The sequence below is a fragment of the Bacillus sp. FSL E2-8887 genome (assembly GCF_038007205.1).
Lineage (GTDB): Bacteria > Bacillota > Bacilli > Bacillales > Bacillaceae_G > Bacillus_A > Bacillus_A mycoides.
The window spans coordinates 173,015-230,685 of sequence record NZ_JBBOWS010000001.1 but is presented as its reverse complement, the minus strand read 5'-3'; the positions used below and the strand labels follow the sequence as shown (position 1 = coordinate 230,685).

The window sequence follows — 57,671 nt, the reverse complement described above, 5'->3', positions numbered from 1 at the left end:
TTTTCCCTGCTCATATTCCGGAATGCCTGATGTATGTGTTAATAGATGTTTTAACTGAATGCTATTACCTTGAGGAAAGTCTGGAATATACTTTGCAACTGTATCCTCTACTTGTAACTTATTTTGATCTTTGAGTTGCATAATAGCAGTCGCCACAAATGCTTTTGAAATAGAACCAATATAAAAGGTCGTCTCTGAATTATTCGGCACTTGCTTCTCTTTATTAGCCATGCCGTATCCTTTATTCACAAGAACTTTCCCATTTTTCACAATAACAGCTGTCCCACTAAATCCCATGCTCTGTAAATATTGATCCAATTGAGCGTTTTCATTAATTTCTTGAGGCGGTCCCTCAGCAGGTTTCTCTATAACTTGCGCCTGTTTTATCTGTTCTTCCTGTTCTTTTTGTTTTCTTTGTTTTTCAGCTTCTTGCCTTTTCACTTCTTCTATCTTTTTTATCTCTTCTCGCTTCTTCATTTCTGCTGCTGCTTTTAAAGTTTCTTCTTTTTTATTATGCGCAACAATTTTTGTATACATGAAATATACAAGTGAAAATAGTAGGACGAGAATGATTATTCTTTTTATATATACAATCGGACGACGTACTTTCCCATTAACAGTATTTTTTTCCTGATCCATGATTACCTTTTTCCCCTTATTTACCGATAATTTAATTCATCTACACAAGACTTTCTCCAAATCATTTCAGTAGATTATAGACATTCCATTCTATGTCATCCCTACTTTATCATGCGCTGAACATATTACCAACCTATATGTATAAAAAAGAAAAAGAAAATTTACAAAAGTAAGATTCCCTTTAAAATTTCAACATAATAAAAGAGGATATCCTGTAAAAGACTGGTGTTATCAGTCTTTTTGGATATCCTCTTATCTAACTATTTATACGTGTTTTTTCATATCATCGGCAACAGATTCAACATTTGTACCTACGATAACTTGTACACTTGTGTTACTTAATTTCATAACGCCTTTTGCACCTGCGCGTTTTAATGCTGGTTCATTTACTAAACCTGCATCTTTCACTTGTAAGCGTAAACGCGTTGCACAGTTATCAATAACTGTTAAGTTTTCTTTTCCGCCTAAAGCTGCTACGTAAGTTTCACCAATTGAACCTGCAACTGGTGCATCACCCTCTTCAGCTAACTCATCGTCATCTTCACGACCAGGAGTTTTCAAGTCGAACTTCTTAATTAAGAAGTAGAATACTACGAAGTAAATTGCTGCGTAAATTAAACCGATTCCTGCTAGTAACACTGGTTTTGTTGCAATACCAAAGTTTAAGAAGTAATCAATTGCACCGGCACTAAATGTGAAACCATCGTGAATGCCAAGTGATGTTGTTACGAATAAAGATATACCTGTTAACACGGCATGAATACCATATAATAATGGTGATAAGAACATGAATGAGAATTCAATAGGTTCTGTAATACCAGTTAAGAATGAAGTTAATGCTAGGCCACCTAACATACCTGTAACCATTTTACGTTTTTCTGGTTTAGCAGCTGCAATCATTGCAAAACATGCTGCTGGTAAACCGAACATCATAACTGGGAAGAAACCAGTCATAAACATACCTGCTGTTTTATCCCCTGCAAGGAAGCGAGCGATATCACCATTTACAACATTACCTGCTGCATTTGTAAAGTCACCAAATACGAACCAGAAATATGTGTTCATTACATGGTGTAAACCAATTGGGATTAATAGACGGTTTAATAAACCAAATAGACCTGAACCAACTGCACCTAAATTAACAATTCCATGAGCTAATGCATCGATACCATTTTGAATTGCTGGCCAAATTTGTGCGAATAGAATTCCTAATATTAGCATTACAACCGATGTAACAATCGGAACGAAACGTTTTCCAGCAAAGAAACCTAACCATTCTGGAAGTTTAATTTTATGGAATTTATTATAAAGGAATCCTGCTAGAACACCGACAATAATACCACCTAAAACTTTCATATCCACTTTAGTCGATAATTCGGCTGCCTTAGATACTTGTGTCATTGTATCTGCAAGCTTAGATGGATCTACATTTGCGCTATTTCCTATTAAATCTTGGACTTTACCTAATTTATCTTGTAATTCTGCAGTAGAATATCCCTTACTAAGTGCATCAATACTGTTTTTCATAACTAGATAACCAATTGCACCTGCAAGACCTGCTGCACCACTACCATCAACTGAAAGACCTATTGCAATACCAATTGCAAAAATAAGTGCTAAATTATCAAAAACCGCTGCGCCGGCCTGTGCCATAACAGGAATATCAAATACATCTGGTTGCCCTAAACGAAGCAATAATCCTGCTGCTGGTAGTACTGCGATTGGAAGCATTAACGCTTTACCAATACGTTGTAAAAACTGCAACATCTTAATTCCCCCTATCAAATTTATGAAATCGTTATCATTATAAGTACGCTTTAGAAAACGCTTTCTATTTACATAACCATAATAACATATAGTTGTATAGATGTGTAGTTTTTATTTCCGAACTTTTTATGGATAAATCTCCTATTTCCAAACTGTTATATAAAAGGGGAATTTTCCTTTTATATCACGGAATAATCGAAACTGAAGACTCACTATAGAACATTCAACTTTCGTTTTATCATTCCACTTTTTCATGTTATTATTTATTTCCGAGCATATCGGGAAAAGTAAACTTAGTTAATTCGAAATAGGAGCGTTGGTACTATGCAGTGCATTGAAACAAACAACTTACAGCAGTTGTTAGAACAAGTAAAACCATATACGAAAAAAGGAAAACTTGCTACTTATATCCCCGAACTAGGAAATGCAAATCCAAATGATCTAGGGATTGCCATTTTCCATAAAGAAACAGAATATATCCATGCTGGTAACTCACAAACACTATTTACTCTTCAAAGTATTTCTAAAGTAATTACACTTGCTCTTGCCCTTTTAGACCGTGGTGAAGAATATGTATTTTCTAAAGTTGGAATGGAACCAACTGGTGACCCATTTAATTCTATTATTAAGCTTGAAACAACAAGTTCTTCCAAGCCTCTTAATCCAATGATTAATGCGGGTGCATTAGCTATTACAAGTATGCTAGCTGGTAATGATAACGAGGAGAAGATGGAACGCATTCTTCAATTTGTGCGTGATATAACAGACAATCCTACTATTAGTTATTCTTCTAAAGTTGCCACTTCTGAATTAGAAACAGCTTACTTAAACCGTTCTCTTTGTTACTATATGAAACAAAATGGCATCATCGATAACGATATTGAAGAACTTATGGATTTATATACGCGTCAATGTGCAATTGAGGTTAACTGTATCGACCTAGCACGTATTGGTTTAATCTTTGCAATGGATGGATATGATCCTTATAAAAAGAAACAGATCATCCCTAAACATATTACGAAAATTTGTAAAACATTTATGGTTACTTGCGGGATGTATAATGAATCTGGTGAATTTGCAATTCGTGTTGGAATCCCTGCAAAAAGTGGTGTAGCGGGCGGCATTTTCGGCTGCGTAAAAGGCGAAATGGGAATCGGTATTTTCGGACCAGCTTTAGATGCAAACGGAAATAGTATCGCTGGTTTTAAAATTCTTGAATTACTTTCTGCCCAAGAAGGTTGGAGTATGTTTTAATTTAGAAGTTATCCTGCTATATTGGCAGGATTTTTTTATTTCACAAAAAATCCGTTCTACTAGGCATCAACACAATTCAAAAAAACAGTAATAAAAGTTCTCTTTATTATGCATATTTGCTCCCCCCTCCTGAATAATATAGTACAACCTAGCGCTGTATGTGGAGGTGTAAAAGATGAAACTCATATTTCAAATGGAGAAACAACCTGTTCTCGAAAAAACAATTCTTCTTTTTATATTGAGTATTGTAGAAAGTTTGAAACTAAAAGTTGTTTCACTCGATGAATCTCACCGATACATATTCAATTTAGAAGTGCTTGAACTATTAATGGATCGGAACATCGATGATCAAGTATTAGAACTTATTCATTTCGGAATGGGACTTGAAGACATTTACCATGTACTTCCCGAAGAACTTGAGCATAGTATTGAAGAACTGAAATGGCTTTGTATTCAAGTTTTAAGTGAGTACAGTATGCATGATGAAGAATGTGCACAACTAATTGAAGATATACGCTAAAAAGCACCTATACAGGTGCTTTTACTTTTTTAAACCTTTTTACACCAAAAATTTGTATAATACTTACAATCTTTCATTACCGTGAAAAGATTTCACGTCGATATATGCAATTTTTTAGTGTATTTCCAAGGAAATACTCGAATACTGTTTTCCCTATCCTTCTTACAACAATTGATCAATTCCAATAAGAATTAATAACACACCTGCAATTATAGTTGCCCATTTCCCTAAGTATTCAGCTAAAAATCTTTTACCAACATACGTAAAACCACTAATACAAATAAAACTAAAAACTCCAGAAATACATGCCGTAAGCCAAAGATTTAAATTTGTTACTCCAGCATCAAATCCACCTGCAATATTGTTTATGGACAATGCAACTCCTAAAACAATTGCTTCAGAAAAACTAATTGTTTTAGAACCATCAAAATCTGCTTTTTCTGGATTACGTAAAACCCCCATAAGTACACTACTATCTTTAGATTCTACGGTATCTTTTTGACTCAAGAAAGGCTGACATAAAATAAACACCCCGATTATTCCTAAAACGACTGCTCCAATAATGTTTGCTGTGAACTCTGAAATAAATAATGCGATCCAATTCCCAAAAAATCCAGCTAGTAAAGTAAATAAAAATCCAAAAAATGCGATGATAAAATTGTTAAGCCACGAAATTCGAATTTTACGAATGCCATATGCAATCCCAACACCTGCATTATCTAAATTAGACGCAATCCCGATTAAAAAAATTGAAAATAAACCTGCCGTACTCATCGTACAGTCACCCCTTTTCTCACTTTTCGTTGCATATTATGAAAATGTTGAGCAACTGTGCCTGTCTGTTTCATATACTTGTAATAAATGCTCAACATTTTTTCAACGATAGACAATAGAAAAGGAGTGCCTACATTATGCCCAATGGAAATCCAAATGAGCGGCTCGGTAAATTAATAAAGAAACTGTTAAAGGAGCGCGCTCTATCTATGCGCCAACTAGGAACACTTACAAATATTGATCCTGCAACAATTTCAAGAATAATTAATGGCAAACAACAACCGAAGCAAAACCATTTACAAAAATTCGCAAACTGTCTACAAGTTCCACCGCAATTATTACTTGATGAAATGTACCCTAACTCTCCACACATAAATAAGGAAAAAGCAGATATGTACACATCTCTCGATACAATTCAACAAACATTACAATCCTCTAACCTATTCGACTTCGAATACACAACAACTCGTGTAAAACAAGAACTTGAAAATTACGAGCGCTATGCTCAAACTACTGAAGGCGAAAAACGTATTCACGAGAGTTTCAAAAGTAAAATAGAACAAATTGATAGTGCTGGTCCTTTCATTGAGCAATTAACAAATATGTACCAACAATTTTGTACAGAAACCATTTCAACCGAAGAGCGTGCAATTATTGGGGGTGCCTTACTATATTTCATTTTATCAACAGACATTATCCCCGATTATCTTTTTCCAATCGGCTATTTAGATGATGCGATTGCCGTTGAATTAGCTAAAGAGAAATTAATTGAAATAAAACGAAAAACATAGAAAAATAAAGAACTATTTCAGTTGTTTATGTTCAACTCTGAAATAGTTCACTAAAAAAGCGTACAAGTACATACCTGTACAATTTCAATATACTAATCTATTTTTTTGTATGACACCATTCATATATGAACGCTGTTATTACTTTTGTAAATTCAATTAACTGCTCAACTTCAACTTTCTCATTTATTGAATGAGCTTCTTCTAATGTACCTGGTCCGTAAATAACAGCTGGAATGTTAAACTCACTAAACCATCCGCCATCAGTTACCGTTGCTGACATATCTAAAATTGCATTTTTAGATAAAATAGATTCATGTACTGAACTTAGCGTTTTGACAGCAACATGTTCGCTATCTACTTCTAAAGAAGGAAAAATTTCGCCACGATCCACAATCATCGATTCTCCGCCCCACTTAAATTGTGGTGGGTTCTCTCTTAACCATGGATCTGCTGCTGCCACTTTTCCTAAATACTCTTCTATTTCTTCTATTATTTGTTCATGCGTTTCATTTGGATAAAAATGTACGGTTATCCACAATCGGCACTCATCCGCAATAAATGCCGCATGACGTCCTCCTTCAATAACAGCTGGATTAATTGTTGTTGTTCCAGATGGATAGCCTTCATATGTTTTCATGACTGCCCAATGACGCTCTAATTCTTGTAAGCTTTGGACAATCTTCATCATTTTCTCAATCGCACTCGCTCCAAATAGACGTCCTCCAGCATGGATCATTTGTCTACGTGTTGCATCATGAAACGTTTGCGGGCTTTTCACTGTAATCCATCCAGTAATTACGCCGCCCTGCCCTTGCATATGTAAATTACTTGTATCAACTACTACTGCAAAATCAGCATCATAACCACGCTTACAACATTGAAGTGTCCCTGCTTCTCCTACTTCTTCGCCAATTACCGATTGAAAAATTAAATCTCCAGGTAATTCAATCCCCACTTCTTCTAAAAGCTGAATAGCAAATAAGGCTCCAGCTAGTCCACCTTTCATATCTGCCGCGCCTCTCCCAACTAACCAACCATCTTTTATAAACGGCTCAAACGGCTTTGTTTCCCACGGTTCGTCCTTTGATACTTCTGCAACATCTATATGTCCATTAATAATGAGACTTTTATGTGACTCACTTGCTGTCCCCTTTTTCACTCCAACAACATTCGGATCATTTGGATATACATCCCACTTATCAATACTAAAATTTCGTTTTTTTAGAAACTCCGCAACAAATTCTTGCGCCTCATTTGTATTTCTTGCTGGTGGTGCTGGTGTTTCAAAACGAATTAAAGTTTTTGTAAGTTCTAGTAGCTCCTCTTTTCGTAAATCAATCTGTTCTAATAGCTGTGAAACTTCTTGATTCATTGCTAATTCCCCTTTGCATACGTAGTATGTTTCCAAATTTATTTTCACAAAAAAAGAGACTGTTTACAATCTTACAGTCTCCAAATTAATCACTATTATAAACTTTCTAATTCGGTTGTATTTGTCTTTTCAATATGTTCTACTTTACTTCTCTTATTTCTAGTAGCACGATAAAACAGTAAACAAACAATCATAAATGGAATACCACAATATAATGCCATTCTTTGTTCTGGAATAAAAGCCATAGCTACAATTACTGTTAAATTTAATACTAAAGCAAGAATTGGAACAAATGGATACAGTGGTGTTTTAAATTTTAAGTCCTTAATATCCCCGCCTTGCTTCAAATATGTCCTTCTAGCCAATAAATTTGAAAGAGCAATAGATGCCCAAACTAATATTGCTCCGAACCCTGCAATTGAAAGAAGCCATAAATAAACTGTATCTTCCGCATAAATACCTGATAGTAATGAGAGACACCCTACAAACGTACTTACAATCAATGCATAAATAGGAACACCGTTTTTAGATAACTTACCAAAAATCGGGCTAATCATTCCTTGATTAGACATAGACCATAGCATACGGGAAGTTGCATATAATCCTGAATTCGCAACTGATAGTACAGCTGTAATAATAACAAAATTTATAATATCAGCCGCATAAGGAATACCAATTTTATCAAATACAACTACGAATGGACTTTCTATCACTCCTGCTTGCTGCCAAGGAAATAGTCCCGCAAGAATAAAAATAGATAGTACAAAGAAAATAAGTATGCGCCAAACTGTATTATTAATTGCCTTCGGGATAGTTTTCTCTGGATTTTCACTCTCACCAGCTGCAATACCAACTAGTTCTGTTCCTTGGAAGGAAAAATTAACTGCAATCATCGTAATTAAAATGGCTGATAACCCATTTGGGAACAATCCACCATAATCAGTAAAGCTAGAAAACATCGGCGCTGGTTCATTTCCTTTCATATCTAGAAAACCAAACATTGCTGCCCCGCCCAAAATGATAAATGCAATAATTGTAATTACTTTAATACTTGCAAACCAGAATTCAACCTCCGCAAAACTTCTTGAAGATAACGCATTAATAACAAAGAGCAATACGGCAAACACTACGCACCAAATCCATGATGATACATCTGGAAACCAACGTTTCATTAATATACTAACTGCAATTAATTCAATGCCTATCGTAGCCGTCCAGTTTAGCCACGACATCCATCCCACTACATAACCCGCTGCAGGTGAAATATGTTTTGTAGCATATGTTTGATACGATCCTGCATCAGGCATCGCAACCGCTAACTCTCCAAGACAGAGCATCGTTAAATACATAACAAATCCACCGACAAGATACGCTACAATCGCTCCTCCAGGTCCAGCTTCATGAATTGTATAACTGGATCCTAAAAAAAGCCCAGTACCAATAACCCCTCCGAGTGCAATCATAAATATGTGCCGACTTTTCAATTCTCTTTTTAATCCCTGGTTTTGATCCATCATATAAATCCCCCCTTTTCACTTTGCAAACCCATTTAATGTAAGCGTTTTTAAAATTCTTCATAGTAAAAATAATTATTTAAAAGAGCAAAATACATATTACTACTATTAATCACTACCTGTTATTAAAAGGTCATCCCTCACTGTTATTAATAGTTTTTGATCAGCGATAGCTTGTCCTTCTACCACTTCTAATGATTCGATATAACCACTGATTCCCACTTTAATTTCCACCTGCTGCTTATCTATTGTTTCAATTAACGCTAATTTTTCCCACTCATATACGTAAGAACTTTCAGTAACAAATAATTTCTCTACTTTCCCGTAACAAGGACTATACACGCGTTCTATAACCGTCTTCACTTTATAAATTCCTCCCTCTTATTAATTGAAACTGAAACGTTGCATACACTATAAAGATTCATAATCCCCCTACTCTTTAAATTTAGAGATCTTAACTACTATTCATGCAAAATACGTACCAACCTCAATACCTATGTAAAATTAGGATTTCTTACGAAAAAAATCTGCATAACCGCAAAAATTTTCTATCATTTGAAAATTTTTAAGAGAAAATAGCAAAAAAATTTTGCGATTTTATAAGAATTTTAATAAAATTATAAAAAGTCAGTCTTCATAGGGTATAACGAGGAGAAGATAATACATGCATACAGAAGAAATCAATTTTAAAAAGATTATTGAAATGAATGTGCTATACGAAACTTTACTCAATGAACTAGATATTGGGATCCATATTATTAATGAGGAAAGTAAAACGATTATCTATAACCGTAAAATGATGGAAATTGAATCAATGGATCGCTTAGATGTGCTAGATAAAAATCCTTTAGAAGTATTTGCATTTGAGGAAAATAAAAATAGTACTCTTATAGAGGCTTTAAAACTTGGAAAAACAAACAAAAATATAAAACAAACGTATTTTAACAATAAAGGACAAGAGATTACGACGATTAACGATACTTTTCCTATAATAGAAAATGGAAAAATTAAAGGCGCTATTGAAATTTCAAAAGAGATTAGTCATTTAAAACAAACAATGAAAACGAACCTTTCTCGAAAACAAAATACTAAGTTTACCTTTGATCACATAATTGGTGATTCTAGAGCCATTCAATCGGTCATTACAGAAGCAAAGAGAGTAATACGTACGCCATCCTCCATACTTATAATCGGGGAAACAGGGACCGGTAAAGAGCTATTTGCGCAAAGCATCCATAATGAAAGCCAGCGTTCAACAAAACCATTTATTTCGCAAAACTGTGCCGCTATACCAGAAACCTTAATGGAAAGTTTACTATTTGGTACAAATCGAGGTGCTTTTACAGGAGCAATAGATAAACCTGGTTTATTTGAAGAGGCAAATGGGGGAACTTTGTTATTAGATGAAATCAACTCATTAAGCCCAGCACTTCAAGCTAAATTATTGCGTGCTATACAAGAGAAAACAATACGAAGAATTGGGGGGGCGCAAGAAAAAGAAATTGATGTTCGTATTATAGCAACTATTAATGAAGATCCTCTTGAAGCCATAGCACACAATCGATTAAGACAAGACTTATATTACCGATTAAGCGTTGTTACTTTATGTCTTCCACCTTTACGGGAACGAAAAGAAGATATTGCATATCTTGTTCAACACTTTATTGAAAAATACAATATCCAATTTGATCTTAGCGTAAAAGATGTAGATTTAAACGTAAATAACTTCTTCTATAAATACGATTGGCCTGGTAATGTGAGAGAACTAGAACATATAATTGAAGGCTCCATGAACTTAATAGAAGATGAAGATATCATTACAGCGTTCCATATGCCAACGCACTTTCGCGAACTAGCAAAAAAGGAACTGAATATGCAGACTCTGCTAACTAGTCACAATACTGATACGCCACAAACTTTAAAACGTATAATCGAAGAAATGGAAAAGAAATATATCCATCAAATTCTTAAAGAAAATAAAGGTAATATCTCACAAGCCGCAAAATTTTTAGGATTGAGTAGACAAAACTTACAATATCGAATTAAAAAATTGCACTTGCACATATGAAATGAATCTTTCTCCAAGTGTAAAGAAACTGGTAAAATATGTTATAATAAACGTATAATATGCTAGAAAGGGGCAATGTATATGAGTAATGATAAGAAGTTGAAGTTATTACACTACTTAGGTCTTTTCCCTACCATTCTATGTATAATGCTATTCATTGATATGAGCAGCTTTCCTCATGCAAAGCTCTTAGGCACAATTAGCGGCTCCTTTGCAGCTATTATGCTTGCTGCTTTTTGGAATTTGAAGCTACGTATGAAGAAAGAGAAATCTTCTTAATTTCAGAGTGCAAAAAAATCGAGCCTTATCAGCTCGATTTTTTTACTTATTATTAAAATTCAACATTCTCCAAATACAATCCACTCGCCTCAGCAAGACAATTAATTTGATTACGTTGTTTTTCCTCTAAAATGTTTGGAATTGCGTCCGCCTCTAATTGCCCTAATCCAACTTCAATTAATGCTCCAACAATTTTCCGCACCATGTTATGAAGGAATCCGTTACCACTTACTCTAATTTGTACAAATCCTGATTCTTCGGAAACATCAAGTGTATACACTTCTCGAACCATAGATTTTTTCTTAGACTTTGCATTTGAAAAGGCAGTGAAGTCATGTGAACCAACTAAATGTTTCGCAGCTTCTTTCATGCTTTTCACATTTAATTGTTTATTCACGTGCATGCTGTATTTACGCATAAATGGGTTCGTATGCTCTTCATTCCAAATTTTATAAAGATATGTTTTTGCTTTAGAATTGTAACGAGCATGGAAACGATCTGGTACTTCTTCTACACTCGTAATACTAATATCATTTGGTAAATATTGATTTAAATACTTTTTTACTTTATGTTCTACTAACTTCTCATCACTTTGAAAGTTAGCTACTTGATTCAAAGCGTGTACACCAGCATCCGTTCTACTACAGCCGATAATTTCAATTTCTTTTCCGACCATTTCAGATATTATACTTTCGATTTTCCCCTGAATCGTATTGTCATTATTACCAAGACGTTGCCACCCTTTATAACGCGCACCATCATATTGAATCGTCAATTTATAATTGTTCATTATATTCTCCTTACTTCCATTCGCTAAATAAAATATACCCTCACATAGCTCCTGCTTTGTGAGGGACATATCCTTATTGAATGTTACTTTCTAACAAGTTTCACTACATTTTCTACATGCGCAGTATGCGGGAACATATCAACTGGTTGTACATACTCCACTTCATAGCTCTCCATTAATGTTTCCACATCACGTGCTAATGAGGAAGGGTTACAAGACACGTAAACAACTTGTTTCGGTTTCACTTTTAAAATCGTTTCAAGTAATTTATCATCACAACCTGTACGCGGTGGGTCGACAACAATGACATCTGGACGCCAGCCTTCTTTTACCCACTTTGGTAACCATTGTTCCGCTTTACCAGCTTCATACTTTGCATTTGTGAATCCGTGGCGTTTTGCATTTTTCTTTGCATCTTCAATCGCTTCTGGAATTACATCCATACCACGTACTTCCGCTGCATCATTCGCAAGCCAAAGTCCAATCGTACCGACACCACAATACGCATCCACAATCTTCTCGTTTCCTGTTAAAGCAGCTGCTTTTTTCGCTTCATCGTATAAAACAACTGTTTGTTCTGGATTTAATTGGAAGAATGCGCGTGCTGATAATTCAAATGATAAATCACCTAGTGTTTCTTGAATTACTTCTTTTCCAGCTAATTTAAATGTTTTATCACCGAAAATAACAGATGTTTTACGCCAGTTTACGTTTTGCATAATTGATTTAACACTTGGCATTTGTTTTTGCACTTCTGCGATAAATTGATCTTTATTTGGTAATTCTTCTTTTGTTGTAATAAGTGTGACTTGCACTTCCCCTGTTTGAACTGCAGTACGTGTCACAATTGTACGTACTAAACCTTTTTGTTTTTTCTCATTGTAAATAGAAACATTTAATTTTTCTAATATACGTCTTACAACTTTTGTCGCTTCATTCGTTGCTTTATGCTGAATCATGCAATGAGAAATATCAATTAACTGATGTGAGTTTTGCTTATATAACCCTGTAATAACCTTTTCGTCTTTACGCCCCACTTGCAATTGACTTTTATTACGATAATGCCATGGATTTTCCATACCAAGCGTCGGACGAATTTTCTCTTCCAGACTGTTATTCATGTACTTCTCAAATGCTTGTACAACGATATCACGCTTTTGATTTAATTGTTCTTTATAATCTAAATGCTGCAATTGACAGCCACCACACTCCTCATATACTGAACATGGTGCTTTCACACGATGTGGTGAGGATTTACGAACTTTTTTCACTTTCGCTTCAGCGAAGCCACGCTGAATTTTCGTTGCTTCAGCAACAACTTCTTCTCCTGGTAATGCCCCTGGAATGAAAACAACTTGTCTCTTAAAATAACCAACGCCTTCTCCGTTAATCCCAAGACGTTTAATTGTCACAGGAAACGTTTGACCAACTTCCAACTTACTCTCTTGTTGCTTTTGTATCATTATTACACCTCTACTCTATACTTTTCCATAAATATAACGCTGCATAACTGCAATATGGTTCACACTCTTGTTTCACTTTTTCTAAAAATGCATCATCAGGCTTATTATCTAATTGAAATACACCTTGCACTGCGCGCTGAATTCCAATGTCTGCTTTTGGAAACATATTTTTCCGACCAAGCCCAAACATTAAAAAGTTTTGCACTGTCCATGCTCCAATACCCCTTATTGGTAACAATTGTGCCGATACTTCTTCTTCTGTTTCGTTTTGTATCCTTACTAAATCTAATTTACCGCCTACAATATGTTTTGCTAATCCTACTATATATTCGGCTTTTCGCTGACTAAACTTCTGCTCTCCCAATTCTTCTATTGAAATGTTTGCTACTCTTTCTGGTGTTGGGAAAAAGAAAACGCCGTTCTTCTCTGTCCCATATCGTTTTACAAATTGATCTGTTAGCACAGTAGCAAATTTCAAATTTATTTGTTGATGAATAATACAGCGAAGAAGACAAGCGAAATAATCAAATTCTAAAATAATTGGAGTATAAGCATATGTTTCAAATAGTGGACGTAATGATGTGTTTAAAAAATGATTTTGTATATTTTGAAACGGTTCATTCCAGTGAAAAATGGATCTCATTCGTTTCATTACTTTCTCTTGATCTCCTGCCTGACTAGAGATCCAAAACTGTGGATTTTGAACAGTACCAATCCCTTGCAAACGAACAACAATCTGTTCTTCGTCTATAAAAACCGGGACATAAATTACTTTCTCGTCTAATTGAATAACGTTTAACGGGTCGAAAGATAAACGCTTTAGTACTTCCTCAAAATGGTACGGATATTCTAACGTAACATGTTCGCTCCACATACGTTTCCCCATCCTTTTTACACATCATTATAGCATGAGAAAACCGCAAGCATACATGCTTACGGTTGATTGCTTTTTACTAAATCATCTAGGCTTTTAAAATGATACCCTTTCTCGCGCAAATCATCAATGATTTTCGCAAGTGCTTCTGCATTATCTTTTGATATTGCATGAAGTAACAAAACAGATCCTGGATGAATCATAGTCATTACATTATTATGAGCGTATTGCCATCCTCTTTGCTGATCTACTTTCCAATCAAGAAATGCAAGCGACCAAAACACGTTATAATATCCCATGTCTTTCGTAAGCGCTAGCGTTCTTTCACTAAACACGCCTCGTGGAGGGCGTACATATTTCACTTCTTTTTGCCCAGTAACTTTTTTAATCTCTTCCGTTACGCTCGTTAATTCTTCACGAAGTTTTGCATCATTTACTGTTGTAAAATCTGGATGACTCCAAGAATGATTACCAATAATATGTCCTTCATTTTTCATTCTTAATAATAAATCTTTTTGTGTTTTTATATAATGTCCCGTCACAAAGAAAGTTGCTGGTACTTTTTTCTCCTTCAGTACATCTAAAATCTTTCCTGTATATCCATTTTCGTATCCATTATCAAATGTTAAATAAATATCTTTTTTCTTCGTATCTCCTAAATAAAACCCACCATTTTTTTGTAGTAATTCTGTATATAGTTTCCCTGCATCTGGCACCGTTTCATTTTTAGGACGTGGGATTCCCCAGTTATGTGGTGTATTCGTATAAGCAAATGTTGAAACTGGAACAAGTGCCATCATAATTGAAAAAATGAGACCTATATATAACCATTTATATTTCATAAATAGTCTCCTTTCCATATATAATCGTACCTGTAGTTTCTGTTTCCCTGCTTTCTTTCATGCTGAACATGTTTTTCTATATATACCAAAAAAATGCACCTCGAATAATTCGAGATGCACTTCTCTTTACTTAAATACAGGTTCTTTAAAGCTCGCCAATTTTTCAAGTGATGTTTTATCAACATCAGCATGTAGACTTTTACCATGAGAATCCATCGTTACAACTGCTTTAAAACCATCGATACGTAAATGCCACATTGCCTCTGGGATACCGAATTGTAAGAAATCAACATCTTTCACTTCTTTAATACATTCAGCATAATATTGCGCTGCACCACCAATTGCATTTAAGTACACACCACCGTGTTCTTCTAAAGCTGCTAATGTTTTAGCACCCATACCACCTTTACCAATTACAGCACGAATACCGAACTTTTTCATAATATCGCCTTGATATGGCTCTTCACGAATACTTGTCGTTGGACCTGCCGCTTTAATTTGCCAATTATCATTTTCATCTTTCACTACAACTGGACCACAATGATAAATAATTTGTCCCTTTAAATCTACTGGACAATCGTTATCCATTAAATGTTTATGAATCGCATCACGTCCTGTATACATCATGCCGTTAATTGTAACAACATCACCAACACGAAGTTCACGAATTTGCTCTTCTGTAATTGGAGCTTGTAATACGATTTCACGCTGCTCTGCTTGTTCTTGCGCAGCATCTTGCTGAAGTGTATCTTCACCTTCCTGGTACAACCAATCCATAATTTCACCTGTTTCAGGATGAATTGTTACACCAAGACGACGATATGCCCAACAATTATACGCAACAGATACGTAGAAGCTCGCTGGCAAACGATTATATACTCCAACTTTGCAACCTAATAAAGTTGTTTCTCCGCCAAATCCCATCGTACCAATGCCAAGCTTATTCGCATTCTCTAACACGTACTCTTCAAGTTTGTGTAATTCTGGGACTGGATTTACATCATCTAATGTATGGAATAATTGATTTTTTGCTAATTCGTAACCTGATGTGCGGTCTCCCCCGATACCGACGCCGATTACTCCTGCGCTACACCCTTGACCTTGCGCTTGATATACTGCATGAAGAAGGCATTTACGAATTCCTTCTAAATCACGCCCAGCTCGTCCAAGTCCTTCTATTTCACAAGGCAGGCTATATTGAATATTTTTATTCTCACAACCGCCGCCCTTTAAAATTAAACGTGCATCAATGTAATCTTTTTCCCATTGTTCAAACTTAATAACAGGTGTACCTGGTCCTAAATTGTTTCCGCTATTGTCTCCAAAAAGAGAATCAACAGAGTTTGGACGAAGTTTACCATCTTTTGTCGCCCGCTCAAGCGCACTATAGATAGCTTCCTTCAGTTTTAATTGATTCACACCAACTGGTGTATAAATTTTAAACGTTGGCATCCCTGTATCTTGGCAAATTGGCGAGATATTATCATCTGCCATTTTAATGTTATTCGTAATTGTGCCAAGTGCCATCGCCGAACGAGTTCCTGCATTTTCTCGTTCTTTCGCTTGTTGAATTGCGCGACGAACATCTTTCGGTAAGTTCGTTGACGTTTCAACAATTAGTTGATACATGCTTTCTTGAAGCTTTTCCATTGTTACTTCCCCCTCAATTGTGAACGCTACCAAAACGTTATGAAATGAAAATTCCATTGTTATACTCTTCAGCTGTTTATTTATTTCACGCCATTAAAGGTTAAATGAAATTTTTCACAACTTGATTATACCTTTTTTTCTATATTCCTTCTATTATCCGTACAGAAAAAGGCTGCCAATTTTGTAGTGGCAGCCTTTTTAATATATTATTCGTCTTTTTTAAATTGCTCACATTTCAGTTCTAATTCATCTAACATTGCAAGAAGACGATCTACATCCTCTAATTCTACCTCTTCTGGTTCAATCGTATCAATTACTTCAATGAACATATTTAAACGTTCTTTCAAATATACTAGTTGTGAATCTTTACCTTGAATTGCTTTTCCCATGAAGGCACTCTCCTTTTAATTCGAGTTGCTTTTATTATACCGCAAAAATGATTGCTATGGGCATGTAATTTCATCAATTTCGTCACAGTAATTCATTATAATGTAAGCCCTCTCTCTTTTTTCACAAAAAAGTTTCACTTTATAAAAAGCACATATTCTTCTATTATAGAGAATGGACAAATTGTTATTTCAATAGTCAAAGGAGTATTTCATATGACGATATCACAAATAATGAAGCCGATTACTCCTTCTTACGATCCATGGGAAGCGTATATGGACCTTGAAGAGTACGGCAAACTACTATTAACAAACGTTGAGTTTACAACGACGACGTTATGCAATATGCGTTGCGAGCATTGCGCTGTTGGTTACACATTACAGCCGAAAGATCCAAACCCGCTTCCGATGGAGCTTTTATTAAAACGATTAGATGAGATTCCTCATTTACGTTCTTTAAGTATTACAGGCGGAGAACCTATGCTTTCAAAAAAATCCGTCGACAACTATGTAACACCACTCTTAAAATACGCCCATGAACGAGGCGTTCGCACTCAAATCAACTCAAACTTAACTATAGATTTAGCACGTTACGAACAAATTATTCCCTACTTAGATGTATTGCACATTTCACATAATTGGGGAACAATCGATGACTTCGTTGAAGGCGGATTTGCAATGATGGAGCGTAAGCCTACTTATGAACAGCGCGCTAAATTATTTGAAAGAATGATTACAAATAGTAAAGCCCTATCAGAGGCAGGTGTACTCGTATCAGCCGAAACTATGTTAAACAAACGAACTCTACCACATATTGAACATATTCACCGTCAAATCGTTGAAGAAATGGGCTGTAAACGTCATGAAGTTCACCCGATGTATCCGAGTGACTTCGCTAGCACACTTGAAATTTTAACAAAAGAAGAAATTCGAAATGCAGTTGAACATTTATTAGAGATCCGTGATGAAAATGTGTGGATGTTATTCGGAACATTACCTTTCTATGCATGTAGTGATAATGAACACGATTTAGCTACACTAAAGAAATTACATGAAAGTAAAAATGTAACTGTCCGCAATGATCCAGATGGTCGTTCTCGTTTGAACGTAAATATTTTTGATGGAAATATTATCGTGACCGACTTCGGTGATGTCCCGCTTCTAGGTAATGTACAAACAAATACACTACAAGAAGCTTACGACAAATGGTGTGACTCAAAAACAGCAAAATCATTAAGTTGCCATTGTCCTGCCGTGAAATGCCTTGGACCAAATGTTCTTGTAAAAAATAGCTACTATCCAAAAGAAGATTTCTTATCAAAAACATCAAACATTATGTTATAAAGTGAAACTTTAATCAGTGGGGGTTTTGTTCATCCCCCACTGATTATTAGCCCACACCAATCGGGAGTTTACGGGCAGCAGGGCCTCCCACCTAACTTCTTTGCTCCAGCCGAATTTTGAGGTGGGAGTTTTACTGCCCGCAAATAGCGGGATAAATAAAAAACGTCAGCTTATAGGCTGACGTTTTTTATTTCATTGTGCATGCGATGAAGAAACAAATTTAAAAAATAAATGATCATGAATTGGAATAGCGGCTCCGATTCCTTGTGATGTAATATTTTTCACGACAAGCTTTTTTTGATTCCCTTTTAACACAAGGTAGACTTCTCCAAATGTTACTTTTCCTTTTTCATTTACTGCTGGTGTATACGCATATAAATATCCAAGTTGACTTGGACTAATATTATAAACACGCTCATGTCCGGTACCATAACCAATGGTTGTTTTAAATGAAAGTGGCAATTGTACTTTTTCAAGCGCTTTTAGAAGCATCATTTTTTTCACATCTGTAGTATCTTTCATATCTGCTGTTAAATCACCTTCGATTGTCTTTTGGGTTTCTTGCTTATAGCGAAGTGGGTATAAGCGATCCCCTCCGCGATTATCATATACATTTCGATTTACTTGCTTATATTCCCAATTAATCGATGTGTCTATTGACTCATAATTTAATGCCCATTGCCCTAAATAAATTTTCGCTCGGTACCCTACTGCAAGCGGTGCATTCGAAATTGTCGTTTCATTAAACATTCGAATTAAATCTGGGTTTTCAATTTTGATATTTGCTGTTTTCAATAGTTCTTGCGCAAACTTACTTGGCTGTAAACGCGGTAAATCTTGTGCATCATTTGGAAATGTATTATCCTTTGAAATATTTAAAACAGATGAAGGCATTTTTACTTCTACCGTTGTCTTTGCAAAACTACTGTTAGGAAATAATAAAATAAACGAGACCATGGTTGAAAGACATATGCTGTATACTCGTTTCACCTGTCTGGCTCCTTCCTATGTAAAGGTATATAAATTACTGTATTTAGTGTTTTCCCTCTGACGCATTGTTATCCCTATTTTTCATAATAAATAAAAACCAATTCCCATAATGACATACGCAGCTAATAAAGTGCCTCCTTCAAACCAGTTTGTATCCCCATCATTTGAAATAGCAATAGTTAAGAAAACAGCTGTAATCATGGAAACAAGCTCTGGTATTGTAAATACTAACGGCATCTTTTGTGCAAAAAACATCGAAAGAAGTACTAAAACAGGAGCAACAAACATGGCGATTTGTAATGTAGAACCTACTGCAATTTCTACTGCGATATTTACTTTATTTTTATATGCCATAATAATCGCAGATGCATGTTCTGCTGCATTACCAACAATTGCAACGATAATAACCCCTATAAATAACTCTGACCAGCCAAACGACTTTGCGACCGTTTCAAAAGTATGTACGAGTGCCTCTGACACATAAGCAACTGCAAGTGTTGCTATCGCTAAAACGAGTAGCGCTTTACCTTTCGACCACTCAGGCTCCTCCTCATGTACTTCTTCATCGCTCTTATGTTGATATACACCGCGGTGCGTAACTAACTTAAATAGCAATGCAGCAAGGTACATAATGATCATGATAATAGAAACACCAATACTTAATTGATACGTCTTTCCAGCATCCATCTTCATTGAAAAAATCTCTGGAATAACAAAGGCTACGACAACAGCAAATATTAATAAAGCTGAATTATGTCTTGCATCATAAACATTGAAACTTTGTCTTTTATACTTAAGGCCACCTATAAAGAAGGATAACCCTCCTACCAGTAATAAGTTTCCAAGTACAGAACCAGTTAAGGAAGCTAAAACAACTTCTGTTAATCCTGCCTGGAGTGCAAAAATTGAAATGATAAGTTCCACGGCATTACCGAAAGTTGCATTTAATAAACCACCTATCCGAGGCCCAGAAACAATTGCTAAACTTTCTGTCGCCCTCCCCATAAAACCAGCTAATGCAATAATAGTAATGCAGTATACAGCAAACATAATAGTTTGTGGCCAATGAAGTGTTTTTCCGATTACAGAAAGTGGTACACCTATAAGCGCTACTATGAGAAATATTTTATTAAACATGCTTTTCATCCTTCCATCGTATGTATTTCTCCTCGATATTATTATTATTCATCTCCTAACTTGTCCGATTTCATCACAATTACGTTTAAAAAATCGGATTGAAGAAAACAGTATGAAAGATATTTAAATTATCTTGTCCAGACAGAAAAAATTATGAATTATGAAAAGAGGCTAAAAATATGCACTTAAAAGAAAAAATCGCAACTATTATTCAAGGTCAACGCACTGGTGTATTATCTACTGTACGTCACGATAAGCCACATAGCGCCTTTATGATGTTTTTCCACGAAGATTTTGTACTATATGTTGCAACAGATCGAAATTCAAAAAAGATAACAGATATTGAAAAAAACCCCAATGTACATCTACTACTTGGACGTGAAGGAAAGAAATTAGATGAGGATTACATTGAAGTTGAAGGCATAGCTTCCATCGAAGAAGATCAAACATTAAAAAACAAATTTTGGACTAATAGCTTAAAACGCTGGTTACTCGGTGCGGAAGACCCTAATTACGTACTAATAAAAATCAATCCCGATACAATTTATTACATCGATAGTGCTGGTACGACCGAGCCCGAGTTTTTACGACTATAAAATAAAAACAAGCCCCCCTTAGGTGGGCTTGTTTTGTCGAAAGGTTCTTCTGAAAAAAACAATAAAATAGGTGGAACTTTCTAAAGATTCTGTTATATAATAGCAGTAACTTAAATAAACTGTATTAAAACAGATTGAGGGGAGAAATTAAAATTGATGAAAAGAGAAGAACGAAAAAACATGATTGAGTTTATTGAAAAGAAAAAAGGGATTGAACGTGACGAATTATTATTTATGACGGATGATGAAGTAGAGCATATTTATAATGTAACGTACTTTTTATATGAAGAAATAGCAGAGTAGTATAATAAACCCCCACCTTATTAAAAATATAGGGCGGGGGTTTATTTCGTTTTTATACATGAGAATGATTTTCATGTATAATAATGTAAGATTGGAGGAGTTTCACTATGAGTTCATGGCTATTATTCGCACTATTATCAGCAATTGCTGCTGCCCTCGTATCTATTTTCGGAAAGATTGGCTTAGATGGAATCGATGCCAACGTCGCAACAACGGTTCGCTCTATTATTATGGCATTATTTATGGTAGGAGTTATTATTATACAAGGTAAATTTCAAAATATCGGTGATGTCCTCCTAAATAAAAAAGCACTGCTATTTATCACATTAAGTGGAATCGCTGGTGCTTCGTCATGGCTATTTTATTTTCTTGCGTTAAAAACAGGAAAAGTTTCACAAGTAGCACCTATCGATAAATTAAGTGTAGTATTTTCCATTATTCTCGCGATGATTATATTAGGTGAAAAGTTAAACTTTATGACCGGTATTGGTGTAGTCTTTATTACAGCTGGTGTATTATTTATCGCTTTCAGCTAAAAAAACCGCTATTATTAGCGGTTTTTTCTTTTCCTTATGTAAATCCACACAATCAATATTACAATTGCCGAAACTAATAAAATCCATATTCCATAATGATGTAAACTATATTCAACAAAGCGCCACTTCTCTCCCAGTTTCCAACCTAAGCCAATAAAAACACTTATCCAAATTAGTGCACCACCGTAAGCATACAAACAAAATCGCCACAATGTTAAATTTGAAACTCCAGCAAAATATGCTGTTAAATGACGTACTCCCGGTATAAAGTAGCCAATCATTAAAAGAAATGGACCGTATTTTTCAAATAAAATATGTGTTTTTTCAATATGATGTTCCTTAATTCTAACTTTCGGACCATATTTTTTTAAAACAGGGAGCCCAAGTTTTAAACCTAATATGTAACTTAATGTAATGCCCAGCATTGCACCTGCCATTCCACTTAAAAAAGCAGCTGTTCCTGACATAACTCCTTTTGAAATGTTATATCCAATAAAAGTCAATAAAAACTCATCCGGTATAGGTAATCCAACAATCCCGCCAGCTAAAGCTATAATAATTCCAAAATATCCATAATGTGCGATTAACTCGCCAATATGTTGTTCCATTCGGAAGACACATCCTATACACGATCGTTATCCCATATTGTGCCCATTCTATCTTTAAGACAAACATGGTATACATATTCACTATACATTGTTTTTATAATGAACTCTACTTCTATTCCATTCCTTAAATAGAGATTTAATCAGTGGTTTTTTATCCATTCCCACTGATTATTAGCCTGAACCAATCGGGATTTTACGGGCAGCAGGGCTCCCACTTAAATTCCTTGCATTCGCTCAATTTTGGAGTAGGAGTCTTACTGCCTATAAATAGCGAGATAAAAAAATAAAAATTCATAGGCTTATTTTTTTGTTACAATAAAGGGAAGTTACTTTTTGCAACGGTTTAACTCTCAAGAAAAATGATATATCTAGCAAAAACATAGTTTGGTCTATATAATGCAACTTCTACCTATTAGAGTAACATGCACCCTTTTACATACAACATCATTTTTCTAAATTATACAGGGGGAACGAACATGACCATTGAAAAACAATTTATCCAAAAGATTTACTATAAAACATTTTTAACAGAAGACTCTTCCATTCCGGTAGCGGAAGTACTCGGTGAAGCATATATAAATGAATCAAAAAATGAATTCTCCAATATATCTAATATTCGCTTTGCACAAGGTGAAGTTTATTTTCAAACTAACGACTTTGAAGCCGCTATATTCAAATGGGAGAAAGTAAATAATGAACTTGCTCTCTGGGCTATGAAGAATATTGCAGATGCTTATTTCGAATTAGATTTCTTGCCAAAAGCAGAAGAAATTTATACATCTATCCAAACAGAAGATACAACTCTTACAATGGAAGTTTCCCTACAACTTCTTTCCCTTTATATAGAGCAAAATCGTTTAGGACTAGCATTTAAGACGATTAGCGAGGCTGTTGCATTTCAACCAGACTATCCAAATATTACTGCAATCGCTCGATCGTTCTATGAAAAACAAGAAGATTGGAATAATGCTATTGAACTCGCTGTTCAAGAAGGAATTCGAACAAAATCATTACACTGGTTCGATACTTTAATCAATTATGTGAACAGAGGCTTTACTAAAAAAATTAAACCTGAGTATTTCTATGAATCTTTAAAAGCCTTATATACAATTGATCAAGTTCAATTTAAAGAGCTTGTTATCTCACTTTGGAACAGCTATGAAAATGAATTATTCCATCTCCCTTGGATTCAAACAATAAATCACCTATTCTTACATGTTGAAGTAGATGCTCATGACGATTGGAATGAAATTTCTACTCGCTATCAAGAGACGTACTTCGAATTGATTACTGGACAACATTTCATGCACGAATTACAAGGACTTGTACCAGATTTATTAACAAATTGGTTTAGTTTAATGAGAGCGGAAGATTCTTTACTTGTCTCCGCAGCAGTATTAGCATGGAATGAAGTTTCACCGACAACTCTAGAATCATTACTCGTAAAAAGCGCAGGTGCCTTACTTTCAAGTGCATCAGCTCATGCAAATGTTGATATGGCAGACGTATCAGCATTATTTGAAACGATTGCTGTATGGGCTGAGAAGAATGATGTAGATTTAGGTCATCAATTCACACTACTTGTTCGTGAGTTATACGATTTAACTGTTACACAACTTCTAGTAGCAGGCGCTAGCGATTATGATAAATCAGCCTTTATTAACTCTATACTAGGAGAAAATATATTAAATGAGGCTATAACAACTTCAATTACATTTAAAGATGATAGTCAAACTGAAATAACTGAGCTTACAGAACTAGATATACGAAATATACCAAACTTTGACGAACTTCATAACATACTAGCGGTACCTTCTCAGTCAAAACTAGAAAGAAAATGTATTGAAGTTAAATTACCAAGTAGATTTTTACGAAAAAATAAGTTTTCATTCCTTGTCACACCTACTGTGCATGGACAACTTGACAAAAACAGCTCTCACTTTGAATACTTACAGGCAGCAGATAGTCTCATCTATGTCCTAAATTCAGCTTCACCATTACATGATGAAGAACTCGATACATTATTATATATTCGTGAGCAAGTACCAAATTTACAAATTAAATTCGTCTTACAAACAATTGATACGAATACTAGTGAAAATATCACGAACAGCATTAAAAAGAAAATACTCGTACATTTCCCAGAAGCACACTTTTTCCCTTACTCTCCTTCACAAGAGAGTAGTGAACAGCTAGGTAACGTAACAGACTCTATTCTTTCTAACCTTACTAAGCGTAACGTGGAAAAAGAACGCATTGAAAAATTATTATGGTTTATCCAAAAAACAATTGCATACCTTGTAAATGAACGTGTGGAATTAGAAAATACGTTAGTGAAATCCGTTCGCTGGAATAAACATATTTTAGTAAAACTTGATGGTTTTATTAATAATCTTACTGCCATTCAAAAAGATAAAATTCGTTCTATTACAGAATCTTATCTCTTAACGAAAGAAGAGATTACGCAGGATATACATTCTCAAATTCCTGAATTGTTGCAGAGTTGCTCTGACCTCGTTCAAGAAGATAGTGATTTCAAACTGGTCCATGAAGAACTAAATGTAGCAATGAATGAAAGAATTCAAAAACATGTACAGCAAGTGCTTCTTCCTAAATTTACTGGGTCTATTCAAGAATGGATTGAAACTGCTCATAATGAATTCATTCAAGCTCAGGCTTATTTAGATGAAATGAGCGATACCTTTAATAAGCTCTATGAGGAAGAGCGTATTAAACTTCCTTGTGATTTCAAATTACTAGATGACTGGGATAGAGATGTTGCAAGAATGACGAATAGAATTACAGTAGCTAACATCAATATTTTATTACGCTTTACACCGACACAATTTTTCTTAAAGAGTGCAGGGAAATTATTCGGTAATATGCAAAAAAATCAATCTATGCTATCAAATAAATATAAACAATATATTGAAACAGAAGATTATACAGAAGTTGCTCAGATGATTTCAAAACAATTCTTCCTTCAATTTGAAGTATTTGAAGGTGCGCTAGAACGGGATATCATGATGTTCTTTAAAGACCCTCTTAGCATATTGAAACAAACCGTAGAAGCGGCCCAACTTGAAATACAAGAAGATGAGCAAACATTAACAAAGCTAAGAACAAACCCAGAAACTTATCATGATCCTTTAACACTCTTTAAATTGCAATTGTTACAACGAAAATTCATGTTAAATATCGACCAAAATAATGAACATATTGCTTCACAAGCAACAATAAATAAAACACCGACTGTTTAAATAAGAAAAACCAAGCAACTAATTCGCTTGGTTTTTCTTATTTTTAATCTACAATTTTCACATGTTCAAATGGATAATATATCGCCATGAACTTTCCTAATACTTCTGTTCTATCAATGAGCCCTAAGCCGTTCCTACTATCCCTACTAACTAAACGATTATCTCCCATCACAAAAATTTTATTTTTAGGAATTGTAATCGGTCCAAAATCTTCAGTTAAATTGATAAGTAATTTTTCTGCCTGTTTTTTATTATTCTTTAAATATTCTTCATTTTTCACTTGATGATTAACATATAATTGATCATTCTTCATCTCAATTACATCTCCTGGTAATCCAATAACTCTCTTCACATAGAAATTATCTGTCTTCACGACAATAATATCCTCTCTCTCATAACTTTCAAATCTCTTTGCAAGTTTATTAATTATTACTTTATCTCCATCTTGTAACGTCGGCCTCATCGATGCTCCTTTTACAGTCGTAGGGAAAAACAAAAAGATTTTTGCCAAAAACACTAATAAACATGCAATTGCAATTATTTCAAAGAATTCACGCAAACGTTTTTTCTTTTGCATCATTCCACCATCTCATCATCTTTTTATTTTTATTATAAGTACTCCGACTGGTTAATTTCCACAAAATTCTGAATTATAACATTAGAATATTACAAATATAAAAATAATAATCCCTATAAATTCACTATTTTTATATACTATGTTTTCCATCTATCAAACAGGACTTTTCCTATGAAATTTATGCTTAGAAAGTATAAGATACTGCACAAATTAAACAAACAAATATAATAGCATAGCAATAAAAAAGATACTCTCAAAATAGTCTATCAACTATTTTTGAGAGTATCTTTTTATAATCCTACATATACAATACACATCTGCGCTGCGACATATGTAAACCAAATCCAAAGCGGTTCATACTTCAGTTTGCGCCCTCCGATATCTGTCACGCCGATAATAAAATCAGAAATCACAAACAGTAAACCACCAAGTGCTGGTATCCACCATATTCCTATATTCTCGTAATATAAGGCGAATGCAAAACATGCCATTCCTCCAACCCACAAACCGTAAATTAGAGCGCCTATTGTAAAAAGTTTGTCTTGTTTTTCATTTCGAATAAAGAAAAACCACCCTATAATTAGAAAGAGTCCGTATACGAATAAACCGATCCAAAAACCATTCCATGAAATACCTGTTTGTAAAAATGCTTTCACATAGAAACAATGTGCAAGAGCGAAAGTAACCATTCCTCCAATTAATCGATGACCAATTGGAATTAATCCTGCCATAAATAAATCCCCTACAGTTGATAAAGTCATACCGAGTGCAACCCACGTACTGTACTCAGCCGATGGATCTTGTAACCATATCCAAATTGCACTTCCTGTTAAAGAAAAACTAAGAATAAGACGAACTGCTAAAGGTAACGGCATATTATTTCTCGTTCTCTTCGTCTGTCCTATTGCATAAATTGCTCCCATTAAAAAAAGAATAATTTGCCCGACTAACACAATGTAAAGTACATTCATAATATGTTCTCCTCAATAAATGCTTTATTCTATCTTTTTTCGTTACATATATCACGTTCTCCTTTTTCTATGTAAAAAAAGAAGAACAATACTGTTCTTCCATTTTAATCGTTTTTCTGTTCTCTATGCTACTTGTTTTTCTTGCTCAACTTTCTTTTTAACCGGGTTACGATTTACTACAATAATTCCCGCTGCGACACATGCTAAACCAAATAGTACAAAGGAATGGATTGCTTCCCCTAAAATTAGACTTGATAGTAGCACACCAAACACTGGTATAAAGAACATATACATCGAGACTTTCCCTACTTTGTTATACTTCATAATTGTATTCCATATACAGAATCCGGCCGCTGATAAGAACGATAAATATATGAGCATAAGTATTGCATGTAGATTAAATGTGAATGGCATCATTCCAACTTGAAATGCACCTATACATAGTAACCCAATTGATCCGAAAATCATCTGATATGCTGTCATATACCCAATATCTAATGTTTTACTACCTTCTTTCGCTAATATGTTTCCATACGAATACATCATGGCTGCCCCAAGAAGTAATAAGCTACCTATTCCAAAATGAAATGATAAACTTCCATCACTCGGTACATTCACTAAAATCACACCGCAAAAACCGATAGCTACTCCAATTATTTTTCGCCTATTTAGAGCATCATCTTTATATAAAAAGTGTGCGAGTAAAATTTGAAAGAATGATGATGTTCCTGAAATAATCGCTCCTTCAATTCCTGAGCTGTAACTCATTCCAATATAAAAACATATATATTGAAGAAAAGTTTGAAACAAGCCAATTTGAACTAACTGCTTTCCTGTTCCTTTTTTGAACTTCATATCTTTTCCTAACGCTTTAAAAAATAATAAGAGCATTACACCAGATAAGAAAAAGCGATAGCCAGCAAATAATATTTGTTCCCCGACTTCTTGCGGCTGAATTCCAAGTTCAGCATAGCTTAATTTAATAAAGGGAAATGCGCTTCCCCATAAAAATGTTGCTACTATTGCAGCAATAAACACGCCAATCGGATGGGTAAAAAATTTCTCTGTCTTCAACTTGATGTCTTCCTTTCCGACCTTTTTATGAACAATATTCATATATACCAAAGGAAATGCGAAAACACAAGTTTTCAGTTTATCCCGCTATTCGCCGGGCAGTAAAACTCCCACCTCCAAATTCGGCTGGGGCAAAGAAGTTAGGTGGGAGCCCTGTTGCCCGTAAAATCCCGATTGGCGAGGGCTAATAATCAGCGTGGGATGAACAAAACCACCACTAATTAAAGTTTCACTTTATACTAAAACAAAAACATATCATCTAAGAAAAACATATGCTATACTATAGAATAATTACAACATAATAACTATTAAAATCAGATTCAACAGAAATGCTGCTATCCATTATGGATGGCAGCTTTCGTCGTTTTATAGGGGTTTCGATTTTGATTCTTTTTCTCAATAAGAATTCGGAAGGAGCGAGTATTAATGAACGCAGAAGTAAAAACATTACAAGCACAAAAAGATATTTCTAATCCCTCTTTATGGGATACATTAAAGAAACATTATGAACTTATATTTGCAATCGCATCTGGTATTTTTATTTTAGCTGGTTGGTTATTCACAAAAAATGATGTAATAAGTGCAGGTATTACTTTATATATCCTTGCTTATGTAATTGGAGGATTTGCAAAAGCGAAAGAAGGTATTGAAGACACAATTGAAGAGAAAGAGCTAAATGTTGAAATGCTCATGATTTTTGCAGCTATCGGTGCCGCAGTTATTGGTTACTGGGCAGAGGGTGCTATTTTAATCTTCATCTTTGCATTAAGCGGAGCAATGGAATCTTATACATTAAGTAAAAGCCAAAAAGAAATTTCAGCACTTCTTGATCTACAACCTGAAGAAGCATTACGTATTTCAAACGGAATTGAGGAACGTGTTCCAGTTGAACAATTACAAATTAACGATATTATTTTAATTAAGCCAGGTGAGCGAGTTCCTGCTGATGGCACAATTCATACTGGTGAAACAAATATTGATGAAGCTGCTATTACAGGAGAACCCATTCCGAATGAGAAAAAATTCGGCGATGAAGTATTTGCCGGCACTGTAAATTTACGTGGTGCTATTGAAGTTAAAATTACGAAGCCGAGCGATCAAACATTATTCCAAAAGATTATTCGTCTCGTTCAAAGTGCACAAAGCGAAAAATCCCCATCACAACTATTCATCGAAAAATTTGAAGGAACATACGTAAAAGGTGTACTACTTGTTGTTGCTCTTATGATGTTTGTTCCTCATTTCTTACTTGATTGGAGTTGGAATGAAACGTTTTATCGCGCGATGATTTTACTTGTAGTCGCTTCTCCTTGTGCGCTAGTTGCAGCCATTACACCGGCAACTTTATCAGCAATTTCAAACGGAGCGAGAAACGGTATTCTCTTTAAAGGTGGTATTCATTTAGAACGTCTAGCTTCAGTAAAGGCGATTGCCTTTGATAAAACAGGAACATTAACACAAGGAAAACCTACTGTAACAGATGTATATGTTCGAGAAGGCATAGCAGAAAGTGAAGTACTTTCTATTACAGCAGCGATTGAAAGTCACTCTACACATCCTTTAGCAGAAGCGATTGTTAAATATGCAAAACATGCTTACGACATTACGATAAAAAAACCAGAAAACGTTGAAGATGTAACTGGTTTTGGATTAAAAGGAATATTAGAAAACAAATCTTATAAAATTGGTAAAGCTGATTTTATTGGAGAAGAAACAAAGACATTTCATAATGGCATTTCTGCTTCACTTGAAAAAGAGGGGAAAACTGTCGTTTATATTAGTGATGAGGATGGTATTCTTGGACTGATCGCTTTAAAAGATACCCTTCGCCAAGAAACGATAGCGGCTATTCGTGATTTGCAAAGCATTGGTGTCGAAGCAATCATGATTACTGGTGATAATGAAGAAACAGCAAAAGCAATTGCCAATGAAAGTAATATAAAAGAATATTACGCATCATGTTTACCGGAAACAAAAGTTGAAACGATAAAGCAGTTAAAAGAAAAGTACGGCATAGTCGCCATGGTTGGAGATGGTATAAACGATGCACCTGCACTCGCTACTTCTAGTATTGGTGTTGCAATGGGTGAAGGAACAGACGTAGCATTAGAGACTGCAGACGTTGTTCTTATGAAAAACGAATTATCTCGTCTCTCTCAAGCAATCCGTTTATCAAAACGAATGAACCGTATTGTGAAGCAAAACGTTATCTTCTCTTTAGCTGTTATTGCAATGCTGATTTGTTCTAATTTCTTGCAGTTTTTAGCTCTTCCATTCGGTGTTATTGGACATGAAGGAAGTACCATTCTTGTAATCTTGAATGGCTTACGATTATTAAAAGGAAATAAGTAACGGGTCCCTGATAAAGGACCCGTTTTTTTTAATGGTAGCTATTGTGACCGTTCGCACTACTGCTCGTTTTATGCTTTGGATGCGAACTGCTCTTTTGTTTATTATTACTTTTATTATTGTGGTTCTTTTTATTATTACTCATGAAATATCCCCCCTGTTCCCTTTTATTATGGAACAAGAGCTCATTTTTCATTACGGGAATTATTGTCACCCGTTCTATAATGATGGAGTAAACCATTAATTTCACCGCCAAGTAAAATTACCCACGCAGTTAAGTAAAACCATAACATTAAAATAATGATACCACCGAGACCACCATATGTATTAGCGTAATTTGCAAATTTATCTACATAATAGGCAAATGAGTACGATACCACAATCCATCCTACAGTAGCAAATATTGCTCCCGATATGACTTCTCTTCGCTTTAATTTCCGATCAGGCGCAAATGTATATAAAAAGCTAAACAAAGCGATTAAGACAAAGAAACTTGCTACTAAACGCGTAATACTCCAAACATAAGAAAAACTATCCGATAAACCAATTGCTTTAAACACGGCTGCCCCAATCACTTGTCCAAATACTGGGACGATTAGTGCAAACACAATCATAAAAATTATCGCTAACGTGAACACGATAGATAAAGCTCTTGTTTTAATAAAGGAACGGGTTTCTGTTACATCATAAGCGCGGTTAAAAGCGTTCATAACCGCATTCACCCCGTTTGAAGCAAACCATAACATCGATAGTAAACCGAATGATAATAAACCACCATTTTGTTCGTTTACAACTTTATCTACGTTTACTTCAATTAAGTTCATCGCATCTTCTGGTACGTACGGTTCTAATAAATTGAGCACACTTTCTGTTTGAAGGTCAATAAAGCCAAGAAGCGTAATTAAGAAAACAAGCCCAGGGAAAATCGCAAGCAAGAAGAAATAAGCGAGCTGTGCTGCTAAGCCCGCTACATCATCGCGCATCGTCCGGTCATATAAATCTTTCCCAAACGAAAAGGTGCGATTTCTTTTTGCTTTTTCTAGAAATTTCCTCATATTTTTTAGACGCTTTTCTTCTCTTCTTTATTTTGCTTTAGCTCAATGTATGCTTCAGTTTTTTTTTCCTCTGCATTTGAGTCCTTCATAAATAATTCACGCGCTTCTTTCATACCACCATCTTCAGCTACTACTGGCTCTTCTTCTGCTTTAAGCTCATCTACCTTTGGAGATACAGCTTCAATTTCAATCGTTTCCGGCTTTTCTACTGGCACAACTTTTCTCTTACTAAAAATTTCTTTCGTCTCTTTTAACGTTTCTACAACAGACGGCGTCAATTTTTTGATTTCTGCTACTTTCGCTTTTACTACATTGAAATCAGCAAGTTCGCGTCCTTTATCTGTAACAGTTTGCACTTTTTCTTTTATCTTCGAATTTTCACCAATTTCAATCATCTTTGTTTTTGCTTTTTCTGCCGTGTTTTTTACTTTTTCACGGTTTTCTTTCTTTAACATAGATACAGCTACACCTGCAGCTACACCAATCGCAATGTTTCGAGCAATATTATTTTTCTTTGCCATATTCCTTCACCCTTTCATTTCTTATATTAGAAAGTATTACTTTCTAAGCTTCCTCATATTCCTTGTTCATTTCGAATGAAAGCTACTAGCTTTGCACACCCTTCTGTTACAAGGTCATACACTTCTTGGAAGTTCCCTGTAAAGTAAGGGTCAGGAACGTCTGTCCAGCCACCGTCTGGAACAAAATCGGACAGTCTACCAATATAGCCTTCAGTTTTACCAAAACTTTTTAAATCCGCTATATTCTTGTTGTCCATGGCAATAATATAATCAAACTTTGTTAAGTCTTCTTTTTCTACTTGCCGTGCTTTAATTCCTTCAAAAGAGACTTCATTTTCTTTTAAAATTTTTTTTGTTCCTTTATGTGGCGGATGACCAATATGCCAATCTCCAGTTCCTGCAGAATCAATGACAATTTTCTCTTCGAGTCCCTCTTTTACGACAAGATCCCGAAAAATTGCTTCTGCCATTGGAGAACGACAAATGTTCCCAAGACAAACAAACAATACTCGGACCATATTTTTGTTTCTTCCCTTCTTGGTGCATTTCTTACTATATACTTATATAGTATAAACAACCAATTATTAATTATAAAGGAAATCCCTACTAATTTAATAGGATTGAAAAGTTTCATTAACGAAAATGATAAAAAAATGTTAAGATAACCTTATGTTATTTTAAAGGGGGACACTTCGGTGGATTTATCCGTAAAATCAGAAGCAAACGTTGAATATATGGTAGAAGCTATTAAAGAAAAATTACGCATGGTTAATGCTGGAGCAATGAGAGCTGCTAGTTTTAACGAAGAAATGTACGAGGACTTACGTGACATTTATGAGCACGTTATGAAACGTGAAACATTCAGTATTAGTGAAATGCAAGCTATTACTGAGGAATTAGGTACATTAATTAAAAAATAACAAAGAGCCTCACGTATTCGAGGCTCTTTTAATTTCAACAAATTCATGACAACTCTTCTCTTTTCCTCCTCTCATTCTAAATTACTGTACAATGAAAGTAGAACCTCACCTTAGATTTTTTCCCCATACATACTACTCTAAAAAAATTGAAACACTACCATTGCTAACTGTTTTTACTGGAGGTGCTTACTTATGAGCAATTGGTACAGTAAGACGAAAAATCAAACATTAATCGACCTAGAAACAAATGAACAACACGGTTTAACAGATAAAATCGTAAATGAACGTTTAAAGCAATATGGTTATAATGAATTAGCTACCAAACAAAAACGTACTTTATGGCAGCGCGTTTTCGCCCAAATTAATGACGTCCTCGTATATGTCCTTATTATCGCGTCCCTTATTTCCGCCTTTGTAGGTGAATGGGCTGATGCAAGTATTATCGCGCTCGTTGTAGTTTTAAATGCTGTTATCGGTGTAATCCAAGAATCGAAAGCGGAACAGGCTTTAGAAGCATTGAAAAAGATGGCAACACCTAAAGCTATCGTAAAGCGAGATGGTGAACTAAAAGAGATTCCATCTGAGCACGTCGTTCCAGGTGATATCGTTATGCTTGATGCTGGGCGGTATATCCCCTGCGATTTACGACTTATCGAAACTGCGAATTTAAAAATTGAAGAATCTGCTCTAACTGGTGAATCTGTCCCTGTCGATAAAGATGCAGTCTACCACCCTTCCATGCAAAATGATGAGCAAGTACCATTAGGTGATCAAAAAAACATGGCCTTTATGTCGACGTTAGTAACATACGGACGTGGCATCGGTGTTGCTGTTGAAACTGGGATGCATTCACAAATTGGCAAGATCGCTACCCTTTTACATGAAGCAGACGATGATATGACACCACTTCAAAAAAGCTTAGCACAAGTAGGAAAATATTTAGGATTTGTCGCTGTAGCTATTTGCACTACTATGTTTCTCATCGGTTTTTTACAGGGCCGGGATACGTTAGAAATGTTTATGACCGCAATTAGTTTAGCTGTTGCAGCCATTCCAGAAGGCTTACCAGCTATCGTTTCCATCGTTCTTGCAATTGGTGTTCAGCGTATGATTAAACAAAACGTTATCATTCGTAAACTACCCGCTGTTGAAGCTCTCGGTTCTGTCACAATTATTTGTTCAGATAAAACAGGTACATTAACTCAAAATAAAATGACCGTTACTCACTTTTATAGTGATCGCACATACGACCAGCTAGAAAATTTGAATGTAAATAATGATGCACACCGTCTATTATTAGAAAATATGGTTTTATGCAACGATGCCTCTTACGGTGCCGACTCACAAACAGGGGATCCTACAGAAATTGCCCTTCTTGTTGCCGGAAGCTCTTTTAACATTCAAAAAGATCATTTAGAAAATAAACATGAACGTGTTAACGAATTGCCTTTCGATTCTGATCGTAAAATGATGTCAACTGTACATACGTACGATGAAGGCTACTATAGCATGACGAAAGGTGCTATTGATAAACTTTTACCTCACTGTACCCATATCTTTATAAATAATAAACTTGAGGTCTTAACAGATTCTGATAAAAATCAAATATTAGAAGCTGCCGAGTCAATGTCGCAAGAAGCCTTAAGAGTACTTTCATTCGCATATAAACGATACGATTTAAACGATATGGATATAAATCATCTCGAAGAAAATCTCATCTTTATCGGTCTTGTCGGTATGATTGATCCACCACGTACAGAAGTAAAAGATTCAATTACAGAATGTAAAAAGGCTGGTATTCGCACAGTTATGATTACGGGTGATCATAAGGATACCGCCTTTGCAATTGCCAAAGAACTTGGCATTGCTGAAGAAATATCTGAAATCATGATTGGAACTGAATTAGATAACATTCCAGATACAGAACTAGCAAGTAAAATTAATCACTTAAATGTATTCGCTAGGGTCTCTCCAGAACATAAAGTGAAGATTATAAAAGCATTACGTGCTAAAGGAAATATCGTTTCCATGACTGGTGACGGTGTAAATGATGCTCCATCTTTAAAACAAGCAGATGTTGGAGTAGCAATGGGAATTACAGGAACAGATGTCGCAAAAGGCGCAGCAGATGTAGTTTTAACAGATGATAACTTCTCATCTATTGTGAAAGCTGTTGAAGAAGGAAGAAATATTTATCGTAATATTAAAAAGTCTATTCTCTTCCTACTTTCTTGTAACTTCGGCGAAATTATAGCTCTCTTTTTAGCTATTTTACTCGGCTGGGCAACACCACTACGCCCTATTCACATTTTGTGGGTAAATTTAATTACAGATACACTGCCTGCATTATCACTCGGTGTTGATCCTGAAGATTCAGATGTGATGAAGGAAAAACCACGACATGCGAAAGAAAGCTTATTTAGCGGCAGCGTTCCTTTTCTTATTTTCAATGGGGTTGTAATTGGACTTCTTACTTTAACAGCCTTTATCGTTGGGGCAAAGCTCTATACAGGAGATACAAATTTATTTCCTCTCTTCCCAGAGCAAATTGATGAAGACGCGCTATTACACGCTCAAACGATGGCATTTGTCGTTCTTAGTTTCTCTCAACTCGTTCATTCATTTAACTTACGTTCAAGAACAAAATCAATTTTTTCAATTGGGATATTTACAAATAAATATTTAGTCTTCTCACTTCTAATCGGTGTTCTTATGCAAGTGTGTATTATCTCCATCCCACCTCTTGCCAATATATTCGGTGTGCATGCATTAACAATGCGAGATTGGGGATTTGTTCTCTTGTTAAGTATCATTCCGCTTGTTGTGAATGAAATCATTAAATTATTTAAGAGAAAATAAAAGGCAATGAGGAATATTCCTCATTGCCTTTTTGTTTATCCCGCTATTTGCCGTGCAGTAAGACTCCCACCTCAAAATTCGGCTGGAGCAAAGAAGTTAGGCGGGAGATGAACATCTCCCACTGATTAAAGTTTCACTTTATCCTTGTAATTCTTTTTTGATATTCTCTGTTAATGTAGCCATACGCTTGCGACTTTCTTCACGCTCACGTTTATTTTGCTCTTCAATTTGTTGTGTTTCTTGCATACCTCTTGAAATAATGTTCCAAGTTTCCTCAAGTGTTTCCATCTTAATACTAGAAGAACCTGATAATCTCGCTACTTCCACACTTTGAGTTGCGATATTTTGTGCATTTTTCTTAAGTAATTCATTTGTACGGCGATCAAGTTCAGCCATAGAGTCCGCAACAAGCTTTTGACGTTTCGCATTTACCGCTTGAATGATACCATTTTTAAAGATAGGAATCGTTGTAATAAATGCCGTATTGATTTTACCGATTAATTTATTGTTACCGCGTTGAATCATACGAATTTGTGGTGCTGTTAATAGAGCAACCATACGAGCTTTTTCTAAATCATCAATACGTTGTTCTAAAATTTCAACAGAGTTTTTAAGCGATTCTAATTCAATACCCGCCAACTGATCATTATTACGTATGCGCTCTTCGTACATCGGAACTAACTCTGTATTTAAACGCTCTAATAACATTTCCCCTGCTACTACGTATTTTTCTAAGTCTAAATAATACTTTAAGTTTTGCTCATATAAACCATCTAACGTACCAATTGATTTTTTCATTTCATCTTGATACTTCGTAATTTCTACGTATACTTTATCCATTTCGCGACCCATCGTCTGATACTTACTAAAGATTTGTTCAATCATTTTATCTGCTTTTTTGAACATACGTGAGAAGAAACCACTTTTCTCTTCCGCAAAGTCTTTACTATCAAATCTGTCCATAATTTTACCGAGCTGTTTTAATAATTCACCAGAGTCTTCTATTTTTGATAAAGACATTGTATGTAAAATTTGATCAGCGAAACGTGAAATCTCCATAGAAGGCTCTTTTCCAAGCTCGATTAATTCTAATTGGTCTTTAATGTCTACTGTATTATAAATACGTTGCACTTCAGCATCTTGCCTAAGTTGTAAGCGAACATCTTGTGCGGTTTGCTCATTCAATTCTGTTTTCGAATCTAGTACGACTGGGTTATTCATATGGTATTCTCCCTTTCCTTATAAAAATGGACGAAATAGTCCTTTTATTGTTTGTGATAAATTTTTATAGGCTGATGAACCATGAAATTCAAGATCGAAATTAACTTCTTCAAGCCAATGTGAATCAAATGCTCCTGATTCAATATACGGTTCAATATCGTTTCTCCCCGTTGGATTAAAATGAAATACATCTACTCCAATTTGATTTAAAAATAGTAATAACACAGCATCAGAACGACTTAATTCTCCGCTCTTCTCATTATTAAATATAACAATTTTCGGTACTTCTTGCGAATAATCAAATTTCTCAAGCTGCTCTAAAATGTTCGGTGGTATTTGAGAGAGTTGTGCGAAAACATAAAGTGCTACATCTTGTTTCGTCTCTTTCGCAATTGGTTTACACATTTCACTTTCACACGTATGGATGATTGCTTCTGCAATACCATGTTGTAATCCTTCTGGTAAACGCTTATGTGGCCACCAATGGCTGTTCATAATTAAATCCGGATGTAACTTCCCTGCGCGGTCCAATGCATCTCGATAATGATATTGGAAATTCGCTTTTTGTTCTTTCGTAAACGGGAATGTATTAATCAAGAAACTGTTATCAAATGATGTAACAGCCTTTAATCGCTGAAAATATTCTTTATCATTCTTTGAAACACCTGATATTTTTGCAAATAAAGAAGGAATATAAATATGCTTATTTTCAACAAAGAATGTTGGACGTACAAATGCCTTTTCTTTCGTAATTAAAAAGAGTTCATCGTACGTTGTTTTGAGCGTACGGGCTACAGGTGTATACGAACGGAATTGCCACGGTTTGTATAATAATGAATTATCGTGGTGAAGTACTTGCTCGATTTCTTTTGAAGCTTGATAAGCTACTGTTGCGACGCGTTCACGACGCCGATCAGGAAATGGTTCCAATGAAATACGTCCTGAATGAGATACGACAAAGGTCTTTCCTTCCTCATCTACACTCTCAAATCCATCTTTTCCTTCTGGGTGATAATAAAGCACATCACAGCCGAGCATAATAAGAAAGTATAAGAAATATATACGACTCTCCGTCGCATCACCGTACCAAACGATACGTGGCATTTGTTTCTTATAATTAATCGTAGAGAACCACTTCGCTACGTAATTTTCACTTAATTTAATCATATCGATTAAGAAACGCCGGAATCCTTCTGTTTTTAAAGATTGATTATGTTGTTTCTCATACAATTTCAATACAGAAATAAACGTCGTATGTATATAATGCTGTAAATCAGGATTGTCTACTTGCGGTAATAGTTGTTTTCCAGACAAATGTGCTACAAGCCTATTTACTGTAAGTCCATTCGGCGCTTCTTGATGTAATGTAAAAACCTCTTGAATATGGCGCAGTTTTTCGGGATCAATCACCTTATTTAAATTTTGTTCATGCAAAACCTCGATCCCTTTTGCTTCACTATAATCAAATAGTTCATTGAAATATTCATCTACATCATTCGGAACACCAAGAATGCGACTTGCTATATAACTAAATTTCATCTCATTCACTGTCAGTTCATATTGTGGGCGTTTTTCTAAAAGCGCTTCAAATTGCTTTAAATCTGATTCATCTTTTAATGCACATGGTTGAAGTGTAAAACGTGAAAACACAACAGTTCACCTCCAAAAACATTTACGTTTTTTATAAAGTCTCTCTTCTATTATAAACTATTTTTAGTTATAAAAAATGGGCGCTCGCATAACGAGCAAACCCATTTCAATTATTTATGTTCATTTTTAGTAGCTGCAACTTCTTCTTTAGCTTGTCCAGAATTCTTCATGTAGTGAAGTATAAATGTTGCTCCAAACGCTATAACTAAAATAATAAAGAACAGCATATGACTTACTTCAATATGAACGACAGACAGTAGCATTTTTGCTGCAATAATTAAGATTAAAATATATGCTGTCGTTTCAAGTTCTGGAATACGCTCTAACAATTTTAAGAATACGCCAGCGATACCGCGCATCATTAAAATACCGAGCATTCCACCTAATAGTAAAATCCAAACTTCATTCGATACACCAAATGCAGCAAGTACACTATCTACAGAGAACGCAATATCCATTAACTCAACCATCGCAACCGTTCCCCAGAAGACACCAAACATTCTGAAGAGAATACTATTTTGGTTCATACCATGAGCTTCCTCTTCTTCTGCATTACCTTTTCGTTTATCAATGAAGTATTTAATTGATAGCCAAGCTAAGTAAAGTGCACCTAACACTTTTACCCATGCTAATTTAATTAAGAACATTCCGATTCCAATTGCAATAAAACGAAATACATAAGCTCCAATAAGTCCATAGAATAATGCTTTTTTTCGTTTTTCTTCTGGAAGATGTTTTACCATTACCGCTAACACAAGTGCATTGTCAGCAGATAATAACCCTTCAAGTACAACAAGTGTACCTATTAACCCCCAAGATACTGGATCTTGTAACACTTTAATCCACATGTCCAAGTCGAAAAACTGAGCATACGTATCAAGGATTCCTTGCAAAATACTCATCTTACCTTTATCCCCTATTCTTTGCTAGATTTATAGAAAGGTCAAAAAAAGGAAACGAATACCGTTTCCCTTCTTATGCATCCAAGCCATACGCTCTTACAAGCGCACCTAATCCACCTTGGAATCCACTTCCTACTGCACTAAACTTCCACTGTCCATTATGACGATATAATTCACAAAAGACAACTGCTGTTTCAATGGAGAAATCTTCCCCTAAATCAAAACGAAGAACTTCTTCGTTTGTTTCTTCATTTGCTAAACGAACGAATGCATTTGCAACCTGTCCAAAGTTTTGATTACGGCCTTCACCATCATAAATTGTAACTGTAATAGCAATTTTATGAACATCTGCTGGAACCTTTTTCAAATCGACAACAAGTTGCTCATCATCACCGTCACCTGCACCTGTACGGTTATCTCCTGTATGTAAAACTGATTCACAAGGAGACTGTAAATTATTATAGAAAATAAAATCAGTTTCCTTCGTACATTTCCCGTTCGCATCTAATAAAAAGGCAGATGCATCTAAATCGAAATCAGATCCACCATCATAAGATTTAATATCCCATCCAAGACCAATTACTGCTCTTGATAAACCTGGGCTTGTTTTAGCTAAATCAATTTTCTGTCCTTTTTGCAATTGAATAACCATATATATTCACCTCTATATTTTAATTTTTAAAAATATATCCATCAGTAATTACGCGTTTCACTGATGGATATATAAATCTATTACTCTACATCTAAACCAAAGTTATTACATAGAGAACCTAATCCACCTTGGAATCCACTTCCGATTGCATTGAATTTCCATTCACCTGCGTGACGGTATAATTCGCTCACTACTACAGCTGTTTCAATAGAGAAATCTTCTCCTAAATCGTAACGAATTAATTCTGCATTCTTTTCTTCATCCATAATACGTACGAAAGAATTAGAAACTTGTCCGAAGTTTTGGCTGCGGCCTTCTCCATCATAAATTGTAATTGTGAAACAAATACGCTCAATGTTAGCAGGAACATTTTTTAAGTCTATTTTAATTGTTTCATCGTCGCCTTCACCTTCACCTGTACGGTTATCTCCTAAATGCTCTACAGCACCATTCGCACCTTTTGGATTATTATAGAAGACGAAATCCTCTGCACCTGAAACTTTACCGTTAGCACCTACTAAGAAGATACTAACATCTAAATCGAAATCATTTTGTCCGTCATAACGATTCGTATCCCAACCAAGTCCTACAAGAACTTTCGAAAGACCTGGATTTGTTTTTGTTAAGTCTACCTTTTGTCCTTTTTTCAATGAAATAGATGCCATATTATACTATTCCTCCTTGGTTTATTTTATTGGTAACGTGATACAATCTCACTTAAGTTTTTATCTTGTGTTCCTTCTCCCACTGCTGAAAACTTCCATTCGTTTCCGTGTCGGTACATTTCACCTGCAATTAAAGTCATTTTGCCAGCATAATTATCTGACAAGTTATAACGCGCTAATTCTTCACCTGTTTGTGGGTTTTGAATACGAATATATGCATTGCGAATCATCCCAAAGTCTTGACGACGATTTACACAGTCATAAATATTTACAACGAATACTAAACGATTAATACGGCTCGGAACTTTATGTAATTCTACGAAAATTGTTTCGTCGTCACCAGCGCCTTCACCTGTTAAATTATCTCCTGAATGAATAATACTACCACAAGTAGAAAGTTTGTTGCCGAAGTAAACTAGATCATTTTTGTTTAAAAAACGATCCCCTTCTAACATAACGACAGATGCATCACAATCTACACTTGGTTTACTTCCAAATAAAGAAGACAGAAACCCACCTGATTGCCCAATTGGATCCCAGCCTAAGCCAACCTGTAGTTTCGCTACTCTCGGTTGTCCTTTCGTTAAATCAATCTTTTGTCCTTTTTCTAAAATAATAGGCATGAAGTTTCTTCCTTTCTACAAAGCATTTTCCAACTCGGAAAACATTGTATTCTTCTCTTATATTGTAGCATTATTTATCTAATGAGAAAAAGGATAAATTCTCAATTATATGAAAACAGATACTATATTTATTTATACTGATGTAATAAGTGGTAAATAGAGCCAATCATTCCTGCACAATTACCGCTTTGCGCAAGTTTAATCTCACAATTACTATAAATCTCTTGATTTAAGTATGTTCCTATCTCTTCCTTCACTTCATTTAAGAAATCATCTCCTCTTTCAGTAATTCCCCCACCAATAATAATCATTTTCGGATTAAAAATATAAGCAAGATTGCTAATACCAATCGCCAAATGTTTAAAGAAAATCTTCACGGCTTGAGTAACACCGCTATCACCCTTATCATATAATTCGAAAATTGTTTTACCATCCCACTCCTTTTTATCTTTATATTTTCGTACGAGATGAATTAATCCTGAAATTGAGGCAACTTCCTCAAAAGTTTTCCCTTCTATTAACATGTTCCCCCATTCCCCAGCGCCAAACGAATGTCCACGGTATAACTCTCCATTTATAACAATTGCTCCACCAATGCCCGTTCCAAGCGTAAGCATAATGAAATCACTTTCTCCCCTCCCTGTACCTTTCCATTTCTCGCCTAAGGCTGCACAATTAACATCATTTTCAATAGATACAGGAACTTTTAATACTTCTTGTAATCTCTCAACAATAGAAATATTAGCATAACGTGGAATATGATCCACACCTCCCGTTATAACTCCTTTATCAATATCAACAATTCCCGCTGTACTAATACCAATTCCGGAAATAGTATGTTCAGTCATTAACTTTTTTGATAAACATATAAGTTTTTGAACAATTTGTTCCCCGCCCAAGTGAATTTCTGTTGGGACCTTTTTATGTATTAGTACTACCCCTATTTCTGAAACAATTCCATATTTAATTTGCGTACCACCAATATCAAATGCAATATATTCTTTCATCCGTTGCCACTTCCTCTACTGTTATGAGTGTAAATTCTCCAACACTCTACTATTTGCAAGGAATTTACATTAACTCTTTTCTCCCTTTAGAAATACACCACCTTTTTCTATATATAGTTTTTTTTGCATAAAACTCTTTTTCCTATGAAATATTACAAAGGGGTGTATTTTAGATGGAACAATAATTTTTTCTTCAGGAGGAAAACAATGACAAAAATCTTCATTTTAGCATCAACACTTTCTTTATCCTTTTTTAGCGGCTTAAATATTGGTAATGCTGCAACTGAAAACTTCCATCCAATAACAAACGCTATTGTACAAAATAACGATACTTTAGCAGAAGGTAATTCAAAAGATAATAATAAACCTCCAGGAAACAATGGTTCTCAGGACGATAGTGGTTCTGGTGGCAATGGTTCTGGTGGCAGTGGTTCTGACGGCAGTGGTTCTGGCGGCAGTGGTTCTGGTGGCAGTGGTTCTGGTGACAATGGCTCTGGTGGCAACGGTTCTGGCGGCAATGGTTCTGGTGGCAGTGGTTCTGGTGGCAGTGGTTCTGGTGGCAGTGGTTCTGGCGGCAATGGTTCTGGTGGCAATGGTTCTGGTGGCAGTGGTTCTGGTGGCAGTGGTTCTGACGGCAACGGTTCTGGCGGCAATGGTTCTGGTGGCAGTGGTTCTGACGGCAACGGTTCTGGCGGCAACGGTTCTGGTGGCAATGGTTCTGGCGGCAATGGTTCTGGTGGCAACGGTTCTGGCGGCAATGGTTCTGGTGGCAACGGTTCTGGCGGCAATGGTTCTGGTGGCAGTGGTTCTGACGGCAACGGTTCTGGTGGCAGTGGTTCTGGCGGCAGTGGTTCTGACGGCAACGGTTCTGGCGGCAGTGGCTCTGGTGGCAATGGTTCTGGTGGCAGTGGTTCTGGCGGCAGTGGTTCTGGCGGCAGTGTTTCTGACGGCAATGGTTCTGGTGGCAGTGGCTCTGGTGGCAGTGGTTCTGGCGGTAACGGCTCTGGTGGCAGTGGTTCTGGTGACAATGGCTCTGGTGGCAATGGCTCTGGTGGCAACGGTTCTGGCGGCAGTGGCTCTGGTGGCAATGGTTCTGGTGGCAGTGGTTCTGGTGGCAGTGGCTCTCAGGGCGGCAACCGTGTTAAAGGCGATAGCAGTTCTCAAGGTGGCAATGGCTCTCAGGGCGGCAACCGTGTTAAAGGCGACAGCAGTTCTCAAGGTGATAATGGCTCTCAAAATGGCAAAGCAAAAGATAATTCAGTAAAACAAGGCGATAAGTTACCTAATACTGCAACACATTATCCTGCATCTATTTTAATGGGACTTTCAACATTCCTAATTGGTATGTTACTATTTATTCGCCGTAAAAACGCAAAATAAAAAACAACATCCTTCCATCTAAAAAATACATGAAACAAATTGTAAAACTAAAAAGGACTTTGGATTGCATTTTATTATGCAGCTCAAAGTCCTTTTCATCATCTATCAAAAAAGCATTAATACGCTTTTCCCCAATACACCATTTGCTTAGCTTCTTTACCACAGCAAATACATTCGTCAGCTAAATGCTCTTGCTCAAAAGGCATACAGCGTGAAGATACTCCAACTTCTTCTTTTAGTTTCTCTTCACAAGCTAATTCTCCGCACCACATTGCCTTAATAAACCCTTGCTTTTCATCAGCTATTTTTTTCATCTCTCCGAAATTCGTCACACTATAAGTACTCTCATCTCTAAATACTTTTGCTTTACTAAATAAAGAATGATGAATCTCCTCAAGTAATGATGGGATGCGCTCTTCTAATTGATCCATTGCTATAAACTCTTTTTCTTTCGTATCTCGCCTTACAAGTACAACTTGATTCTTTTCAATATCCTTTGGACCAACTTCTAATCTAATTGGAACACCCTTCATTTCATACTCATTAAATTTCCAGCCAGGTGTTTTATTACTAGCATCTATTTTTACTCTCGCAACCTTTTGAATACGCCCTTGTAACTCTGTTGCTTTTTCTAAAACTCCTTCTTTATGCTGAGCAATAGGTACGATAACAACTTGTAATGGTGCAACTTTTGGCGGCATTACAAGTCCGTTATTATCGCTATGAACCATAATAAGTCCACCTATCATTCTTGTTGATACACCCCAAGATGTTTGATGTACGTATTGCCATTTACCGTTACGGTCTAAAAACTTAATATCAAATGCTTCAGAGAAATTCGTTCCAAAGTTATGAGATGTTCCTGTTTGAAGTGCTTTTCCATCATGCATTAAACTTTCAATCGTATAAGTTGCCTTCGCTCCTGCAAACTTTTCTTTTTCTGTTTTTTGCCCTTTAATAACCGGAATCGCTAAATACTCTTCACAAAAAGCAGCATATAGATTTAAAATATTTAATGTTTCAATTTGAGATTCTTCTGCCGTTTCATGAATCGTATGACCTTCTTGCCATAAAAATTCAGTTGTACGAAGGAATGGTCTCGTCGTCTTCTCCCAACGAACTACTGAACACCACTGGTTATATAACTTTGGTAAATCATTATATGATTGAACAATTTTTGAAAAATGCTCACAAAATAAAGTTTCAGATGTAGGGCGTATACAAAGTCTTTCCGCCAATTTCTCATCCCCGCCATGAGTAACCCATGCTACTTCAGGAGCAAATCCTTCAACATGATCTTTCTCTTTTTGTAATAAACTCTCTGGAATAAACATTGGCATGTACACATTTTCATGACCAGATTCTTTTAATTTTTCATCCATTACTTTCTGCATATTTTCCCATAATGCATAACCGTATGGACGTAAAATCATACAACCTTTCACACTTGAATAATCAACAAGCTCCGCTTTTTTTACAATATCGGTATACCACTGAGCAAAGTCTTCTTCCATCTTCGTAATGGCTTGTACTTGTTCTTTTACCATAGTTATTCTTCCTCCTTTAGAAAATAGAAAAAGCCCGCGTCCCCAAATAGGGACCGAGCTTTGTCGGCGTTACCACCCTGATTCATACACAAAAAAATTGAGTATGCTCTCTTTTTGATAACGGGAATTTCCCGCTGCATATGCAGAACTCAAAGGTAGGTTCCATATCGCCTCTTTAAGAATCTTCCAGCCAAAAGGATTCTCTCTCTGCAAAAAGGTAAGACATGTACTATTCCTTTTTCATCGTTATAACAAAATAAATTTGTTGAATATCATAATATAAATTTCATTTCAAAACAAGAGCCAATTTTCTTATTTTTATACATTATTTTCAATTATCACTGTTTTATACGTAACTTTTCCGAACTATTTTTACAAGTTGATGAGCAACCATACCAATTAGTGTACCAATTAAAACGAAGAAACAAATAAATCCGTATCCCATTCCTTCCCAACCACCAATAGCGATCATTGTTACAGGAAAGAAAGCTAAACAAAGAAGTACTAAACTAAGTGCAAATATAATATCAAACTGTTTGTCTGGAAAACGTTTCTTTAGTAAATATGACATAAAAAACACAAGGAGAACGGTGACTCCACCAATGATGTAAAAGATACCAAATCCATCTAGCCAATCCATAGTATTCCCTCCTTCCATTCATTCCCTTATACTTATTATATGTTTAATTTTTCTGAAAATAAATAACAAAATTTTATTCGAAAATATATTTTTATTACCAGGTATTAATAGTAATATATAAGAATAGGTTTTATATAATCAGGAGGGAAACTTTATGGATAAAGCATTAACAAATCGCGTCATTATTTTATCTTTCGACTGCTTATCAGCTTTAGATTTTCCTATATTACAAAAACTACCTAATTTCCGAACTTTAATAAAAAGGGGCGCGATTGCGAAAAAAGTGGAGCCAATTTATCCTTCTGTAACATATCCAAGCCACTCAACAATCGTAACCGGTAATTATCCTAATAAGCATGGCGTTGTCAGCAATACATTACTTCAACCAGGACGTGAGTCACCAGATTGGCATTGGTACCGAAAGTCCATTAACGGGACAACTTTATATGATGAAGCACGCAAAGCAAATTTAACGACAGCAGCCCTTCTATGGCCTGTTACTGGAAGAGCAAATATCGATTACAATTTACCAGAAATTTTTCCAAATAGACCATGGCAAAATCAAATTTTAGTTTCATTATTTAGCGGTAGCCCGCTATATCAATTAGATTTAAATCGTCGTTTCGGCCATATACGAAATGGATTATCACAGCCTGAGCTTGATGATTTCGTCCTTGCTTCTGCCGTACATACAATCCATACGAAAAAGCCTAATGTTATGTTTGTACATTTTACTGATTTAGACACTCAAAGACATTACCATGGCTTCGAGTCCGAGGAAACAGTAGCTGCAATCCATAGACACGACGAACGCCTTGGAAAAATTATTCATGCATTAAAAGAAAGCGGGATATACGAAGAAAGTACAATTATTGCACTTGGCGATCATAGCGCTTTAAGTGAAAACAAAGCAATCCAATTAAATGTCCTATTTCGTCAAAAAGGACTTATATCCGTAAATAACAGTGGAAAGTTACTAGATTGGAAAGCTTATTGCCAAAGCTGTGATGGATCTGCCTACGTACATGTAAAGGATAAAAATGATACTGAAACGATTAAAGAGATTCAACTTCTTCTTGAAGAGCTTCTTCAGGATAAACAAAATGGAATTGAATTTATTCTGCACGATGAAGATGCAAAAGAACGTGGCGCTGATGGTAATTGCTTATTTATGCTAGAGGCCATGGAAGGTTATTACTTCATTGAAAATTATACAGGTGATTTCATAAAAGAAATTAATAAAGAAGATGTTAATTCTAGTAAGAAATATACATTTGGAACACATGGATATTCCCCAACAAAACCTAACTATGAAACAATTTTTATGGCTGCTGGGAAAGGCATTCAAAGCGGCGTTACAATTCCGTATATGAGACTGATTGATGAAGGTCCGACTATCGCTAGGTTACTCGGTTTGCACTTAGGTGAAACAGACGGCGCAATTGTAGAGGATTTACTTCAATTGTAAAGAACTGTGTATATATGTAAAAGTTATGTAAAAATCATCACTGTTTCTCTTTTTATAATTTTTATTTTTGTACACTGTTAGTAGAACAAATTTAAGGGGGAACATTATATGAAAAAAATGTCCAGACAAGAAAAAAGCTGGATATTGTACGATTGGGCGAACTCGGTATATTCGCTCGTCATTACAACTGCATTATTTCCAATTTACTTTAAAGCAGCTGCAAAAGAAGCTGGACTATCTGGCGCAACTTCAACAGCCTATTGGGGATATGCAAACTCGTTCGCTACACTTTTAATTTCTATACTCGCTCCTATTCTCGGCACAGTTGCTGATTATAAGGGATTTAAAAAACGATTTTTCACATTCTTCTTTGGACTCGGTATCGTATTTACAAGTATGCTAGCAATTGTTCCAACATCTCAGTGGTACTTATTACTAGGATGCTATATGCTCGCATTAGTTGGCTTTGCTGGAGCAAATATTTTTTATGATGCATTTCTAGTAGATGTTACCTCTGGAGATAGAATGGACCGAATTTCTACGCGAGGTTTTGCATTAGGTTACATTGGGAGCACAATTCCTTTTATCGGTTGTATTGCTCTTATTATTCTTGCTCAAAAAGGAACTATCCCCTTATCAGTCGGAATTGCTAGTCAAATTTCCTTTGCAATAACAGCTCTTTGGTGGGGACTATTTACGATACCAATGCTAAAAAATGTAGAGCAAACACACTATATTGAACGTCATCCAAGACCAATTGCAATGAGCTTCAAGCGCCTTGCTAATACGTTTAAAAATATTAAAGAATATAAAACTGTATTTATGTTCCTAATAGCTTACTTTTTCTACATTGATGGGGTAGATACAATTATCACTATGTCTACTGCTTACGGAACAGATCTCGGTATTAGTGCAACCAATCTATTAATCATCTTATTTGTAACACAAATTGTCGCTTGTCCATTTGCTTTATTATATGGAAAACTATCGGAAACATTTACCGGTAAAAAAATGCTATATGTCGGCATTATCATTTATATCATTATTTGCACATATGCTTATTTCTTAAAAACGACGTTTGATTTCTGGATTTTAGCAATGTTAGTTGCTACTTCTCAGGGCGGTATTCAAGCACTTAGCCGTTCTTATTTCGCAAAACTAGTACCGAAAGAATCTGCAAATGAATTCTTCGGATTTTATAATATCTTTGGTAAATTCGCGGCAATTATGGGTCCGGTATTAGTTGGTGTCACAACACAATTAACAGGAAAAACAAACGCTGGTGTCCTTAGTATTATTGTCTTATTTATTATCGGTGGATTCTTATTAACTAGAGTACCCGAAAATGATACGTCCGTTACACCACCTAATCCGAAAACTAAAACAATATAAGAAAAAGATCCCCTTCACACAAGAAGGGGATCTTTTTCTTATATTGTTAACGATAACGCCCCACAATTAAAAACTCTAAAGCTTGTACAAAAATAGTTTATCGACAGTTGTTCCTAATACTCCTGCTAACCGGAATGCTAGTGCTAAGCTTGGATCATATTTATTATTCTCAATTGCATTTATCGTCTGTCTTGATACGTTACACTTATCTGCTAATGCACCTTGTGAAATATTATTTGCAGTGCGCAATTCATAGATTTGATTTTTCACACCGTTTCTCCTAACCTGTAAAATCGTTTTTACATCATCAGTATATAGTTGGGGCATGTCATTGTCAAAAGATTGCCACAAGAAAAGGGAGCAATTCTGCTCCCTTACAATAGCTATTTCGAAACTAATCAATTCGTCATTTCCTCTCGATTCACAATATCTTCTTTCTTTATTTGCATACGTAAAACCGGACCTATCGCAAATAAAATAAGTGCCATTGCTATACAAAATACAGTAACTAGTGAGGTCATCTCCTTCAATCCTCCAGCTAGTGAAGTTCCAATTAACATTGCCCCCATGAACAGTGGTAAAATCGTTCCATTTACTCTGCCAATCATATTTTCTGGTACAAGTTGAATCATAAGCGTACCGACAACGATATTAACACAAGCTAAACAAATACCTGTTCCAAATCTCATGAAACTAGTAATCCAAAATGATGTAGATAACCCTTCTACTAAAAATGATATCGCTAATATGCTCATACCGAATACAAACATCTTTTTCGGATTCACTTTTGAAGCAAAAACTGCAGCAACAATACCACCAATTAACATACCGATTCCATCAGCTGCGGCTAAATATTGAACGGCTTCTTTTTCCATTCCAAGCCGTTCTATTACAAGAAACACTTCTAATGGATTCGTTAGTCCAACAGCTAAGCCCATAATGGTGAAAGTGATCGTAATCATACGTAAATTTTTCGTATGAAGAACGTATTTCCACCCTTCTTTTATATCATTTTTTAATGAACCTCTCGCCACTTGCTCTTGTTCCACCCATTTTGGTAAAAATGAAAGAGCGATAGCAGATAACAAAAATAAAATAATTAAGCTATATAGTGACGTAAATAAACCAAGTTGTGTGTACACAAGCGATCCTACCACTGGTCCAAAAATCATAAATAGCGACTGTAATGTTTGATTAAATGCAATCGCATTTGCTACCTGTTCTTCTTTTACATAGCGTTTAAATATACGCGAAGATGATGGCTGAGAAAACTGACCTACAATCGCGGAAATGAGTGTTGCAAAAAATATAGCCTGCCAATAATCCAGCTTTAACAACAAGACAATTCCTACAATAGACAGTACACTTAATACATCTCCAGCAACCATCGTTCTTTTCGGATTCCAGCGATCAGCTAGCGCCCCACCGATAAACGAGAACATAAAAATAGGTGCATATTCCATAACCGATAACAAAGAAACTGAAACTGGATCATTATTCGTTCGCTCCATTATGAAATACAAAAGAGCCATATTTCTGATCCAAATTGCAAATTGTTGTAAAATATCAGATGCCATAACGAGCATAAATGCTCGGTTTTTAAATAAAGCGTTCATTTTCATTCCCCTTTCATAAACCGACCGTTCGGTCTAATTTATTTTGTAAGAAAAGCAACTGACCTATTATTCAGCTGCCATTCCTTTTAACAATACATCTATTGCCTTTTTATAAATACGTTTCAGCTCTTTATAATCTAACTCGTAGTAAAGTACTCCAAGCCCCGATAATAATCCATTCACAATATACATAAGATCACGCGTATCATCTTCTTGAAACTCTCCAGACTGTATACCTGCTTCAATTAATTTCTCAACCATAACATATGATTCTCTAGTTAAAGCTAACAGTTCATCCAGAATTTCTTTACTTACAACTTGGCTCATAGAGAATTCCTCTATTGCATTTGAAATGGGTTGCTGTATGTCCTCTACATAATATTCCGCGAGACCATATAGTTTTTCAGTACTAGTACTATACAACTTCTCTTTTTCATTCCATTTTTCAAGCCAATCATACGTATGCTGTTTCACTACAAATAAAAATAATTCTTCTTTACTTTTAAAGTGATAATAAATGCTTCCTTTACTTCTCTCTGTAATTTCACAAATCTCTTCCATAGATGTAGCTGCATAGCCCTTCTGTGAAAACAGACTTTCTGCTTTATAGGCAATTTCTTTCTTTATCTCTTCTGCGCTTCTTCTCATATTCACACCTCTTTAAACCGACCGTTCAGTCTAATAATAACAAATAAAAAACCTCTATCGCAAGAGGCTATACTCCTTATTTAAGAAAACGTACTTTCAAACCACATTCGAATCATATGTATTATTCCAAATTTAAATCCTAATTTAGTAAGAAATACGGTTCCCTTTTCATTTCCCCTAGCATGTTAAAAATATTTAATCAAACGTTTGTTTAACTGTTTTTATGCATATGTAAGCCAACTAATCAAACGTTTGTTTAAAAAGAAATACGCCCCCTATAAGGCGTATTCTCATCAATCACCGCCGCCTCCACCACCGCAGCTACCTCCACTATCTCCACCAAAAGAACCTACGCAATCATGTGAACCTCCATCGTGCGAGCTATCATTATCCGATCCAGCAAAGAAAAATAGTGGTGATGAACTGTTAGACGTACTATGTGTATTACTCTTTTTAGTAAGACTTACTCTTCGTTTATTTGATTTAACTGATGCTGCAATCATCCAAATTAAAACACAAAATAGTAATGCCGCTATAACAAACCCCATATAAAAACCTCCCTAATTCTCGAATAATTGAATGGTTCTCTCTAGATTTTCAAGCGAAATGAAGCGTGATTCACGAAGGATCTCTTTTCCATTATAAAATAATAAAACTGTTGGCCCTGTAAATACTGCATATCGCCCCGCAATCTCTTGCATGTCTTGTAGTAATATTTCTACTTTCTCTACGTAATCATAATTCTCTAATACGCAATTTACTTTTCTTAACATAACATCACAAACACCACAATTTTCCGTTTTAATAAACAGCAGTACTAATTGTTGTCCTTCAATATATGTCGCTAATTCTTCTATCGTTTCAAATGTATTCATCTTATCCCTCTTAGCGTAATTTACGAAATACTTTACCCTGATACATACGAAAAGCTGAACTATCTTTAATCTTTCTCTTTTCCATTACCTGCTGAAAACGTAGCGTTTTTGCTGTTAACTCTTCTTGTAATTCTTTTCTCTCTACTTCATCATAACAGCACGCAATTAAGTCTTCTATTTTTAATATATCTTTTTGTAGTTCCATTTCTGGTGGAATCATACCTGCATTTTTCAAGATTTTATAACTCATTCTAAGTTCTGGAGGTACCATTGAAAGGTCTTCTAATTGTAGTGGTTTTCCTTTCCCCGGAATATGATCGAGATCACCATTCCGTATTGCTTGTCGAATTTTTTCTTCAGCAATGTTCAAAAAGACATCCACACCATTCGCTCCTTTACATATTTTTACTATTATTTTACATGATATTTTCTCATCTTGCTACGCTATTACAAATTGACTTTATACAATTTTTTCTCAAATTTAATTACAAGGAGCCTTTTCCTCCCTAATCAATATTTTATTTTCATGTATAGTCTGTATTAGAGCCATTTTATATTGAGAAAATCTTTGTGAATCAAATAAAGCGTTTACACCAAATCTTGCATTTGCTACGATTTAATCACCCCCTGCTCCCTTGTATAGACCTCGTGATGTCTGATCATTTTTATCTAGACGTTTCATACGTCTAGATTCACTTTGGTTTATTGGCGCATGCCTTTAAATATATCTTTTATTTTGAAAGGAGAAATGACTATGAGATCAAAAAAATTCACGCTACTATTACTATCCCTACTACTTTTCTTACCTCTTTTTCTCACAAACTTTATTACTCCAAATTTCGCATTAGCAGATTCACCAAAGCAAGGTCAAAAAATTGTTGGGTATTTTCCTTCATGGGGCGTTTACGGACGTAATTATCAAGTTGCAGACATTGATGCATCAAAGCTAACTCATTTAAACTATGCTTTCGCTGATATTTGCTGGAATGGAAAACATGGAAACCCTTCTACTCACCCCGATAATCCAAATAAACAAACGTGGAACTGTAAAGAATCTGGTGTACCACTGCAAAATAAAGAGATCCCTAATGGCACTCTCGTACTCGGTGAACCATGGGCTGATGTCACAAAATCTTATCCGGGATCGGGTACAACTTGGGAAGATTGTGATAAATATGCCCGCTGTGGAAATTTCGGAGAACTGAAACGATTAAAAGCTAAGTATCCTCACTTAAAAACAATTATTTCAGTTGGTGGCTGGACTTGGTCTAACCGCTTTTCTGATATGGCCGCTGATGAAAAAACAAGAAAAGTATTCGCTGAATCTACAGTAGCTTTTCTTCGCGAATATGGATTTGACGGCGTTGATTTAGACTGGGAATACCCGGGTGTTGAAACGATTCCTGGTGGTAGTTATCGTCCTGAAGATAAACAAAACTTCACCCTTCTGCTTCAAGATGTTCGAAATGCATTAACGAAAGCTGGTGCAGAAGATGGTAAACAATATTTACTAACAATCGCGTCAGGTGCAAGCCAACGTTATGCGGATCATACAGAGCTAAAGAAGATTTCTCAAATACTGGATTGGATTAATATTATGACATACGATTTCCACGGTGGGTGGGAAGCTACTTCTAACCATAATGCTGCACTATACAAAGATCCAAATGACCCCGCAGCGGATACGAAATTTTACGTAGATGGTGCGATAGACATTTATACAAATGAAGGGGTTCCAGCGGATAAACTCGTATTAGGTGTACCTTTTTACGGACGTGGATGGAAAAGTTGCGGAAAAGAAAATAATGGGCAATACCAACCTTGTAAACCAGGTAGTGACGGAAAGCTCGCTTCTAAAGGCACTTGGGATGATTATTCTACCGGTGACACAGGTGTGTACGATTATGGTGATTTAGCATCTAATTATGTGAATAAAAATGGTTTTGTTCGCGGATGGAACGATGTAGCGAAAGTACCTTATTTATATAATGCGACTACAGGAACCTTTATTAGCTATGATGACAATGAATCTATGAAATATAAAACAGACTATATAAAGACAAAGGGTTTAAGTGGCGCAATGTTTTGGGAACTAAGCGGGGATTGCCGTACAAGTCCAAAATATAGTTGTAGTGGACCAAAATTACTTGATACGCTAGTAAAAGAATTACTTGGTGGACCTATTACTCAAAAAGATACTGAACCACCAACAAACGTAAAAAATATTGCTGTTACAAATAAAAATTCAAACTCAGTTCAATTAAACTGGACTGCATCTACTGATAACGTAGGCGTTACTGAATATGAAATTACTGCCGGAGAAGAGAAATGGAGTACAACAACAAATAGCATTACAATTAAAAACTTGAAACCTAATACAGAATACACATTTTCAGTATTAGCAAAAGATGCTGCTGGTAACAAATCACAACCTACTTCTATTCTTATAAAAACAGATGATGCTAACACAACACCTCCTGGTGGAAATGGCAATGCTACCTTTTCAGTCACTTCAAATTGGGGAAGTGGTTACAACTTCTCAATTATAATTAAAAATAGCGGAACGACCCCTATTAAAAACTGGAAATTAGAATTTGATTATAACGGCAATTTAACACAAGTTTGGGATTCTAAAATTAGTAGTAAAATAAATAATCATTACGTAATTACGAATGCAGGATGGAATGGTGAAATTCCTCCTGGTGGATCAGTTACAATCGGAGGGGCAGGAACAGGCAATCCCGCCGAACTTGTAAATGCATCCATTAATGAAAACTAAACGTAACCTCCATTAATTATTTCACTAAAGTTTGAATTTAGGTTTGAGTGCTCTATCCTAAATTCAAACTTTTAATTTTATGAAAAATCACAATTTATATTATAATAACCTATTATAATTATATTTAGTTTCTAATATGAAGTTCACGTGAAGTTCATCTGAATTTTACATGAATTTCCTTTAAGTTCTATTGTCTTCCCATACTAATCACATTATCCTTTACATATAGGAATCATTTCCATTCCATTTCAAACTATCTATATATATATAAAAGATAGTAGCCTATTAGGGAAAGGCATCTAGTATTATTATAAATATAACCAAAGAAAAAGAACTCTTATGGTGCGCTTATAAGCGCACCATAAGAGTTCTTTTTCTTACAATTCTCATTTGAGAGTTCTCGAGAATCATGTTAATCACAAAGAAAAGGCATTAGCTCATAAAAGCTAACGCCTTTTCTTTGTGATTATTGTTAAACGTTCCATTTTTCGATATTCCATATTTTCGTTATCCATGCTTCATAGAAAGAGGGCTCATGTGAAATAATTAAAACTGTACCTTTATATTGTTTTAACGCTTCCTGTAAATCCGTCTTAGTCTCTGTATCCAAATGGTTAGTTGGTTCATCTAAAATTAAAACATTGCTTTTAGTTACGATAAGTTCGCATAATCGTACTTTTGTTTGTTCTCCTCCACTTAATAACTGGATAGGTTTTAATACATGTTCTTCTTTCAATCCGCACTTTGCTAATGCTTGTCGGATTTCTTTTCTTGTCATATCTGGTCTCCCTGCCCATACTCTTTCTAGTGCAGTTATTTCTGAGGAAAATTCCTCTTGTGCAAAATAAGCGGGTTTTACTCGTTCCCCAACAGAAACTGAGCCGCCTAACGGTTTTATTTGTCCTAGTAATGTTTTTAACATTGTTGTTTTTCCAATCCCATTATGACCAATAATCGCAATCTTTTCCCCTTTTTTCACTTGAAAATCCAATTCTGGAAATAACGGTTCACCATAACCAATTTTCAGTTTCTCTACCTGTAATATACGACTCACTGGCTCAGTATAAACATTAAAATCAAAACGGGCGCGAGGTACATCGTTAACCTTTTCAACCTTTTTCATTTTCTCTAATACTTTTTCACGACTTTTCGCTTGTTTCGCTTTACGAATTTTATTTTTTTGAATAAAACCCTCTAAATGTGCAATTTCTTTTTGTTGTTTCGCATACGCCGCTTGTAATTGTTTCCTTTGTAATTGATAACTTTGCAAAAAGGTTTCATAATCTCCCGCATAGCGCTTAACCTCTCGTTCTTCTAGATGATAAATAACATTCGTAATATTGTTCAAAAATATTTCATCATGCGAAATGATAATATAAGCTTTTTCATACATTTGTAAATATGATTGCAACCATTCTATATGTGCTGTATCTAAATAGTTAGTTGGCTCATCTAATAATAAAACATCCGCTTTTTCTAAAAGGAGTTTCCCCAGTAACAACTTTGTCCGCTGACCACCACTTAACTTTGAAACATCCTTTTCCAATCCTATCTCAAACAAGCCTAAGCCTGTTGCTACTTCCTCAATTTCTGTATGAATTTGATAAAAATTAGAATTCTCCAATATAGTTTGTAACTCTCCATACCTTACTAACAATTTCGCTACTTCTCCTGCTCCAGCCATCTCTTCTGTAAGTTTTAACATGTCACGTTCCAACTCATACAGGTTAGAAAACGCACTTTGCAAGTATTCTTCAATTGTTATGCCTTCTTGTAAATCTATATGCTGTTGTAAAAAGCCAATCTTCACATGTGGAAACCATTCAATGTTTCCATCATCATGTATAAGTTCTCCTGTTAACAAGCGTAATAATGTGGATTTTCCAATTCCATTTTTCCCTACTAGCCCAACATGTTCGCCCTTTAATAATCGAAAGCACGCATTATATAAAATGGTTTTCTCACCATATGAATGACTTACATTTTCTACTGTTAATATACTCATCTTTTTTCTCTCCTTTTCTTATGATCCATAAGCTAAATAGAGAGAACAACAGTATAAAGCCTTATTTAGTTATACATATAAAAATGGGTAAGGTGAATACACCTTACCCATTACATATTATCGTAAGAAAGGATTAAGGTTCTTTACCTGCTGTCTTCAATTTAGCTTATTTGTTAAAAATGGGCAGACTTCTCCCGTATCAAGCTAAAACCATTTGAAGAACAGTTGATAAAGTCATTTTATCCTTTCACTCCTTTAACATTTGTTATATTAAGAGTATAAACCACTCTGTTATATTCTATTCTCTACTTTTTCTTTTGTTCCTTCTTCCAATTTATCCGATGTTAATGAATCCACTATTTCCCCTATAGATTTCATTTTTCTCCTTCAATAGAAAAAAGCCTCTTAACAGCAATTATACAAAAAACTGTTAAAAGACTTTTTTCTATTTTTTCATATAAGGAGCCAATACTCTTAAAATTTCTTCCTTATCCTTCTTTAACTCAAGAGATGTTAAC

55 protein-coding genes, 1 pseudogene and 1 other annotated feature (2 of these 57 running past the window's edge) are annotated in these 57,671 nt (G+C 35.4%); of the genes and pseudogenes, 17 read left to right on the top strand and 39 right to left on the bottom strand.

Features of this window, described 5'->3' with window-relative positions:
• Together NSQ08_RS00990 and nagE are read right to left on the bottom strand one after the other, a co-directional pair.
• Window positions 1-639, bottom strand: partial view of a serine hydrolase domain-containing protein gene (locus NSQ08_RS00990; protein ID WP_340770521.1) — the 5' portion only. The gene continues 612 nt to the left of window position 1, outside the view; the window shows 639 of its 1,251 coding nt (coding positions 1-639); its start codon is at window positions 637-639; its stop codon lies beyond the left edge, outside the window.
• A gap of 264 nt (window positions 640-903) precedes the next feature.
• Window positions 904-2,406, bottom strand: a complete 1,503-nt coding sequence (nagE, locus tag NSQ08_RS00985; protein ID WP_340770518.1) for an N-acetylglucosamine-specific PTS transporter subunit IIBC — start codon at window positions 2,404-2,406, stop codon at window positions 904-906.
• 324 nt (window positions 2,407-2,730) lie between these two features.
• Here nagE and glsA point away from each other — a divergent pair, with 324 nt between their 5' ends.
• Both glsA and NSQ08_RS00975 read left to right on the top strand, forming a co-directional pair.
• Window positions 2,731-3,660, top strand: a complete 930-nt coding sequence (glsA, locus tag NSQ08_RS00980; protein WP_002029606.1) for a glutaminase A — start codon at window positions 2,731-2,733, stop codon at window positions 3,658-3,660.
• Between the two features lie 175 nt (window positions 3,661-3,835).
• The gene (locus tag NSQ08_RS00975; protein WP_002125038.1) at window positions 3,836-4,180 is read left to right on the top strand and encodes a DUF3969 family protein; all 345 of its coding nucleotides are present in this window, start codon (window positions 3,836-3,838) and stop codon (window positions 4,178-4,180) included.
• A 162-nt stretch (window positions 4,181-4,342) separates the two neighbouring features.
• On the opposite strand, the gene ytaF is transcribed toward NSQ08_RS00975, so the two are convergent.
• Complete coding sequence (ytaF, locus tag NSQ08_RS00970) at window positions 4,343-4,954, bottom strand: sporulation membrane protein YtaF (protein ID WP_002029603.1); 612 nt, start codon at window positions 4,952-4,954, stop codon at window positions 4,343-4,345.
• 137 nt (window positions 4,955-5,091) lie between these two features.
• On the opposite strand from ytaF, the gene NSQ08_RS00965 reads away from it, so the two are divergent.
• A complete protein-coding gene (locus NSQ08_RS00965) occupies window positions 5,092-5,745 on the top strand; it encodes a helix-turn-helix domain-containing protein (protein WP_002029602.1) in 654 nt (217 codons plus the stop codon).
• A 97-nt stretch (window positions 5,746-5,842) separates the two neighbouring features.
• Here NSQ08_RS00965 and NSQ08_RS00960 read toward each other — a convergent pair whose 3' ends face one another.
• The 3 genes from NSQ08_RS00960 to NSQ08_RS00950 all read right to left on the bottom strand — a co-directional run bounded on the left by NSQ08_RS00960 (window position 5,843) and on the right by NSQ08_RS00950 (window position 8,994).
• A complete protein-coding gene (locus NSQ08_RS00960) occupies window positions 5,843-7,165 on the bottom strand; it encodes an acetylornithine deacetylase (protein ID WP_080019742.1) in 1,323 nt (440 codons plus the stop codon).
• A gap of 47 nt (window positions 7,166-7,212) precedes the next feature.
• The gene (locus tag NSQ08_RS00955; RefSeq protein WP_033708760.1) at window positions 7,213-8,634 is read right to left on the bottom strand and encodes an amino acid permease; all 1,422 of its coding nucleotides are present in this window, start codon (window positions 8,632-8,634) and stop codon (window positions 7,213-7,215) included.
• A gap of 105 nt (window positions 8,635-8,739) precedes the next feature.
• Entirely contained in the window at window positions 8,740-8,994 is a 255-nt protein-coding gene (locus tag NSQ08_RS00950; protein WP_340770497.1) for a biotin/lipoyl-containing protein, read from the bottom strand.
• Window positions 8,995-9,295: 301 nt separating this feature from the next.
• Here NSQ08_RS00950 and NSQ08_RS00945 point away from each other — a divergent pair, with 301 nt between their 5' ends.
• Window positions 9,296-10,699: a sigma-54 interaction domain-containing protein gene (locus NSQ08_RS00945; RefSeq protein ID WP_340770493.1), complete on the top strand. Its 1,404-nt coding sequence runs from the start codon at window positions 9,296-9,298 to the stop codon at window positions 10,697-10,699.
• 81 nt (window positions 10,700-10,780) lie between these two features.
• The gene (locus tag NSQ08_RS00940; RefSeq protein ID WP_002140273.1) at window positions 10,781-10,978 is read left to right on the top strand and encodes a hypothetical protein; all 198 of its coding nucleotides are present in this window, start codon (window positions 10,781-10,783) and stop codon (window positions 10,976-10,978) included.
• A gap of 52 nt (window positions 10,979-11,030) precedes the next feature.
• Here NSQ08_RS00940 and truA read toward each other — a convergent pair whose 3' ends face one another.
• From truA to NSQ08_RS00910, 6 genes are all read right to left on the bottom strand, one after another.
• Window positions 11,031-11,768 (bottom strand): tRNA pseudouridine(38-40) synthase TruA, encoded by a 738-nt coding sequence (gene truA, locus NSQ08_RS00935; RefSeq protein ID WP_002125027.1) that lies wholly within the window; start codon window positions 11,766-11,768, stop codon window positions 11,031-11,033.
• An 83-nt stretch (window positions 11,769-11,851) separates the two neighbouring features.
• Window positions 11,852-13,231 carry a 23S rRNA (uracil(1939)-C(5))-methyltransferase RlmD gene (gene rlmD / locus NSQ08_RS00930; RefSeq protein WP_002029595.1) on the bottom strand — a complete coding sequence of 460 codons (1,380 nt, stop codon included), beginning with the start codon at window positions 13,229-13,231 and terminating at the stop codon, window positions 11,852-11,854.
• 10 nt (window positions 13,232-13,241) lie between these two features.
• A complete protein-coding gene (locus tag NSQ08_RS00925; protein ID WP_340770484.1) occupies window positions 13,242-14,105 on the bottom strand; it encodes a DNA-3-methyladenine glycosylase family protein in 864 nt (287 codons plus the stop codon).
• 59 nt (window positions 14,106-14,164) lie between these two features.
• A complete protein-coding gene (gene pdaA / locus NSQ08_RS00920; RefSeq protein WP_002029593.1) occupies window positions 14,165-14,947 on the bottom strand; it encodes a delta-lactam-biosynthetic de-N-acetylase in 783 nt (260 codons plus the stop codon).
• A gap of 126 nt (window positions 14,948-15,073) precedes the next feature.
• On the bottom strand, window positions 15,074-16,597 hold the full coding sequence (gene fumA / locus NSQ08_RS00915; RefSeq protein WP_340770477.1) for a class I fumarate hydratase: 1,524 nt from the start codon (window positions 16,595-16,597) through the stop codon (window positions 15,074-15,076).
• A gap of 206 nt (window positions 16,598-16,803) precedes the next feature.
• A complete protein-coding gene (locus NSQ08_RS00910; RefSeq protein WP_002010264.1) occupies window positions 16,804-16,986 on the bottom strand; it encodes an SE1561 family protein in 183 nt (60 codons plus the stop codon).
• Between the two features lie 213 nt (window positions 16,987-17,199).
• On the opposite strand from NSQ08_RS00910, the gene yfkAB reads away from it, so the two are divergent.
• Entirely contained in the window at window positions 17,200-18,327 is a 1,128-nt protein-coding gene (gene yfkAB, locus NSQ08_RS00905; protein WP_002125019.1) for a radical SAM/CxCxxxxC motif protein YfkAB, read from the top strand.
• A gap of 192 nt (window positions 18,328-18,519) precedes the next feature.
• Here yfkAB and NSQ08_RS00900 read toward each other — a convergent pair whose 3' ends face one another.
• Together NSQ08_RS00900 and cax are read right to left on the bottom strand one after the other, a co-directional pair.
• Entirely contained in the window at window positions 18,520-19,317 is a 798-nt protein-coding gene (locus NSQ08_RS00900; protein ID WP_002125017.1) for a YfkD famly protein, read from the bottom strand.
• An 81-nt stretch (window positions 19,318-19,398) separates the two neighbouring features.
• Window positions 19,399-20,454, bottom strand: coding sequence for a calcium/proton exchanger (cax, locus tag NSQ08_RS00895; RefSeq protein ID WP_012260267.1), 1,056 nt, complete (start codon window positions 20,452-20,454; stop codon window positions 19,399-19,401).
• Between the two features lie 179 nt (window positions 20,455-20,633).
• On the opposite strand from cax, the gene NSQ08_RS00890 reads away from it, so the two are divergent.
• From NSQ08_RS00890 to NSQ08_RS00880, 3 genes are all read left to right on the top strand, one after another.
• Complete coding sequence (locus tag NSQ08_RS00890; RefSeq protein WP_340770467.1) at window positions 20,634-21,050, top strand: pyridoxamine 5'-phosphate oxidase family protein; 417 nt, start codon at window positions 20,634-20,636, stop codon at window positions 21,048-21,050.
• Between the two features lie 156 nt (window positions 21,051-21,206).
• Window positions 21,207-21,353, top strand: a complete 147-nt coding sequence (locus NSQ08_RS00885) for a BH0509 family protein (RefSeq protein WP_000817786.1) — start codon at window positions 21,207-21,209, stop codon at window positions 21,351-21,353.
• A gap of 107 nt (window positions 21,354-21,460) precedes the next feature.
• A complete protein-coding gene (locus NSQ08_RS00880) occupies window positions 21,461-21,889 on the top strand; it encodes an EamA family transporter (RefSeq protein ID WP_002029573.1) in 429 nt (142 codons plus the stop codon).
• A 14-nt stretch (window positions 21,890-21,903) separates the two neighbouring features.
• On the opposite strand, the gene NSQ08_RS00875 is transcribed toward NSQ08_RS00880, so the two are convergent.
• Window positions 21,904-22,497 carry a DedA family protein gene (locus NSQ08_RS00875; RefSeq protein WP_002029574.1) on the bottom strand — a complete coding sequence of 198 codons (594 nt, stop codon included), beginning with the start codon at window positions 22,495-22,497 and terminating at the stop codon, window positions 21,904-21,906.
• Window positions 22,498-22,973: 476 nt separating this feature from the next.
• Between NSQ08_RS00875 and NSQ08_RS00870 the strand changes: the two genes are divergently transcribed.
• Entirely contained in the window at window positions 22,974-25,757 is a 2,784-nt protein-coding gene (locus NSQ08_RS00870) for a tetratricopeptide repeat protein (RefSeq protein WP_215590645.1), read from the top strand.
• 43 nt (window positions 25,758-25,800) lie between these two features.
• Here the strand turns inward: NSQ08_RS00870 and lepB are convergent, their stop codons facing one another.
• The 3 genes from lepB to NSQ08_RS00855 form a co-directional block, all read right to left on the bottom strand.
• On the bottom strand, window positions 25,801-26,337 hold the full coding sequence (gene lepB / locus NSQ08_RS00865) for a signal peptidase I (RefSeq protein WP_002010249.1): 537 nt from the start codon (window positions 26,335-26,337) through the stop codon (window positions 25,801-25,803).
• A 287-nt stretch (window positions 26,338-26,624) separates the two neighbouring features.
• Window positions 26,625-27,305, bottom strand: a complete 681-nt coding sequence (locus NSQ08_RS00860) for a lysoplasmalogenase (RefSeq protein ID WP_002029577.1) — start codon at window positions 27,303-27,305, stop codon at window positions 26,625-26,627.
• 123 nt (window positions 27,306-27,428) lie between these two features.
• Window positions 27,429-28,379 carry a DMT family transporter gene (locus tag NSQ08_RS00855; protein ID WP_016103260.1) on the bottom strand — a complete coding sequence of 317 codons (951 nt, stop codon included), beginning with the start codon at window positions 28,377-28,379 and terminating at the stop codon, window positions 27,429-27,431.
• A gap of 426 nt (window positions 28,380-28,805) precedes the next feature.
• Here NSQ08_RS00855 and NSQ08_RS00850 point away from each other — a divergent pair, with 426 nt between their 5' ends.
• Window positions 28,806-30,731, top strand: a complete 1,926-nt coding sequence (locus NSQ08_RS00850) for a heavy metal translocating P-type ATPase (protein ID WP_002140259.1) — start codon at window positions 28,806-28,808, stop codon at window positions 30,729-30,731.
• A 182-nt stretch (window positions 30,732-30,913) separates the two neighbouring features.
• On the opposite strand, the gene NSQ08_RS00845 is transcribed toward NSQ08_RS00850, so the two are convergent.
• The 3 genes from NSQ08_RS00845 to NSQ08_RS00835 are packed head-to-tail and all read right to left on the bottom strand — an operon-like array spanning window position 30,914 to window position 32,822.
• Window positions 30,914-31,783, bottom strand: a complete 870-nt coding sequence (locus tag NSQ08_RS00845; RefSeq protein ID WP_002063656.1) for a YihY/virulence factor BrkB family protein — start codon at window positions 31,781-31,783, stop codon at window positions 30,914-30,916.
• 5 nt (window positions 31,784-31,788) lie between these two features.
• On the bottom strand, window positions 31,789-32,304 hold the full coding sequence (locus NSQ08_RS00840; protein ID WP_340770446.1) for a DUF4075 domain-containing protein: 516 nt from the start codon (window positions 32,302-32,304) through the stop codon (window positions 31,789-31,791).
• A gap of 53 nt (window positions 32,305-32,357) precedes the next feature.
• Window positions 32,358-32,822 carry a low molecular weight protein-tyrosine-phosphatase gene (locus NSQ08_RS00835; protein WP_002140258.1) on the bottom strand — a complete coding sequence of 155 codons (465 nt, stop codon included), beginning with the start codon at window positions 32,820-32,822 and terminating at the stop codon, window positions 32,358-32,360.
• Window positions 32,823-32,999: 177 nt separating this feature from the next.
• Between NSQ08_RS00835 and NSQ08_RS00830 the strand changes: the two genes are divergently transcribed.
• Together NSQ08_RS00830 and NSQ08_RS00825 are read left to right on the top strand one after the other, a co-directional pair.
• Entirely contained in the window at window positions 33,000-33,224 is a 225-nt protein-coding gene (locus NSQ08_RS00830) for a DUF1128 domain-containing protein (protein ID WP_002010236.1), read from the top strand.
• Between the two features lie 192 nt (window positions 33,225-33,416).
• Window positions 33,417-36,083: a cation-translocating P-type ATPase gene (locus tag NSQ08_RS00825; protein WP_340770434.1), complete on the top strand. Its 2,667-nt coding sequence runs from the start codon at window positions 33,417-33,419 to the stop codon at window positions 36,081-36,083.
• 138 nt (window positions 36,084-36,221) lie between these two features.
• On the opposite strand, the gene NSQ08_RS00820 is transcribed toward NSQ08_RS00825, so the two are convergent.
• The 7 genes from NSQ08_RS00820 to NSQ08_RS00790 all read right to left on the bottom strand — a co-directional run bounded on the left by NSQ08_RS00820 (window position 36,222) and on the right by NSQ08_RS00790 (window position 42,803).
• Entirely contained in the window at window positions 36,222-37,304 is a 1,083-nt protein-coding gene (locus NSQ08_RS00820; protein ID WP_340770430.1) for a toxic anion resistance protein, read from the bottom strand.
• Window positions 37,305-37,322: 18 nt separating this feature from the next.
• Window positions 37,323-38,954, bottom strand: coding sequence for a YceG family protein (locus tag NSQ08_RS00815; RefSeq protein WP_340770426.1), 1,632 nt, complete (start codon window positions 38,952-38,954; stop codon window positions 37,323-37,325).
• A gap of 110 nt (window positions 38,955-39,064) precedes the next feature.
• Window positions 39,065-39,856 carry a TerC family protein gene (locus NSQ08_RS00810; protein WP_002139507.1) on the bottom strand — a complete coding sequence of 264 codons (792 nt, stop codon included), beginning with the start codon at window positions 39,854-39,856 and terminating at the stop codon, window positions 39,065-39,067.
• Between the two features lie 73 nt (window positions 39,857-39,929).
• On the bottom strand, window positions 39,930-40,508 hold the full coding sequence (locus NSQ08_RS00805) for a TerD family protein (RefSeq protein ID WP_002010227.1): 579 nt from the start codon (window positions 40,506-40,508) through the stop codon (window positions 39,930-39,932).
• Between the two features lie 80 nt (window positions 40,509-40,588).
• Complete coding sequence (locus NSQ08_RS00800) at window positions 40,589-41,173, bottom strand: TerD family protein (protein WP_002010225.1); 585 nt, start codon at window positions 41,171-41,173, stop codon at window positions 40,589-40,591.
• Window positions 41,174-41,199: 26 nt separating this feature from the next.
• On the bottom strand, window positions 41,200-41,796 hold the full coding sequence (locus NSQ08_RS00795) for a TerD family protein (RefSeq protein ID WP_002091200.1): 597 nt from the start codon (window positions 41,794-41,796) through the stop codon (window positions 41,200-41,202).
• A 128-nt stretch (window positions 41,797-41,924) separates the two neighbouring features.
• Window positions 41,925-42,803 carry an ROK family protein gene (locus NSQ08_RS00790; protein WP_340770418.1) on the bottom strand — a complete coding sequence of 293 codons (879 nt, stop codon included), beginning with the start codon at window positions 42,801-42,803 and terminating at the stop codon, window positions 41,925-41,927.
• Between the two features lie 207 nt (window positions 42,804-43,010).
• Between NSQ08_RS00790 and NSQ08_RS00785 the strand changes: the two genes are divergently transcribed.
• On the top strand, window positions 43,011-44,183 hold the full coding sequence (locus tag NSQ08_RS00785) for a cell wall anchor protein (RefSeq protein WP_340780023.1): 1,173 nt from the start codon (window positions 43,011-43,013) through the stop codon (window positions 44,181-44,183).
• 116 nt (window positions 44,184-44,299) lie between these two features.
• Here the strand turns inward: NSQ08_RS00785 and proS are convergent, their stop codons facing one another.
• Window positions 44,300-45,730: a proline--tRNA ligase gene (gene proS, locus NSQ08_RS00780; protein WP_215599081.1), complete on the bottom strand. Its 1,431-nt coding sequence runs from the start codon at window positions 45,728-45,730 to the stop codon at window positions 44,300-44,302.
• Window positions 45,731-45,775: 45 nt separating this feature from the next.
• Window positions 45,776-45,983: a binding site (T-box leader), on the bottom strand.
• 93 nt (window positions 45,984-46,076) lie between these two features.
• The gene (locus NSQ08_RS00775) at window positions 46,077-46,370 is read right to left on the bottom strand and encodes a YesK-like family protein (protein WP_002124993.1); all 294 of its coding nucleotides are present in this window, start codon (window positions 46,368-46,370) and stop codon (window positions 46,077-46,079) included.
• Window positions 46,371-46,524: 154 nt separating this feature from the next.
• Between NSQ08_RS00775 and NSQ08_RS00770 the strand changes: the two genes are divergently transcribed.
• Both NSQ08_RS00770 and NSQ08_RS00765 read left to right on the top strand, forming a co-directional pair.
• Window positions 46,525-47,838 carry an alkaline phosphatase family protein gene (locus tag NSQ08_RS00770; RefSeq protein WP_340770407.1) on the top strand — a complete coding sequence of 438 codons (1,314 nt, stop codon included), beginning with the start codon at window positions 46,525-46,527 and terminating at the stop codon, window positions 47,836-47,838.
• A gap of 108 nt (window positions 47,839-47,946) precedes the next feature.
• On the top strand, window positions 47,947-49,230 hold the full coding sequence (locus tag NSQ08_RS00765; RefSeq protein ID WP_002010215.1) for an MFS transporter: 1,284 nt from the start codon (window positions 47,947-47,949) through the stop codon (window positions 49,228-49,230).
• A gap of 75 nt (window positions 49,231-49,305) precedes the next feature.
• On the opposite strand, the gene NSQ08_RS00760 is transcribed toward NSQ08_RS00765, so the two are convergent.
• The 7 genes and pseudogenes from NSQ08_RS00760 to NSQ08_RS00730 all read right to left on the bottom strand — a co-directional run bounded on the left by NSQ08_RS00760 (window position 49,306) and on the right by NSQ08_RS00730 (window position 52,751).
• A complete protein-coding gene (locus NSQ08_RS00760; protein WP_340770403.1) occupies window positions 49,306-49,557 on the bottom strand; it encodes a helix-turn-helix transcriptional regulator in 252 nt (83 codons plus the stop codon).
• A gap of 71 nt (window positions 49,558-49,628) precedes the next feature.
• Window positions 49,629-50,846: an MFS transporter gene (locus NSQ08_RS00755; protein ID WP_340770399.1), complete on the bottom strand. Its 1,218-nt coding sequence runs from the start codon at window positions 50,844-50,846 to the stop codon at window positions 49,629-49,631.
• A 66-nt stretch (window positions 50,847-50,912) separates the two neighbouring features.
• Window positions 50,913-51,494 carry a TetR/AcrR family transcriptional regulator gene (locus NSQ08_RS00750; RefSeq protein WP_002124986.1) on the bottom strand — a complete coding sequence of 194 codons (582 nt, stop codon included), beginning with the start codon at window positions 51,492-51,494 and terminating at the stop codon, window positions 50,913-50,915.
• Between the two features lie 80 nt (window positions 51,495-51,574).
• Window positions 51,575-51,658, bottom strand: a pseudogene (locus NSQ08_RS00745) (histidine kinase); the annotation flags it as partial.
• Between the two features lie 129 nt (window positions 51,659-51,787).
• Complete coding sequence (locus tag NSQ08_RS00740) at window positions 51,788-52,042, bottom strand: hypothetical protein (protein ID WP_340770395.1); 255 nt, start codon at window positions 52,040-52,042, stop codon at window positions 51,788-51,790.
• Between the two features lie 12 nt (window positions 52,043-52,054).
• Complete coding sequence (locus tag NSQ08_RS00735; protein ID WP_078204728.1) at window positions 52,055-52,369, bottom strand: thioredoxin family protein; 315 nt, start codon at window positions 52,367-52,369, stop codon at window positions 52,055-52,057.
• 10 nt (window positions 52,370-52,379) lie between these two features.
• Window positions 52,380-52,751 (bottom strand): DnaJ family domain-containing protein, encoded by a 372-nt coding sequence (locus NSQ08_RS00730; RefSeq protein ID WP_002010200.1) that lies wholly within the window; start codon window positions 52,749-52,751, stop codon window positions 52,380-52,382.
• Between the two features lie 372 nt (window positions 52,752-53,123).
• Here NSQ08_RS00730 and NSQ08_RS00725 point away from each other — a divergent pair, with 372 nt between their 5' ends.
• Entirely contained in the window at window positions 53,124-55,148 is a 2,025-nt protein-coding gene (locus tag NSQ08_RS00725; protein WP_340770387.1) for a glycosyl hydrolase family 18 protein, read from the top strand.
• A gap of 472 nt (window positions 55,149-55,620) precedes the next feature.
• On the opposite strand, the gene NSQ08_RS00720 is transcribed toward NSQ08_RS00725, so the two are convergent.
• Both NSQ08_RS00720 and NSQ08_RS00715 read right to left on the bottom strand, forming a co-directional pair.
• A complete protein-coding gene (locus NSQ08_RS00720) occupies window positions 55,621-57,153 on the bottom strand; it encodes an ABC-F family ATP-binding cassette domain-containing protein (RefSeq protein ID WP_340770386.1) in 1,533 nt (510 codons plus the stop codon).
• A gap of 445 nt (window positions 57,154-57,598) precedes the next feature.
• Window positions 57,599-57,671 carry the 3' end of an ABC transporter ATP-binding protein gene (locus NSQ08_RS00715; RefSeq protein WP_002139487.1) on the bottom strand. It continues 677 nt past the right edge of the window, so the window shows 73 of its 750 coding nt (coding positions 678-750); its start codon lies off the right edge, out of view; its stop codon occupies window positions 57,599-57,601.

What these genes read in the sequence shown, in the direction of transcription:
- NSQ08_RS00795 (WP_002091200.1), bottom strand. Translation starts at nt 41,796, where the DNA reads ATGCCTATTATTTTAGAAAAAGGACAAAAGATTGATTTAACGAAAGGA.
- NSQ08_RS00940 (WP_002140273.1), top strand. Translation starts at nt 10,781, where the DNA reads ATGAGTAATGATAAGAAGTTGAAGTTATTACACTACTTAGGTCTTTTC.
- NSQ08_RS00825 (WP_340770434.1), top strand. Translation starts at nt 33,417, where the DNA reads ATGAGCAATTGGTACAGTAAGACGAAAAATCAAACATTAATCGACCTA.
- NSQ08_RS00840 (WP_340770446.1), bottom strand. Translation starts at nt 32,304, where the DNA reads ATGGCAAAGAAAAATAATATTGCTCGAAACATTGCGATTGGTGTAGCT.
- NSQ08_RS00800 (WP_002010225.1), bottom strand. Translation starts at nt 41,173, where the DNA reads ATGGCATCTATTTCATTGAAAAAAGGACAAAAGGTAGACTTAACAAAA.
- NSQ08_RS00875 (WP_002029574.1), bottom strand. Translation starts at nt 22,497, where the DNA reads ATGGAACAACATATTGGCGAGTTAATCGCACATTATGGATATTTTGGA.
- NSQ08_RS00820 (WP_340770430.1), bottom strand. Translation starts at nt 37,304, where the DNA reads ATGAATAACCCAGTCGTACTAGATTCGAAAACAGAATTGAATGAGCAA.
- NSQ08_RS00880 (WP_002029573.1), top strand. Translation starts at nt 21,461, where the DNA reads ATGAGTTCATGGCTATTATTCGCACTATTATCAGCAATTGCTGCTGCC.
- NSQ08_RS00925 (WP_340770484.1), bottom strand. Translation starts at nt 14,105, where the DNA reads ATGTGGAGCGAACATGTTACGTTAGAATATCCGTACCATTTTGAGGAA.
- NSQ08_RS00965 (WP_002029602.1), top strand. Translation starts at nt 5,092, where the DNA reads ATGCCCAATGGAAATCCAAATGAGCGGCTCGGTAAATTAATAAAGAAA.
- NSQ08_RS00890 (WP_340770467.1), top strand. Translation starts at nt 20,634, where the DNA reads ATGCACTTAAAAGAAAAAATCGCAACTATTATTCAAGGTCAACGCACT.
- NSQ08_RS00805 (WP_002010227.1), bottom strand. Translation starts at nt 40,508, where the DNA reads ATGGTTATTCAATTGCAAAAAGGACAGAAAATTGATTTAGCTAAAACA.
- NSQ08_RS00955 (WP_033708760.1), bottom strand. Translation starts at nt 8,634, where the DNA reads ATGATGGATCAAAACCAGGGATTAAAAAGAGAATTGAAAAGTCGGCAC.
- proS (WP_215599081.1), bottom strand. Translation starts at nt 45,730, where the DNA reads ATGGTAAAAGAACAAGTACAAGCCATTACGAAGATGGAAGAAGACTTT.
- NSQ08_RS00725 (WP_340770387.1), top strand. Translation starts at nt 53,124, where the DNA reads ATGAGATCAAAAAAATTCACGCTACTATTACTATCCCTACTACTTTTC.
- fumA (WP_340770477.1), bottom strand. Translation starts at nt 16,597, where the DNA reads ATGGAAAAGCTTCAAGAAAGCATGTATCAACTAATTGTTGAAACGTCA.
- rlmD (WP_002029595.1), bottom strand. Translation starts at nt 13,231, where the DNA reads ATGATACAAAAGCAACAAGAGAGTAAGTTGGAAGTTGGTCAAACGTTT.
- NSQ08_RS00775 (WP_002124993.1), bottom strand. Translation starts at nt 46,370, where the DNA reads ATGGATTGGCTAGATGGATTTGGTATCTTTTACATCATTGGTGGAGTC.
- NSQ08_RS00885 (WP_000817786.1), top strand. Translation starts at nt 21,207, where the DNA reads ATGAAAAGAGAAGAACGAAAAAACATGATTGAGTTTATTGAAAAGAAA.
- NSQ08_RS00910 (WP_002010264.1), bottom strand. Translation starts at nt 16,986, where the DNA reads ATGGGAAAAGCAATTCAAGGTAAAGATTCACAACTAGTATATTTGAAA.
- nagE (WP_340770518.1), bottom strand. Translation starts at nt 2,406, where the DNA reads ATGTTGCAGTTTTTACAACGTATTGGTAAAGCGTTAATGCTTCCAATC.
- ytaF (WP_002029603.1), bottom strand. Translation starts at nt 4,954, where the DNA reads ATGAGTACGGCAGGTTTATTTTCAATTTTTTTAATCGGGATTGCGTCT.
- NSQ08_RS00870 (WP_215590645.1), top strand. Translation starts at nt 22,974, where the DNA reads ATGACCATTGAAAAACAATTTATCCAAAAGATTTACTATAAAACATTT.
- truA (WP_002125027.1), bottom strand. Translation starts at nt 11,768, where the DNA reads ATGAACAATTATAAATTGACGATTCAATATGATGGTGCGCGTTATAAA.
- pdaA (WP_002029593.1), bottom strand. Translation starts at nt 14,947, where the DNA reads ATGAAATATAAATGGTTATATATAGGTCTCATTTTTTCAATTATGATG.
- NSQ08_RS00785 (WP_340780023.1), top strand. Translation starts at nt 43,011, where the DNA reads ATGACAAAAATCTTCATTTTAGCATCAACACTTTCTTTATCCTTTTTT.
- NSQ08_RS00750 (WP_002124986.1), bottom strand. Translation starts at nt 51,494, where the DNA reads ATGAGAAGAAGCGCAGAAGAGATAAAGAAAGAAATTGCCTATAAAGCA.
- NSQ08_RS00845 (WP_002063656.1), bottom strand. Translation starts at nt 31,783, where the DNA reads ATGAGGAAATTTCTAGAAAAAGCAAAAAGAAATCGCACCTTTTCGTTT.
- NSQ08_RS00740 (WP_340770395.1), bottom strand. Translation starts at nt 52,042, where the DNA reads ATGGGGTTTGTTATAGCGGCATTACTATTTTGTGTTTTAATTTGGATG.
- NSQ08_RS00770 (WP_340770407.1), top strand. Translation starts at nt 46,525, where the DNA reads ATGGATAAAGCATTAACAAATCGCGTCATTATTTTATCTTTCGACTGC.
- NSQ08_RS00850 (WP_002140259.1), top strand. Translation starts at nt 28,806, where the DNA reads ATGAACGCAGAAGTAAAAACATTACAAGCACAAAAAGATATTTCTAAT.
- NSQ08_RS00790 (WP_340770418.1), bottom strand. Translation starts at nt 42,803, where the DNA reads ATGAAAGAATATATTGCATTTGATATTGGTGGTACGCAAATTAAATAT.
- yfkAB (WP_002125019.1), top strand. Translation starts at nt 17,200, where the DNA reads ATGACGATATCACAAATAATGAAGCCGATTACTCCTTCTTACGATCCA.
- NSQ08_RS00810 (WP_002139507.1), bottom strand. Translation starts at nt 39,856, where the DNA reads ATGAGTATTTTGCAAGGAATCCTTGATACGTATGCTCAGTTTTTCGAC.
- glsA (WP_002029606.1), top strand. Translation starts at nt 2,731, where the DNA reads ATGCAGTGCATTGAAACAAACAACTTACAGCAGTTGTTAGAACAAGTA.
- NSQ08_RS00765 (WP_002010215.1), top strand. Translation starts at nt 47,947, where the DNA reads ATGAAAAAAATGTCCAGACAAGAAAAAAGCTGGATATTGTACGATTGG.
- NSQ08_RS00735 (WP_078204728.1), bottom strand. Translation starts at nt 52,369, where the DNA reads ATGAATACATTTGAAACGATAGAAGAATTAGCGACATATATTGAAGGA.
- NSQ08_RS00720 (WP_340770386.1), bottom strand. Translation starts at nt 57,153, where the DNA reads ATGAGTATATTAACAGTAGAAAATGTAAGTCATTCATATGGTGAGAAA.
- NSQ08_RS00860 (WP_002029577.1), bottom strand. Translation starts at nt 27,305, where the DNA reads ATGAATGTACTTTACATTGTGTTAGTCGGGCAAATTATTCTTTTTTTA.
- NSQ08_RS00760 (WP_340770403.1), bottom strand. Translation starts at nt 49,557, where the DNA reads ATGCCCCAACTATATACTGATGATGTAAAAACGATTTTACAGGTTAGG.
- NSQ08_RS00975 (WP_002125038.1), top strand. Translation starts at nt 3,836, where the DNA reads ATGAAACTCATATTTCAAATGGAGAAACAACCTGTTCTCGAAAAAACA.
- NSQ08_RS00835 (WP_002140258.1), bottom strand. Translation starts at nt 32,822, where the DNA reads ATGGTCCGAGTATTGTTTGTTTGTCTTGGGAACATTTGTCGTTCTCCA.
- NSQ08_RS00945 (WP_340770493.1), top strand. Translation starts at nt 9,296, where the DNA reads ATGCATACAGAAGAAATCAATTTTAAAAAGATTATTGAAATGAATGTG.
- NSQ08_RS00755 (WP_340770399.1), bottom strand. Translation starts at nt 50,846, where the DNA reads ATGAACGCTTTATTTAAAAACCGAGCATTTATGCTCGTTATGGCATCT.
- lepB (WP_002010249.1), bottom strand. Translation starts at nt 26,337, where the DNA reads ATGATGCAAAAGAAAAAACGTTTGCGTGAATTCTTTGAAATAATTGCA.
- cax (WP_012260267.1), bottom strand. Translation starts at nt 20,454, where the DNA reads ATGTTTAATAAAATATTTCTCATAGTAGCGCTTATAGGTGTACCACTT.